57 protein-coding genes (2 of these 57 only partly in view) are annotated in these 55,391 nt (G+C 62.7%); 11 read left to right on the top strand and 46 right to left on the bottom strand.

Going from position 1 to position 55,391, the window contains the following annotated elements:
- The 3 genes from AC0V2Y_RS08605 to AC0V2Y_RS08615 all read right to left on the bottom strand — a co-directional run.
- Window positions 1-380, bottom strand: the 5' end (the start) of a protein-coding gene (locus AC0V2Y_RS08605) for a fimbria/pilus outer membrane usher protein (RefSeq protein WP_475417154.1). It extends 1,978 nt beyond the left edge of the window; only the first 380 of its 2,358 coding nucleotides appear in the window; it begins with the start codon at window positions 378-380; its stop codon lies beyond the left edge, outside the window.
- 64 nt (window positions 381-444) lie between these two features.
- Window positions 445-1,173: a fimbrial biogenesis chaperone gene (locus AC0V2Y_RS08610; RefSeq protein WP_475417153.1), complete on the bottom strand. Its 729-nt coding sequence runs from the start codon at window positions 1,171-1,173 to the stop codon at window positions 445-447.
- A 12-nt stretch (window positions 1,174-1,185) separates the two neighbouring features.
- Entirely contained in the window at window positions 1,186-1,716 is a 531-nt protein-coding gene (locus tag AC0V2Y_RS08615; protein WP_475417152.1) for a Csu type fimbrial protein, read from the bottom strand.
- Window positions 1,717-2,065: 349 nt separating this feature from the next.
- Between AC0V2Y_RS08615 and AC0V2Y_RS08620 the strand changes: the two genes are divergently transcribed.
- Window positions 2,066-2,869, top strand: coding sequence for a response regulator transcription factor (locus AC0V2Y_RS08620; protein ID WP_475417151.1), 804 nt, complete (start codon window positions 2,066-2,068; stop codon window positions 2,867-2,869).
- On the opposite strand, the gene AC0V2Y_RS08625 is transcribed toward AC0V2Y_RS08620, so the two are convergent.
- Window positions 2,866-5,424, bottom strand: coding sequence for a TonB-dependent receptor (locus AC0V2Y_RS08625; protein ID WP_475417150.1), 2,559 nt, complete (start codon window positions 5,422-5,424; stop codon window positions 2,866-2,868). The genes AC0V2Y_RS08620 and AC0V2Y_RS08625 overlap by 4 nt on opposite strands.
- A gap of 330 nt (window positions 5,425-5,754) precedes the next feature.
- Window positions 5,755-6,345 (bottom strand): nicotinamide riboside transporter PnuC, encoded by a 591-nt coding sequence (pnuC, locus tag AC0V2Y_RS08630; protein WP_475417149.1) that lies wholly within the window; start codon window positions 6,343-6,345, stop codon window positions 5,755-5,757.
- 137 nt (window positions 6,346-6,482) lie between these two features.
- On the opposite strand from pnuC, the gene AC0V2Y_RS08635 reads away from it, so the two are divergent.
- On the top strand, window positions 6,483-7,244 hold the full coding sequence (locus tag AC0V2Y_RS08635; protein WP_475417148.1) for a substrate-binding periplasmic protein: 762 nt from the start codon (window positions 6,483-6,485) through the stop codon (window positions 7,242-7,244).
- A gap of 5 nt (window positions 7,245-7,249) precedes the next feature.
- On the opposite strand, the gene AC0V2Y_RS08640 is transcribed toward AC0V2Y_RS08635, so the two are convergent.
- Together AC0V2Y_RS08640 and AC0V2Y_RS08645 are read right to left on the bottom strand one after the other, a co-directional pair.
- Window positions 7,250-7,951, bottom strand: a complete 702-nt coding sequence (locus AC0V2Y_RS08640) for an isochorismatase family protein (protein ID WP_475417147.1) — start codon at window positions 7,949-7,951, stop codon at window positions 7,250-7,252.
- A 65-nt stretch (window positions 7,952-8,016) separates the two neighbouring features.
- Window positions 8,017-8,883, bottom strand: coding sequence for a pirin family protein (locus tag AC0V2Y_RS08645; protein ID WP_475417146.1), 867 nt, complete (start codon window positions 8,881-8,883; stop codon window positions 8,017-8,019).
- 119 nt (window positions 8,884-9,002) lie between these two features.
- Between AC0V2Y_RS08645 and AC0V2Y_RS08650 the strand changes: the two genes are divergently transcribed.
- Together AC0V2Y_RS08650 and AC0V2Y_RS08655 are read left to right on the top strand one after the other, a co-directional pair.
- Window positions 9,003-9,908 carry a LysR family transcriptional regulator gene (locus AC0V2Y_RS08650; protein WP_475417145.1) on the top strand — a complete coding sequence of 302 codons (906 nt, stop codon included), beginning with the start codon at window positions 9,003-9,005 and terminating at the stop codon, window positions 9,906-9,908.
- A gap of 46 nt (window positions 9,909-9,954) precedes the next feature.
- Window positions 9,955-10,758 (top strand): metallophosphoesterase, encoded by an 804-nt coding sequence (locus AC0V2Y_RS08655; protein WP_475417144.1) that lies wholly within the window; start codon window positions 9,955-9,957, stop codon window positions 10,756-10,758.
- Here AC0V2Y_RS08655 and AC0V2Y_RS08660 read toward each other — a convergent pair.
- The 3 genes from AC0V2Y_RS08660 to bla form a co-directional block, all read right to left on the bottom strand.
- Entirely contained in the window at window positions 10,755-10,928 is a 174-nt protein-coding gene (locus AC0V2Y_RS08660) for a hypothetical protein (protein ID WP_475417143.1), read from the bottom strand. The two genes, AC0V2Y_RS08655 and AC0V2Y_RS08660, sit on opposite strands and share 4 nt — an antisense overlap.
- 11 nt (window positions 10,929-10,939) lie before the next feature.
- Window positions 10,940-12,148 carry an RtcB family protein gene (locus AC0V2Y_RS08665; protein WP_475417142.1) on the bottom strand — a complete coding sequence of 403 codons (1,209 nt, stop codon included), beginning with the start codon at window positions 12,146-12,148 and terminating at the stop codon, window positions 10,940-10,942.
- 276 nt (window positions 12,149-12,424) lie between these two features.
- Window positions 12,425-13,369 (bottom strand): subclass B3 metallo-beta-lactamase, encoded by a 945-nt coding sequence (gene bla / locus AC0V2Y_RS08670; protein WP_475417141.1) that lies wholly within the window; start codon window positions 13,367-13,369, stop codon window positions 12,425-12,427.
- Between the two features lie 138 nt (window positions 13,370-13,507).
- Here bla and AC0V2Y_RS08675 point away from each other — a divergent pair, with 138 nt between their 5' ends.
- Window positions 13,508-14,311 carry a metallophosphoesterase family protein gene (locus AC0V2Y_RS08675; protein ID WP_475417140.1) on the top strand — a complete coding sequence of 268 codons (804 nt, stop codon included), beginning with the start codon at window positions 13,508-13,510 and terminating at the stop codon, window positions 14,309-14,311.
- On the opposite strand, the gene AC0V2Y_RS08680 is transcribed toward AC0V2Y_RS08675, so the two are convergent.
- A complete protein-coding gene (locus tag AC0V2Y_RS08680) occupies window positions 14,308-14,835 on the bottom strand; it encodes a dihydrofolate reductase family protein (protein WP_475417139.1) in 528 nt (175 codons plus the stop codon). The two genes, AC0V2Y_RS08675 and AC0V2Y_RS08680, sit on opposite strands and share 4 nt — an antisense overlap.
- 41 nt (window positions 14,836-14,876) lie before the next feature.
- On the opposite strand from AC0V2Y_RS08680, the gene AC0V2Y_RS08685 reads away from it, so the two are divergent.
- A complete protein-coding gene (locus AC0V2Y_RS08685; RefSeq protein WP_475417138.1) occupies window positions 14,877-15,488 on the top strand; it encodes a TetR/AcrR family transcriptional regulator in 612 nt (203 codons plus the stop codon).
- Here AC0V2Y_RS08685 and AC0V2Y_RS08690 read toward each other — a convergent pair.
- From AC0V2Y_RS08690 to AC0V2Y_RS08830, 29 genes are all read right to left on the bottom strand, one after another.
- Complete coding sequence (locus tag AC0V2Y_RS08690) at window positions 15,472-16,149, bottom strand: type 1 glutamine amidotransferase domain-containing protein (RefSeq protein WP_475417137.1); 678 nt, start codon at window positions 16,147-16,149, stop codon at window positions 15,472-15,474. The two genes, AC0V2Y_RS08685 and AC0V2Y_RS08690, sit on opposite strands and share 17 nt — an antisense overlap.
- Window positions 16,150-16,171: 22 nt before the next feature.
- Entirely contained in the window at window positions 16,172-17,335 is a 1,164-nt protein-coding gene (locus AC0V2Y_RS08695) for an iron-containing alcohol dehydrogenase (RefSeq protein WP_475417136.1), read from the bottom strand.
- 86 nt (window positions 17,336-17,421) lie between these two features.
- Complete coding sequence (locus tag AC0V2Y_RS08700; protein WP_475417135.1) at window positions 17,422-18,024, bottom strand: TetR/AcrR family transcriptional regulator; 603 nt, start codon at window positions 18,022-18,024, stop codon at window positions 17,422-17,424.
- Window positions 18,025-18,160: 136 nt separating this feature from the next.
- On the bottom strand, window positions 18,161-18,940 hold the full coding sequence (locus AC0V2Y_RS08705) for an enoyl-CoA hydratase (RefSeq protein ID WP_465047129.1): 780 nt from the start codon (window positions 18,938-18,940) through the stop codon (window positions 18,161-18,163).
- Between the two features lie 202 nt (window positions 18,941-19,142).
- A complete protein-coding gene (locus tag AC0V2Y_RS08710; protein ID WP_099378511.1) occupies window positions 19,143-20,339 on the bottom strand; it encodes an acetyl-CoA C-acyltransferase in 1,197 nt (398 codons plus the stop codon).
- 60 nt (window positions 20,340-20,399) lie between these two features.
- Entirely contained in the window at window positions 20,400-20,846 is a 447-nt protein-coding gene (locus AC0V2Y_RS08715) for a PaaI family thioesterase (RefSeq protein ID WP_092802187.1), read from the bottom strand.
- A gap of 62 nt (window positions 20,847-20,908) precedes the next feature.
- On the bottom strand, window positions 20,909-23,308 hold the full coding sequence (locus AC0V2Y_RS08720; protein ID WP_475417134.1) for a 3-hydroxyacyl-CoA dehydrogenase/enoyl-CoA hydratase family protein: 2,400 nt from the start codon (window positions 23,306-23,308) through the stop codon (window positions 20,909-20,911).
- A gap of 14 nt (window positions 23,309-23,322) precedes the next feature.
- Window positions 23,323-25,113, bottom strand: a complete 1,791-nt coding sequence (locus AC0V2Y_RS08725) for an acyl-CoA dehydrogenase C-terminal domain-containing protein (protein ID WP_475417133.1) — start codon at window positions 25,111-25,113, stop codon at window positions 23,323-23,325.
- A gap of 78 nt (window positions 25,114-25,191) precedes the next feature.
- A complete protein-coding gene (locus AC0V2Y_RS08730) occupies window positions 25,192-25,794 on the bottom strand; it encodes a TetR/AcrR family transcriptional regulator (protein ID WP_086140281.1) in 603 nt (200 codons plus the stop codon).
- 257 nt (window positions 25,795-26,051) lie between these two features.
- Window positions 26,052-26,441, bottom strand: coding sequence for an RNA-binding S4 domain-containing protein (locus AC0V2Y_RS08735; protein WP_475417132.1), 390 nt, complete (start codon window positions 26,439-26,441; stop codon window positions 26,052-26,054).
- Window positions 26,438-27,601 carry a cardiolipin synthase ClsB gene (gene clsB, locus AC0V2Y_RS08740; protein WP_475417131.1) on the bottom strand — a complete coding sequence of 388 codons (1,164 nt, stop codon included), beginning with the start codon at window positions 27,599-27,601 and terminating at the stop codon, window positions 26,438-26,440. The genes AC0V2Y_RS08735 and clsB overlap by 4 nt, the downstream gene beginning before the upstream one ends.
- A 9-nt stretch (window positions 27,602-27,610) precedes the next feature.
- Entirely contained in the window at window positions 27,611-28,432 is an 822-nt protein-coding gene (locus tag AC0V2Y_RS08745) for an endonuclease/exonuclease/phosphatase family protein (RefSeq protein WP_475417130.1), read from the bottom strand.
- A 99-nt stretch (window positions 28,433-28,531) separates the two neighbouring features.
- Window positions 28,532-28,783: a hypothetical protein gene (locus AC0V2Y_RS08750; RefSeq protein WP_475417129.1), complete on the bottom strand. Its 252-nt coding sequence runs from the start codon at window positions 28,781-28,783 to the stop codon at window positions 28,532-28,534.
- A 109-nt stretch (window positions 28,784-28,892) separates the two neighbouring features.
- On the bottom strand, window positions 28,893-29,186 hold the full coding sequence (locus tag AC0V2Y_RS08755) for a hypothetical protein (protein ID WP_046682130.1): 294 nt from the start codon (window positions 29,184-29,186) through the stop codon (window positions 28,893-28,895).
- A 19-nt stretch (window positions 29,187-29,205) separates the two neighbouring features.
- Window positions 29,206-29,670 (bottom strand): dihydroneopterin triphosphate diphosphatase, encoded by a 465-nt coding sequence (gene nudB / locus AC0V2Y_RS08760; RefSeq protein ID WP_475417128.1) that lies wholly within the window; start codon window positions 29,668-29,670, stop codon window positions 29,206-29,208.
- Window positions 29,671-29,754: 84 nt separating this feature from the next.
- Entirely contained in the window at window positions 29,755-31,551 is a 1,797-nt protein-coding gene (aspS, locus tag AC0V2Y_RS08765) for an aspartate--tRNA ligase (protein WP_070221635.1), read from the bottom strand.
- A 69-nt stretch (window positions 31,552-31,620) separates the two neighbouring features.
- Window positions 31,621-32,262, bottom strand: coding sequence for a DUF502 domain-containing protein (locus AC0V2Y_RS08770; protein ID WP_077398981.1), 642 nt, complete (start codon window positions 32,260-32,262; stop codon window positions 31,621-31,623).
- A 40-nt stretch (window positions 32,263-32,302) separates the two neighbouring features.
- The gene (locus AC0V2Y_RS08775) at window positions 32,303-32,611 is read right to left on the bottom strand and encodes an FmdB family zinc ribbon protein (RefSeq protein WP_077398979.1); all 309 of its coding nucleotides are present in this window, start codon (window positions 32,609-32,611) and stop codon (window positions 32,303-32,305) included.
- 91 nt (window positions 32,612-32,702) lie between these two features.
- On the bottom strand, window positions 32,703-33,305 hold the full coding sequence (locus tag AC0V2Y_RS08780) for a methyltransferase (RefSeq protein ID WP_475417127.1): 603 nt from the start codon (window positions 33,303-33,305) through the stop codon (window positions 32,703-32,705).
- Between the two features lie 19 nt (window positions 33,306-33,324).
- Complete coding sequence (gene ubiB, locus AC0V2Y_RS08785) at window positions 33,325-34,896, bottom strand: ubiquinone biosynthesis regulatory protein kinase UbiB (protein ID WP_475417126.1); 1,572 nt, start codon at window positions 34,894-34,896, stop codon at window positions 33,325-33,327.
- Entirely contained in the window at window positions 34,893-35,531 is a 639-nt protein-coding gene (locus tag AC0V2Y_RS08790) for a ubiquinone biosynthesis accessory factor UbiJ (protein ID WP_475417125.1), read from the bottom strand. The genes ubiB and AC0V2Y_RS08790 overlap by 4 nt, the downstream gene beginning before the upstream one ends.
- Window positions 35,532-35,683: 152 nt before the next feature.
- Window positions 35,684-36,622: a Tim44 domain-containing protein gene (locus AC0V2Y_RS08795; protein WP_475417124.1), complete on the bottom strand. Its 939-nt coding sequence runs from the start codon at window positions 36,620-36,622 to the stop codon at window positions 35,684-35,686.
- Between the two features lie 31 nt (window positions 36,623-36,653).
- Window positions 36,654-37,388, bottom strand: a complete 735-nt coding sequence (ubiE, locus tag AC0V2Y_RS08800; protein WP_034753359.1) for a bifunctional demethylmenaquinone methyltransferase/2-methoxy-6-polyprenyl-1,4-benzoquinol methylase UbiE — start codon at window positions 37,386-37,388, stop codon at window positions 36,654-36,656.
- A 29-nt stretch (window positions 37,389-37,417) separates the two neighbouring features.
- Window positions 37,418-38,659, bottom strand: a complete 1,242-nt coding sequence (locus tag AC0V2Y_RS08805; protein ID WP_475417123.1) for an RNA polymerase sigma factor — start codon at window positions 38,657-38,659, stop codon at window positions 37,418-37,420.
- Between the two features lie 2 nt (window positions 38,660-38,661).
- Window positions 38,662-39,006: a YciI family protein gene (locus tag AC0V2Y_RS08810; protein ID WP_475417122.1), complete on the bottom strand. Its 345-nt coding sequence runs from the start codon at window positions 39,004-39,006 to the stop codon at window positions 38,662-38,664.
- Between the two features lie 100 nt (window positions 39,007-39,106).
- Window positions 39,107-39,556: a gamma-butyrobetaine hydroxylase family protein gene (locus tag AC0V2Y_RS08815; RefSeq protein ID WP_475417121.1), complete on the bottom strand. Its 450-nt coding sequence runs from the start codon at window positions 39,554-39,556 to the stop codon at window positions 39,107-39,109.
- A gap of 9 nt (window positions 39,557-39,565) precedes the next feature.
- Window positions 39,566-40,009: an HIT family protein gene (locus AC0V2Y_RS08820; protein WP_475417120.1), complete on the bottom strand. Its 444-nt coding sequence runs from the start codon at window positions 40,007-40,009 to the stop codon at window positions 39,566-39,568.
- Window positions 40,006-44,046, bottom strand: a complete 4,041-nt coding sequence (locus AC0V2Y_RS08825) for a DUF3683 domain-containing protein (RefSeq protein WP_475417119.1) — start codon at window positions 44,044-44,046, stop codon at window positions 40,006-40,008. The genes AC0V2Y_RS08820 and AC0V2Y_RS08825 overlap by 4 nt, the downstream gene beginning before the upstream one ends.
- A 258-nt stretch (window positions 44,047-44,304) precedes the next feature.
- Entirely contained in the window at window positions 44,305-44,796 is a 492-nt protein-coding gene (locus AC0V2Y_RS08830) for a YqaA family protein (RefSeq protein ID WP_046682119.1), read from the bottom strand.
- Window positions 44,797-44,997: 201 nt separating this feature from the next.
- Between AC0V2Y_RS08830 and ilvA the strand changes: the two genes are divergently transcribed.
- From ilvA to rapZ, 5 genes are all read left to right on the top strand, one after another.
- Entirely contained in the window at window positions 44,998-46,533 is a 1,536-nt protein-coding gene (gene ilvA / locus AC0V2Y_RS08835; protein WP_034753344.1) for a threonine ammonia-lyase, biosynthetic, read from the top strand.
- 120 nt (window positions 46,534-46,653) lie between these two features.
- Window positions 46,654-47,496, top strand: coding sequence for an NADPH-dependent 7-cyano-7-deazaguanine reductase QueF (gene queF, locus AC0V2Y_RS08840; protein WP_475417118.1), 843 nt, complete (start codon window positions 46,654-46,656; stop codon window positions 47,494-47,496).
- 333 nt (window positions 47,497-47,829) lie between these two features.
- Complete coding sequence (locus tag AC0V2Y_RS08845; protein ID WP_034753339.1) at window positions 47,830-48,312, top strand: PTS sugar transporter subunit IIA; 483 nt, start codon at window positions 47,830-47,832, stop codon at window positions 48,310-48,312.
- A 36-nt stretch (window positions 48,313-48,348) separates the two neighbouring features.
- On the top strand, window positions 48,349-49,284 hold the full coding sequence (gene hprK / locus AC0V2Y_RS08850; RefSeq protein WP_034753337.1) for an HPr(Ser) kinase/phosphatase: 936 nt from the start codon (window positions 48,349-48,351) through the stop codon (window positions 49,282-49,284).
- A gap of 166 nt (window positions 49,285-49,450) precedes the next feature.
- On the top strand, window positions 49,451-50,314 hold the full coding sequence (gene rapZ / locus AC0V2Y_RS08855) for an RNase adapter RapZ (protein ID WP_139092210.1): 864 nt from the start codon (window positions 49,451-49,453) through the stop codon (window positions 50,312-50,314).
- On the opposite strand, the gene AC0V2Y_RS08860 is transcribed toward rapZ, so the two are convergent.
- From AC0V2Y_RS08860 to lptC, 6 genes are all read right to left on the bottom strand, one after another.
- Window positions 50,315-51,400: an enoyl-CoA hydratase/isomerase family protein gene (locus AC0V2Y_RS08860; RefSeq protein WP_475417117.1), complete on the bottom strand. Its 1,086-nt coding sequence runs from the start codon at window positions 51,398-51,400 to the stop codon at window positions 50,315-50,317.
- A 136-nt stretch (window positions 51,401-51,536) separates the two neighbouring features.
- Window positions 51,537-51,896 (bottom strand): ribosome hibernation-promoting factor, HPF/YfiA family, encoded by a 360-nt coding sequence (hpf, locus tag AC0V2Y_RS08865; RefSeq protein WP_436497672.1) that lies wholly within the window; start codon window positions 51,894-51,896, stop codon window positions 51,537-51,539.
- Window positions 51,897-51,965: 69 nt separating this feature from the next.
- The gene (locus AC0V2Y_RS08870; protein WP_475417116.1) at window positions 51,966-53,444 is read right to left on the bottom strand and encodes an RNA polymerase factor sigma-54; all 1,479 of its coding nucleotides are present in this window, start codon (window positions 53,442-53,444) and stop codon (window positions 51,966-51,968) included.
- 4 nt (window positions 53,445-53,448) lie between these two features.
- Window positions 53,449-54,204 carry an LPS export ABC transporter ATP-binding protein gene (gene lptB / locus AC0V2Y_RS08875; RefSeq protein WP_034753325.1) on the bottom strand — a complete coding sequence of 252 codons (756 nt, stop codon included), beginning with the start codon at window positions 54,202-54,204 and terminating at the stop codon, window positions 53,449-53,451.
- Window positions 54,204-54,785, bottom strand: a complete 582-nt coding sequence (gene lptA, locus AC0V2Y_RS08880) for a lipopolysaccharide transport periplasmic protein LptA (RefSeq protein WP_475417115.1) — start codon at window positions 54,783-54,785, stop codon at window positions 54,204-54,206. Before lptA ends, lptB begins: the two co-directional genes overlap by 1 nt.
- 25 nt (window positions 54,786-54,810) lie before the next feature.
- Window positions 54,811-55,391: the 3' portion of an LPS export ABC transporter periplasmic protein LptC gene (gene lptC, locus AC0V2Y_RS08885; RefSeq protein WP_475417114.1), read on the bottom strand. 31 nt of this gene lie beyond the right edge of the window; 581 of the gene's 612 nt are visible here — the last part of the coding sequence; its start codon lies beyond the right edge, outside the window; its stop codon occupies window positions 54,811-54,813.

Raw genomic sequence — 55,391 nt, forward strand, 5'->3', positions numbered from 1 at the left:
TACGGCGCGCGCAAATCGTCCGCCACCTGCAGCGACACGCTCTGGCGCGCCGCATCATAGTCATAGCTGAGTCCGGGAATCGCGTCGAGCGCCACGTCGGCCTGACCGGGTGCGCCCAGGCGCGCGGGGTCCAGCCCCAGCTGCTGCAAGTTCGCCACACTGCTGCGCAAGCCTTTGCCCACCTGGGTAAAGCGCAAGATCAGCCCGGTTGATTCAGCATTCACAGTTACCTCCAGATACAGTTCATTCGGCGCCATCGGATCGCTGGGCAAGCTGGCAGGTCCCGGATCGGCGCCCGTCCCGGCGGCCGCTCCGTCGGCCCTGGCCACCGGTGCCATGGCCAGCAACAGCAACAGCAAGGATGCCCGTGCGCGTCTCATGGTTTAACCCGGTAGCGCCCATGCCCACGACGCGCGGCAAGCCCGCCTGCCATGGCGGCCCGTTTCAAGGTGTCGAATTCGTGGCAACGAGCGCCTTTGCGTTCACGTTGACCGCAATACTCAACGGTCCATCCAGTTCGGCCTCCCTGGCGACGGGCAGGCGCCAGACGCGCATGCGTGCCGCCAGAACATAGCCAAACAGCCCCTTGCTGATGACAAACTCCTTGCCCGCCTGGTTCGTCAACGTCATCGCCCCGATCTGCGCATGGAAATTGCCGCTGTTCTTGACACGCAACATCCACTCGCCCCGCTCGCGAAAGACTTGCCAGTCGAGTATTTCCTTGCCCGGCGCACCGGCCGGCAGCACGAACACGGGCACCGAGTAGCGCAGGCGGATATCGACGCCGCTGCGGCCCGCATCATCCTCGCGGCTGACTTCATCGATGAGCACGCGGTACGTCTTTTCCTGCGCCACGGGGCCCGCCTGGGCGCGCACGAGGCGGATGGTCTGCCGGCTGTTGGCGGCGATTTCGACGATCGGCGGACTGGCCACCAGCTCCTGCGTGGGCGCCAAGGTTTCCTCGCCATCGCGCTGTTCCCAGGCAAACACCCGCACCTGCCCGTAGATGGGCTGGTCGCCGAGGTTTTGCAGATTGATGCCCGCGGCATTCTGTGCGGCGCGCAAATTGAGCGTCACCGGCGAAATCTGCAGATTGGCGCCGTTCGCGCCTGCGGCACAGCAAGCCAGCAGCGCCAGCACGCTTTTCATCAGGGAAGCGGCACGGGCCTTCACGCAGCGCCTGGATTAAAAGTACACGGTGGCCGTGATGGTCGACTTGTAGGTATCGGGCGCCGGTGTCGCTTGCGGCGGAATATTGCCGTACACCGTGATCGGCTGCGATGAGCCGTTGCCGGTGCCGCCGACGGTATTCGTGCCCTGGGTATCGCCCCACAAGGTGCTGCCGGCCGTCTGGTACAGATTGAATTGCACCGTCCCCAGGTTGCCGCCCGTGCCGCTCATGTAGCGCGTGGTGCCGGTCGAGCCGGTGCCCGAGCCGGCCGTCAAGCCCACGTTATACAGCGTGGTGTTGGTGCAGGTGACATTCACGGTCGTATTGACGTTCACGGCAGTAGCCAGTACACCCTGACTTTGGCCAAAGTCGAGATTGGCCGCCGCGATGGTGCAATTGGCGATGATCTTCAGGGTGACGTCAAAGGTGGTGCTGGCGCTGCCATTCAGATACACGGCGGCGTCGGCGCTACGCGGCAGCAGCGCCGTGGCGGCAACGGCCACGCTGGCAGCGACGATAAGGCGGGGGAAGATAACTCGCAACATGATACCTCCTGATGACGGAACATCATTAATGAGCCCGCCAATATGAGGGGCGTCGAGGATAGTCACGGTATTGCCGGCGTTTTCTCGGGCACGCAAACCAGGACGACAAAATACTTGTGCCGAGAGTCAGGAACCCGGGGACTCCGGCATTTTTTGCGGCATTGGCAAAACAGATTTTTTGGCAATCGACATTGCTTAAAATCAATGCATGAGCGAATTATTGGCGATCTGGGAAATCCGCGCTTCTTCTCGCGGAGAAACATCTTTTGAAATACGCGAAAAGCAGAAAAAAAAGAAAAAGCGAGGCATAATAAGCCACAACTTGCTATTTGGTTAAGTCATCCATGCCATGCCATTGACCAGCGAAACCATCAAAAAGAACATCTTGATCGTGGACGACTCCGCGTTCGAGCAGCGCATGCTGATGGAGCTGCTCAGCGAGCAGCCCTACCGCTTCAGCATCGCCTTCAATGGCTACCAGGGCTACCAGCTGGCATTGGCCACGCATCCCGACCTGATCCTGCTCGACGTGCGCATGCCCGAGATGGATGGCTACACGGCGTGCCGTTTGCTCAAGGCCAATCCCGAGACGGAACAGATTCCCGTGATCTTTCTCAGCGGCGCCGACGCCGCCAAGGAACGCGTCATGGGCTTGCAGGTGGGCGGCGTCGATTACATTTCGAAGCCCTTCCAGCCGGAAGAACTGGCCGCACGCATCCATATCCACCTGGGATTGATGCGTAAAAGCAACAGTACCTTACCGGCGGCGACCCCGATCGGCGACCGGCAGCAGCATCCGGACCTGGTATTCGTCAATGCCGTCAAACAACTCATCCTCGACAATCTGGGCAGCCTGCCCAACCTGTCCGAAATCGCCCGCAGCGTGGGTACCTACCGCGAAAAGCTGACCCTGATGTTCCGCGAGCAGACGGGCATGACGGTCTTCGCCTTCATCCGCGAAGCGCGCATCGCCCGCGGCGTGGAACTGCTGCAGCAAACGGACATCGACGTGCAGGATGTCGCCCTGCTGATCGGCTTCCACAACGCGGGCAACTTCGCCACGGCCTTCCGCGAACGCATGGGCATCACGCCCAGCGCCTACCGCCAGCGCCTGCATGAGCAGACGGGACAGCGGCAGGCGGCGGGCGGTTAGAACTTGTAGTTGAGCTTGAGCGAGGCAAAGCGGCCGCGCGGATCGGCTTGCGTATAGTCGAAGCCCGAGGCCGAGTAATCCCACGGCGCGCGCTTGTTGGCCAGGTTCTGCACGATGAAGGTGACGTTCGCCGCCGGCGTGACTTGCCAGCTGGTGGTCACGTCGAACGTGCTGAAGGCGGCCACCGATTCATCGAGATGCGTATTTTGCGCATAGCTGCCCACGTAGTTCCAGGTGAGCGTGGACGACCATTTTCCCTGTTCCCAGGTGGCCGAGGTGACGCCGCGCCATTTCGGGATGGAGCCGAAATAATTGGTGCCGGCGCCATCGGTGAGCGGCGCGCCGTCCGACAGCGGTTCGGCAAAGCGCAGCACGCGGCTCAGCTGGCCGGCCAGGGTCAGCTTGCCCCAGTCCTTGCCGACGAAGCGCTGGCGCAGGTCCAGGTCGATGCCGGACACTTCGCGCTGACCCTGGTTACGGTACTGGCGGTAAAGGGTCGTGATGCGGCCATCGGCGTCGCGCGTGATCTTTTGCGGCGCCGACGCTTCGTTGGCGAGCGTGGTGGTGGCGCTCTCCGTGCCGATCACGCCATCTTGCCTGATGCGGTAGTAATCGAGGCCGATGCTCGAACTGCTGGTGGGCGAGACCACCACGCCCAGGTTCAGGTTGTTCGAGCGTTCCGGACGCAGCGCCGGGTTGGCGATGGTGATGGCCGTCACGCCGCGCGTCTGCGTGGGAGTGACGGGGTCCTTCGGATCGAGCACGCTGACATAGCTGACGGCCGTGCTTTGCGTGATTTCCGGCAAGGATGGCGCGCGGAAGCCGCGCGACACGGTGCCGCGCACCAGCAGCCACGGCGCCGCCTGATAGCGGGCGCTGGCCTTCGGCGAAAACGCATTGCCGAAATCGCTGTAATGGTCGGCGCGGCCCGCCAGGTTGACGGACAGGTCTTTCACCACCGGAACGTTAAATTCGGCAAACAGGGCCGACACGCTGCGCGAGCCGTTGATGATGTTGATCGCCGGGCGCAGCTCGGTGCCGGACAGCACGGCCGTCGAGGTTTGCGAATCCATCTTTTCGCGGCGCCATTGCGCGCCAGCGGCAAAGCCCAGCGGACCGGCCGGCAGCTGCCACAGGTCTTTCGCGGCCGAGAAATCGACGGTGTCGAGCGTCGACTCGGCCGGACGCAGGGTCGACAGGCGCAGGCGATTGCGTACCGCTTCGCTGTTTTGCGACTGGTCAAAGAAGTTATAGCTGCCGTCGGCCAGCACCTCCTGGAATGCGTAGCGGTTGACGAAGTTCTGCACGGTTTCTTCCAGCTTGCTGCTCGAGTGGCCTACGGCCGCATCCCAGTCCCAGCCCGCCAAGGTGCCCTTGACGCCCGCCAGCGCGCGGTAGAACGTCACTTTATCCTGCTTCAGGCGCGGCCCCAGGTCGAACAGGGTGGCCGTGAACGGCAGGGGCGTGGCGCCCGGATTGTTCGGATGGCCGACAGGCAGCACGACGGGAATCGTGTCGAGGGCCTGGGTGGCGTTGTTCCACACGCGCGTGGCATTGTTCACCGTCAATGGCGCACTGAAGGTCTGGTCGGCGCGCGAGTAACTGTGCAGCAGGTCGACATACGCTTCCGTGTCCGCGTTCAATTTAAAGGTGGCGCGCGCGGCCGTGTGCACGCGCTGGATGCCGGGAATCAGGGTTTTATATGGCGACGGGTTATACGCCAGCACTTGCCCCGTCTTGCCGGGCGTGATGTCGCCATAATTAACCAGCTGCAATGGTCCGCGCACGCCGCCCAAGGTCTTCGTCGGGTCCGTGCCCGCATAGTTGGTGATGGCCCAGCCCAGGCTGCCACGCTGCTGGTTGCGGAAGTCCGCATCGCGCATCCACGCCACGTCGCTTTGCTGCAGCTTGTCGCGCTGCTGCGCATCGACCGAGAAGACCAGGCTGTAGCCATCTTCCTCGAGCTTGCCGAAACCCGTCTGCAGCGCCGCGCTCTTTTCATGCTGGCCCGTGCCTTCGGTCGAGCCGCCCCACTGCGCCGTGATGTCCGTGCCCGTGAATTCCTTGTACAGGATGATGTTGACCACGCCGGCCACGGCGTCGGAACCATAGACGGACGAGGCACCGTCCTTGAGCACCTCGATGCGCTGCACGGCCGCCATCGGCAGGCTGTTCAGGTCGACAAAGGTTTCCTGCAGGTTTTGCGCCGTCGCATAGCTGGCCACGCGCTTGCCATTGACCAGGATCAAGGTATTTTTCTGGCCGATGCCGCGCAGCGACAGGCCCGAGGTGCCGGCCGAGAAACTGCCCGTGTATTGTTCGTTGTAGCTGTTGCCGCTGTTGGCCGAGATGGCGCGCAGCACATCCGACACGCTGGTCTTGCCGCCGGCTTTCAATTCCTTGGCCGTGATGACTTGCACGGCGCTGGCGCCCTCCTTTTCGCTGACGCGGATATTCGATCCGGTGACGTTAACGCGCAGCATTTCCTCCTCCGCATGGGCGAAGGCAGGAAAGGCGGCGGCGATGGCAAGACTGATGGCGAGTGGTTTGAACATGGTTTCCTCTTATTGGGATTGCAGCCTTTTCCAGATAAAAAAGGCCGAGCAGGGGCACGCGGGCCGGGTGGGCCTGCGGGCAAAACGACGACGGGGGTGTGAAGGAGTTACAGGATGCGTGGACGGGCACGCACCGGCATCCACTGCGCCATGCATTGCATGGTCAGCTGGTGCCGGGCGGCATAAAAACAGGCAGAAAGACTAAAACGCAACATAAAAGACACCGGTAAGCGGGGAAAGGCCACTATATCCCGGCGTCTTTATGGCGTGAACGAATTAAAAATTGATTGTATATACGATTTGAATCTAAGGACTTGGTCTTTGGCAATATCAAGCGTCGGCCATCGCCTGCGGCGCGGCCGCCGCGCGGCGCGCCTGCACGCCCCACCAGTACCAGGAAATGACGGCATTGACCCAGTAAGCCGCATACAGCACGGCCGTCAGGTGCAGGCCGCGGCTGTAGTAGAGGGGCACGGCCACGGTGTTGACCAGCAGCCAGAAAGCCCAGGTCTCGATGCGCCGGCTCATCAGCAGAAATTGCGCGATGATGCTAAATACCAACACCGCCGAATCGATGAAGGGCGCATAGGCATTCGTAAAGCGGTGCAGCAGCATGCCGTAGATCGCCACGGAGGCGATGCCGGCCGGTACCACCCAGGCCAGGCTGCGCCAGCCCGTGCGTGTGATCGGCAACGGCTTGCCGCCCGCGCCGCGCCGCCATTGCAGCCAGCCGATGACGCAGGTGACGATGAAAAACAGCTGCAGCATCACGTCGGCGTACAGGTTGACCTGGAAAAACAGCACGGCGAACAGCACGCAGCCGACGATGCCGATCCACCAGGAATGGATATTATTGCGTCCGGCCAGGATGATGGAAGCGGTCATCAAGACATTGGCGGCGATCTCGAGCGGGGGAGTCAAGCGGATTTCCTTTGAATGAAGGCAGGCCGCCACTATAGCCCATTTGATATCCGCAACCGGCCATGCACTGCTTGACTTTCGTGGCCATTCTGGCAAATTGGCAAACACTACCCCTAGAACCACTGCGGAGATGTTCCATGCGCTTGCGCCACGTGCTGCTTGCGGCCACGCTGCTCGGCAGCGTCCTGCCCGCCCTGGCCTGCCGCATGACGATGGCGCTCGAGCAATGGCCGCCATACCTGTATCGCGACGCCCAAGGCAACTATACGGGGCTGGACCTGGAATTGCTGCGCGCCATCTTCAAGGAAGCGCGCTGCACCTTGCTGACCGTGCCGGAACTGCCCACGGCGCGGCGCCAGCTGCTGTTCCAGAAAGGGGGACTGGACCTGATGCCCGCCGCCTCCGAAACGCCGGAACGCCAGTCCTATGCGCGCTTCTCCCTCTCGTACCGCGATGAAGCCGTCGGCGTCTTCGGCAAGGCCGGCACGCCCGCCGCGCAGCGCCATGTCGGCAGCTTCGGCCAGCTGGCGCGCGGCAAGGCCACCCTGCTGGCGCCCAAGGTGGGCTGGTATGGCGCAGACTATGCGGCGGCCCGTCCGGCAATGGAAAAAGACGGCCGCCTGAATACCTTCGGCAGCTTCCAGCAGGGGTTGCGCATGCTCGACGCGGGCCGCGCCGACCTGCTGCTGGGCGACGTGCTGGCCGTGCGCCACGAAGCGCGCCTGCAGGGCGTCGCCTTGACCGCCCTGCCCTTCCTCGCCCTGCGCGCGCCCGTGCACCTGATGCTCAATGCGCACAGCACCAGCACGGCCGACCTGGCGCGCCTGAACGCCGCCATCACGCGCCTGGAACAGCGCGGCGTGCTGGCGGCGATACGCGCCCGCTACGACGCGCCGTAAGGCGCTCAGCCCTTGCTGGCCGCTTCCAGGATTTCCAGCTTCGTCTCGCGGCCATTCTTTTGCACGCCCTGCGCCTTGTCATAGCTTTCGATCAGGGCGCGGTAGGGCGGCACGATGTGGTCCGTCATGATGGCGGCGAAATCCATCGCGTTGGCGCGGTTCCAGGTGCTCATCACTTCAGCCAGCACGGCATACGTGTCGATCGGCACGGCGCCGGCCTGCGCGACGCGCGCCATGGTGATGTCGGTGGCCATCTTCGACCAGTTGCCGGAGGCATCGATGATGGCGAACACCTTGTAGCCGGCCGCCAGCGCGCTGATGGTGGGGAAAGCCATGCACACGCTGGTGAGCGTGCCGGCGATCAGCAGGGTCTTGCGGCCCGTCTTTTCGATGGCTTCGACCCAGGCCGGATTGTCCCAGGCGTTGATCTGGCCCGTGCGCGGGATGTAGACGGCGTCCGGGTTGAAATGGTGGATCTCCGGGATCAAGGGGCCGTTCGGGCCGTCCGGCACGGAAGCGGTGGTGAACGTCGGCATGTTGGCCAGGCGCGACAGCTTGGCCAGCGCCGTCACGTGGCCGCGCAGCACGTGCTGCTCGATGTCGCGCACCAGCTGGAACAAGCCGCTCTGGTGGTCGATCAGCAGCATGACGGCGTCGTCGGGATCGATCATCGGTGGCAAACCTTGGAAGTTGGCGGGGGTGCTCATGGTGGTCTCCTGAAAAGCCGTGCCGCGGGATGCGGCACGGGTACTGCACAAATTAATGACACAAACTACGTCGCGATACGGGCGAAGCGGCCGCTGTTGAAATCCTCGAACGCCTGCGCGATTTCCGCTTCGGTGTTCATGACGAAGGGACCATGGCCGACGATGGGCTCATCGATCGGCTCGCCGCTCAGCAGCAGCACCACGGCGTCGCTGTTCGCCTCGACGGTGATGCTGTCGCCGTCGCGCCCGAACAGCGCCATCTGCGCTTCGCGCACCACGCTCTCGCCATTCACCAGCACCGTGCCATGCAAAACGATCAGCGCCGTGCTCCAGCCGGCGTGCACCGGCAGCGCCGTCAGCTTGCCCTGGGCCAGGCGCACATCCCACACCCGCATCGGCGAGAACGTGCGGGCCGGGCCATGCCGGCCGTCGAAGTCGCCGGCGATCACGCGCACGGAACCTGCGCCGTCGGGCAGCGCCACCGCGGGAATCGTCTCGCTGGTGATGGCCTGGTAGCCGGGCGCCGTCATCTTGTTTTTCGCCGGCAGGTTCACCCACAGCTGCACCATTTCCAGCGTGCCGCCCGACTGCGTGAAGGCAGGCGAGTGAAACTCTTCATGCAGGATGCCGGCGCCGGCCGTCATCCACTGCACGTCGCCGGGACCGATCACGCCGCCCTGGCCCGTCGAATCGCGGTGCGCCACTTCGCCCTTGTAGACGATGGTCACCGTCTCGAAGCCGCGGTGCGGGTGCGAACCGACGCCGGGCGGACGCGTGCCGGGCGCAAATTCGGCGGGGCCGGCATAGTCGAGCAGCAGGAATGGGCTCAGCTGCCTGCCATGGCCGCTGTACGAAAACATCGAGCGCACGGGAAAACCATCGCCGACCCAGTGCTGGCGCGGTGCGCTGTAGATACCTGTGACTGTGTTCATCTCGATCTCCTGTTCGGGTTTGCATTACGATGGAGACAGGTTACGCTTGCAACGATGAAGGCGGTAGACGGTAAAATATGCCATCAGCGTTCCAAAAATAGAACGATAAAGGAGGCGGCATGCAGGATTTGAACGATTTGTATTACTTTGTGCAGGTGGTCGACCATGGCGGCTTCGCGCCGGCCGGGCGCGCGCTGGGCATGCCGAAGTCCAAACTGAGCCGGCGCATCGCGCTGCTGGAAGAGCGCCTGGGCGCGCGCCTGCTGCAGCGCACGACGCGGCATTTTTCCGTCACCGACGTGGGGCAGACGTTTTACGAGCATTGCAAGGCGATGCTGGTGGAAGCGGAAGCGGCGCAGGAAGCGATCGAACTGACGCGGGCCGCGCCGCGCGGCACGGTGCGCCTGTCCTGCCCCATCGCCCTGCTGCATTCCCTGGTCGCGCCCATGCTGGCCGGCTTCATGCGCGACCATCCGCAGGTGACCCTGCTGCTGGAAGCAAGCAACCGCCGCGTCGACCTGGTGGCCGAAGGCATCGACGTGGCCATCCGCGTGCGCCCGCCGCCGCTGCCCGACAGCGATCTGGTGCTGCGCGTGCTGGCCGAACGCAGCCAGTGCATGGTGGGCAGCCCCCTGCTGTTCGGCGACGCCCCCAGGCCAACCGCGCCAGCCGACCTGGCCGACTGGCCCAGCCTGGCCCTGGGCATGCCGCAACAGCACTATCAGTGGGATTTGCACGGCCCCGATGGCGCGCGCGCCCAGCTGCGCCACGTGCCGCGCTTCGTCACGGGCGACATGCTGACCCTGCGCGACGCGGCCGTGGCCGGCGTGGGCGTGGTGCAGCTGCCGACCATGATGATCACCGAACAGGTGGCCAACGGCAGCCTGCTGCCGCTGATGGGACAATGGCGGCCGCAGCGCGAAATCATCCACGCCGTCTTCCCGTCGCGGCGCGGCCTGCTGCCGGCCGTGCGTGCGCTGATCGACTACCTGGCGCACAGCTTCGCCGCGCTGGGGGAGGAGTGACGGTTTTCAGGTACGATGGCGTACTCCCGAATCGTCTGGATACCGCATGCGTTTATTGATTCTGTCGGACCTGCACCATGAGTTATGGCGCGACGAAGCGCCGCAGGGCGACCTCGCGCTCAGCCGCCCCGACGCCGTGATTCTGGCCGGCGACATCGATACGGGTTCACGCGCCGTCGCCTGGGCCGCCACCGCGTTTGCGGGCCTGCCCGTGCTGTACGTGCATGGCAACCACGAAGGCTATGGCCACCACCTCGACAAGGTACGCCAGGAGTTGCGCGCGGCCTGCGCCGCCACGCCGAACGTGCATTTTCTCGACGCCGACACCCATGTCGTCACCGACCCGGCAGGCAACAGGGTGCGCTTCCTGGGCGCCACTCTGTGGACGGATTTCCGCCTGCTGGGCGACGACACGCGGCAAGCGGCGATGCGCGACGCGGAAGCCGTCATGAACGACTACAAGCGCATCCGCCTGGCCAACATGGGCTTTCGCAAGCTGCGCGCGGCCGACACGGCCATGTTCCACGCGCAGCAAAAAGCCTGGCTGGCGCGCGAACTGGCGCAGCCCTTCGATGGCGCGACCGTCGTCATCAGCCACATGGCGCCGTCGCTGCGCTCGGTCGACGATGCGTACGGCAGCGAGGGCTGCTCGCCCGCCTACGCTTCGCGCCTGGACGATCTGGCCGCGCAGGCGGACCTGTGGGTGCATGGCCACCTCCACGTCTCGCGCGACTACCGCATCGGCCAGTGCCGCGTCGTGGCCAACCCCTGCGGCTACAGGACGCGCAGCGGCACGCCGCAAAATCCCCAGTTCAACCCGAACTTCATCGTCGAACTGGGCACAAACTAATCGTCCGGCTTCAGACGCCCCGCCAGCCATTGCTGCAGGCGGTGCTTGCCGGCCCGGCGCGCCGCGCGCGGCGAGGCCTCCGACTGGTGCGCGCCGGCGCCGCCGCGCAGCCTGGCGGCCGCCGCCAGCGGATTGCGCGGCTTGGGCGTGGCTTTCACTTTGATCTTCATGGTTGCTCCTTTCAGCCCTTGATGCAGACGACCTGGCGCAAGGTATGCACCACTTCCACCAGGTCGCTCTGGTGCGCCATGACGGCGTCGATATTTTTATAGGCGGCCGGGATTTCGTCGATCACGCCGCCATCCTTGCGGCACTCGATGCCGGCCGTCTGCTCGGCCAGGTCGAAGCGGTTGAAGCGGCGCTTCGCCTCGCTGCGGCTCATGCTGCGCCCCGCCCCATGCGAACAGGAACAGAACGATTCCGGCTTGCCTTTGCCGCGCACGATGAAGCTGCGCGCCCCCATGCTGCCGGGGATGATGCCCAGCTCGCCCTGCCGCGCCGAAATGGCGCCCTTGCGCGTCACATACAAATCCTCATTGCCATGCGTTTCGCGCGCGATGTAGTTGTGATGGCAGTTGATCGCTTCGCCATCCAGCCGGAACGGCGGAGCAAACTTCGCCAGCACGTCGAGCACGCGGCGCATCATTTCACTGCGGTTGAGCAGCGCATAATCCTGCGCCCAGTCCACCGCCTCCACGTAGTCGTCGAAGACCGTGGAACCTTCGCTGAAGTACGCCAGGTCGGCGTCCGGCAGCTGCAGCTGGTGGCGCCGCATGTCCTTCTGCGCGGCAGCGATAAAGTAACGGCCGATCACGTTGCCGATGCCGCGCGAACCCGAATGCAGCATGATCCACACGCGCTGTTCCTCGTCCAGGCAGATTTCGATGAAGTGATTGCCGCCGCCCAGGGTGCCTGCCTGGCAGATCCACGTACGCTCGAACTGGCGCAGCATCTTGGCGATGCCGCGGTGGCGCTCGACGATGCGCGCCAGGCGGTCGCCGAGGGGCCGCACGGCGCGCGCCTGGCGCGAGCCTTGCACGCGGCTCCATTCGTGCTGCTCGAAGCCGACGGGTACTTCCGCTTCGATGGCACTGCGCAGGCGCGCCAGGTTGTCGGGCAGGTCGCTGGCCGTCAGGGTCGTGCGCACTGCATTCATGCCGCAGCCGATGTCGACGCCGACGGCGGCCGGGATGATGGCGCCGCGCGTGGGAATCACGCTGCCGACGGTGGCACCGATGCCGGCATGCACGTCAGGCATGGCCGCCACATGCGGATGGACGATGGGCAGGCTGGCGATATTGTGCAGCTGGCGCAGCGCCTGCGCGTCGATATCGTCGGTAAATATATGCACGGGCACCTGGGCGCCGCGCAGTGTCTGATGAATGGGCATAACGTCTTCCTTGGTATTGTCGTTATGCCGGGGCCCCTATGAAACAAAAAACCCCGGCGAGTTTCCTCACCGGGGTTTTGAAGGACACCGGCTCGGGATCGGCAATGTGCCGATGGCCCCGAGCGTCATGCACGGGGCTAGTGGTCGTACTTGCTGCCAGCCTGCTCGAACATGGGTTTCCTTTCTTTTGTTTGGTTAATCTCAACTGCGGATGCCGATTCTGCACCTTATGCTGCGGTGCGTCAATCCTTTTTCATGGTGAAGACGCCAACGTTGTTATTTTGTCGCAGCCGCTTTTTCCTTCGCGATGCGGGCATCGAGCTTGACTTCATTTTTGGCCGCGTAATTGCGGCACGCCTGCGCATCGATGAAAGGATTCGGCGTGACGCCTTCCAGCAATTGCGTCAGCTTCTGGTCGCCGCCCGAGTGGTCGGGGTGGGCCGAGATCAGGATGTCGCACGGCAGCCTGGCGAAGTCCTGCATGACGCGGCGGAAGGCCGGCGTCAGATCCCCATGGCGGTCATCGCCCAGGTAGTGAAAATCGTCGGCCGCCACCGGCGTCAGGCTGGCGCCGAACACCACGTTCAGGCAGTCCTGACGCTCTGCATCCTCGCACGACACCCAGGTCCAGCTGGTGCTGCCCGGCGTATGGCCGGGCGTGTAGCGCGCCGTGATGGTCACCTCGCCCAGTTGCAGGGTTTCGCCATCGGCGATTTCGCGCACGTTCTCCACGGCCGGCATGGGATCGATTTCACCCGCCTGCGGGTCCATGGCGAGCACCGAGCCCGCCCGCAGCGCCTGCGCACCGAGCGGACTGGCGACCACTTGCGCGCCGCTGTCGCGCGCCAGCGCGGCGATGCCGCCCGAATGGTCGAAATGCGCTTCCGTATTCAGGATGAACTTGATGTCTTCCAGGCGAAAGCCCAGCTCGAGGATATGTTCCTTGATGGCGGCCACCGATTGCGGCAGCGCGCCATCGATGAGGATCAAGCCTTCGCGCGTGTCGATCAGCACCACGCTCAAGCCGCCCACACCCACGTAATACGTGTCGCCGTGGATGCGCGCCGGCTGCTGCGGGCGGTTCCACTGCGCCGCATATGGCGAGGCGATCGGCTGTGTCAGGGGATCGATGGCGGGCGCGGCGGCATGCGCGGCAAATGGCAGCGCCAGGGTGGCCAGCGCAATGCTGAACAGGGTCTTGGGAAGGCAGAAAGGCGGCATGCGGCTCCAGTAATGAGTGTGCAGTAATCGATGCCACAGAGTAACGTCGCTACCCTCGCGCGGTCAAGCGGACGGGCGCAGCGACTTGCGCTACGATAGAGGCCCATTCACTCCCGCGCACCCTGCCGCCTTCTTGCCATGCGTTTGCTGATCCTGTCCGACCTGCACCTGGAAGTCTGGGGTGATGACACACCCGCCATCAACCTTGCCGCCAGCCGCCCCGACGTGGTGATCCTGGCCGGCGACATCGACACGGGCAGCCATGCCATCGCCTGGGCCGCGCGCACCTTCGGCGCCCTGCCCGTGCTGTACGTGCACGGCAATCACGAAGGTTATGGCCACCAGCTCGAACACATGCAGGACGCCGTGCGCGACGCCTGCGCCAGCGCCAATGCGCACGGTGCCGATATCCGCCTGCTCGACGGCGACGCCGTGACGCTCGATGGCGTGCGCTTCCTCGGCGTCACGCTGTGGACGGATTTCCTGCTGTTCGGCGCGGAGCGCCAGGAAGAAGCCATGCAGGCGGCGCAAGCCTACATGCCCGACTACAAGCGCATCAGCACGGGCGGCGATGCGCCGCGCCTGCTGTGCGCCAGCGACACGGCGCAGCTGCACGCGCAGCACCGCTCGTGGCTGGAACGGCAGCTGGCGCAGCCGTTCGATGGCAAGACGGTCGTCATCACGCACATGGCGCCATCGATGCTGTCGGTGGAGGAACAGTACGCAACGAACCTCGGCTCGCCCGCCTTCGCCTCGCAGCTGGACGACCTGGTGGCGCAGGCGGATCTGTGGGTGCATGGCCACATGCACGCCTCGCTCGACTATCGGATAGGCGCGTGCCGCGTCGTCTGCAACCCCTGCGGCTACAAGCGCCCCGATGGCACGCCGGAAAACGAGCGTTTTGACACAGGCTTCATCGTCGAAATCGCCAGCGCGGTTTAATTTTTTCGATAGCGCAACTGCACCACGCCGCTGGGCAGCTGGCGCGTGCCGTCCAGGCGCCAGCCGCTGCGCGGCAAGCCGTCCTCGAACAGGTGCACGCCCTTGCCCAGCACCACGGGCAGCACGGACAGGGTCAGGCTGTCGACGGCGCCCTCGCGCAAGCCGGCGCGGATGACGGCGCCGCCATCGAGATACACGTGGCGGCAGCCCTCCCCGGCCAGCGCCTCCAGTACCGTCCCTACGCTGCCTTCGCGGCGCTGCTCGCCATGGCGCGGCACGAAATCGCGGTGGCTCAATACCACCACGCGCTTGCCCGCATACGGCCACGGCTCGAACCCCAGCACGGCGTCATACGTGGTGCGGCCGATCAGCAGCGTATCGACCTGCGCCATCAAGGCCGTGTAGCCGGTGGCCTCGGGCGAGTCGGGCGCCAGCTCGGCCAGCCAGGACAGGTCGCCGTTTTCTCCCGCGATGCAGCCGTCGATGCTGATGCCGAGAAAAGCGCTGACGAAAGGTTCTTGCATGGATGTTCCTTCAATTAATTCTACAGTGTAGAATTATGCCCATGAAATCAAAAAAACTTCAAGACCTGGAATCTCCCGTGCGCCGCGCCGGCCGTCCACGCCGCGCCGCGCCCGCGCTGGACAGCGCCGCTATCCTGCAGGCAGCCCTGGCCCTGCTGGAAGAGCAAGGCGAAGCGTTTTCCATGCGCGCGCTGGCGCAGCGGCTGGACGTCGATGCCATGGCCCTGTATCACTACTACGCGGGGAAAGAGGAGTTATTGCTTGCCTTGATGGCGCAGCGTTTTGCCGCGCTCGATCCGCGCCAGCCGCCGTTTACACGGCGCCAAACGCCCCAGCGCCGCCTGTTCGCGCTGTGCGCGCTGTACCTGGAACTGGTCAGCGCCACGCCGTATTTCGTGCGCCTGATGGCGCGCGGGCTCGTCACGCAAGCCGATGTGGCCGAGCGCTTTACGGCGCTGTTCGAACTGGCCCTGGACGGCCTTGATCTGCCGCAAAAGATGCGTCTGCGCGGGCGCGACGCGCTCGTCGATTTCCTGCACGGCTATGCGCTGGCGGGCAGGCCGTCCGGCGAAACGCAATGGCACGCGTCGGTCGGCCTGATCCTGGCGGGCATGGCCGCCGGTCACTCGCCGAGCATCAGGCCAGCAGCTTGAGCAGCGCCTGGGCGGCCGCTTCCGACGAGGCGGGATTCTGGCCCGTGACCAGCAAGCCATCGGTGACGGCGTACGGCTGCCAGTCGCCCAGCTTGGAGTAGACGCCGCCGTTTTGCTTGAGCATGTCCTCGACGAGGAAGGGCACGATGGCCGTCAAGCCGACGGCGTCTTCCTCGGTATTCGTAAAGCCCGTCACCTGCTTGCCGCGCACCAGCGGCGAGCCGTCGGCCGCCTTCACGTGGCGCAGCACCCCGGGCGCGTGGCAGACGGCGGCGACGGGCTTGCCGGCGGCGATCATCTGCTCGATCAGCGCGATCGAGTGCGGGTCTTCGGCCAGGTCCCACAGCGGACCATGGCCGCCCGGGTAGAACACGGCGTCAAAGTCGGCCGCCTTCACGTCGGCCAGCCTGCCCGTGCTGGCCAGCACGGCTTGCGCCGCGGCGTCCTGCTTGAAGCGGCGCGTGGCGTCCGTCTGCGAATCGGGCTCGTCGCTTTTCGGGTCCAGCGGCGGCTGGCCACCGTTGGGTGAAACGACCGTCAGCTGCGCGCCCGCTGCCTGCAAGGCATAGTAGGGCGCGGCGAATTCTTCCAGCCAGAAGCCGGTCTTCTTGCCCGTGTCGCCCAGTTGATCGTGCGAGGTCAGTACCATCAGGATGTTCATGTTGTTTCCTTTTATGTCAGGGTTACAGTGCTGCTTCGAGGATACGGCGGCTGCGCGCGAGGTCGATATCGCGGTGTTCGCCGAGGGAGGTCATGCCATGTGCTTCCAGTTGCGTCAAAACCGCTTGCACCGCTTCCTGACCCAGCTGATAGGCCGACAAACGGGTCGGAATACCCAGCCCTTCAAAGAAGGCGCGGGTGCGGGCGATGGCCGCGGCGATACGCTCGTCGTCGCTGCCCTGCGTGATGTTCCAGACACGTTCGCCATATTGCAGCAATTTGCCGCGTTTCTGCTCGCGCTGCACGTCCAGCAGTGCGGGCAGCACCAGGGCCAGGGTGCGCGCATGGTCGATGTCGTACAGGGCCGTCAGTTCGTGGCCAATCATGTGGGTGGCCCAGTCCTGCGGCACGCCGGCGCCGATCAGGCCATTCAGGGCCAGGGTGGCCGTCCACATCAGGTTGGCGCGGGTGGCGTAATCGTCGGGCGAGGCGACCGCCTGCGGCGCGATCTCGATCAAGGTCTGCAGCAAGCCTTCGGCAAAGCGGTCCTGCACCTTCGCCTGCGCCGGATAGGTCAGATACTGTTCCGTGGTGTGGACGAAGGCGTCGACCAGGCCATTGGCCACCTGCGTGGCCGGCAAGGTAAACGTTTTACTGGGGTCGAGCACGGAAAACTGCGGGTACAGCAGCGGGTTGCGAAAACTCAGCTTGTCCTGCGTGGCTTTTTTCGTCACCACGCCGCCGCTGTTCATTTCCGACCCCGTGGCCGGCAAGGTCAGCACCGTGCCGAACGGCAGGGCGCGCTGCACGTTGACGCCGCCGCGTTCGGCGATTTCCCACGGCTCGCCGTCGTACAGGGCGGCTGCGGCGACGAACTTGGTGCCGTCGATCACGGAGCCGCCGCCAACGGCCAGCAGGAAGTCCAGCTTCTCGCCGCGCACCTGGGCCACGGCGCGCATCAGGGTTTCATAGCTGGGATTGGGTTCGATGCCGCCAAACTCCCGCACCGTGCACTGGCCCAGCGCAAGAGCAGTACGCACTTCGGCGAGGGTACCGGTCTTTTCCGCGCTGGCGCCGCCGTACAAGATCAGCACGCGCGCATCGTGCGGCACCAGGGTGGACAAGTTGGCGACGGTATCAAGACCGAAGACGATACGGGTCGGGTTGTGGAAGTCAAAATTCTTCATGCTGCAACTCCTTTTATTATTAGACTGGTCGTCTAGAATACGGTTCAAAAAAACGCGGACGCTCGTCATCCGCGTATCTGGCGCCCTTATTGATCAGGCGGCAGCTGCAACATGGCCAGGGTCGCCCGCCAGGCCGTTCGCAAGGCGCTGGCGTCGCGCCGCAGCTTGGTCAGCATGGCCGCGCCCAGCCACAGCTGGTACAAGGTGGCGGCCATCTGCGCCGGATCGGCCACCGATGGCAGGGAATCGTCCACCCTGCCCCGCGCGATGGCCAGGGCCAGCCTGGCGATGATGCGGCGGGTGCCGTCGAGCAGCGCCACGCGCATCGGTTCGGACATGTCCGCCACTTCGCTGCTGAGCTTGACCACCAGGCAGCGGCAGTCGCAGTCGCTGCCATCGAGGCTCTCGCTGGTCCAACTGGCCCAGTAATCCATCAGCGACTGCGCCGCGCTCCGGCCCGGCTGCTCCAGCACGCGTTCCATTTCGTCCAGGTAGCGCGTCACGTAGTCTTCCAGCATCGCTACGCCAAACAGTTCCTTGGACTTGAAGTAATGGTAGAACGAGCCCTTGGGCACGTCGGCGGCCGACAGGATCTCGTTCAGCCCCACGCCGGCAAAACCCTTGCGCGTGATGATGGCCTTGCCCTGGTCGATAATGTGCTGGCGCACGTCGGTGTATTCAGCTTTCATGCGACGATTGTAGCACAATTAGACCAGTCGTCTAGTTCAAATTGCACCCAGAGAAAAATTCTGGAGTCAGACCCTCAAGGCCGCCAACGCAGAGGCTTGCGCTAACGGGTACGGGGGTCTGACCCCGGTATGCAGCTTAGGCGAACTTCTTGAAATCCGGCTTCCTCTTTTCAAAGAAGGCCGTAAACGCTTCCTTCGCTTCGGCGCCGCCCAGCATGGCGCTGAACAGCTTGTTTTCGTCGGCGATGGCCGCCTTCATCGGCTCCATGCGGCTTTGCTTCATCAGGCGCTTGGTGGCGCGGATCGACGCGGCTGGCAATGCCACCAGCTTGGCTGCCTGGCCTTGCGCGAAGGTCATCAGGTCATACAGGGGCACGACTTTCGACACGAGACCCATTTCCAGCGCTTCGCTGGCGGGGAAGGACTCGCCCAGCATCAGCTTTTCCGCCGCGCGCGGGTAGCCGGCCAGTTGCGTGAGCAGCAGGCTGGAACCGAATTCCGGGCACAGGCCCAGCTGCGTGAACGGCATCGAGAAGCTGGCGTTGTCGGCCGCATACACGAGGTCGCAGTGCATCAGCAAGGTCGTGCCGATGCCGATGGCGGGGCCGGAGACGGCAGCCACCACGGGCTTGCTGCTGCCGTACAGGGCGCGCATGAACTGGAACACGGGACGGTCATGGTCGAGCGAGCCATCCTTCGGGCGCGCCGTCTTCATGAAGTCGTCGAGGTCGTTGCCGGCCGTGAAAATCTCGCGCTTGCCGCAGATCAGGATGGCGCGTACTGCATCGTCCGTCTCGGCCGCCACCAGCGCGTCGGCCAGGGTCTGGTACATGGCGCCCGTGATCGCATTCTTGCGTTCCAGGCGGTTGAATTCCAGGGTCAGAATGCCCTCGCTCTTGCTGCACAAAATATCCATGTCGTCTCCAAAAAGATAAAGGGCGCCGAGGTATCCCCAGCGCCCAAGTTTTGACTAATCTTATCTGACCACTGACGTCACGACGCCTGGCAGAAGCGTAGCGAGCGGCAGCGAGTTGTGGCCGGGACGCGCAACTGTGCGAAGGCACAGTGAGCATCGCAGGCCGCGAATCGCAACGCGCAGTAGCTTATGCCAGGTGTCATCAGACGCGCTCGAAGATGCCTGCTGCACCCATGCCGGCGCCCACGCACATCGTCACCATGCCGTACTTCTGCTTGGTGCGCTGCAGCGCGTGGATCACGGTGGCGGCGCGGATGGCGCCGGTGGCACCCAGCGGGTGGCCCAGGGCGATCGCGCCGCCCATCGGGTTGACCTTCGATGGGTCCAGGCCCAGGTCGCCGATCACGGCCAATGCCTGTGCGGCAAACGCTTCGTTCAGCTCGATCCAGTCCAGCTGGTCTTGCGTGATGCCGGCGGCGGCGCAGGCGGCTGGAATGGCGAATTTCGGACCGATGCCCATGATTTCCGGCGGCACGCCGCGCACGGCGAACGAGGAGAATTTCGCCAGCGGGGTCAGGTTATGCTCACGCAGGATTTTTTCGCTGACGATCAGCAGCGCGCCGGCGCCGTCGGACATCTGCGAGCTGTTGGCGGCCGTGACGCTGCCCTTGGCGGCGAACACGGGCTTCAGTTTTGCCAGCGACTCCATCGACGAATCGGCGCGCGCGCCTTCGTCGGTGTCGACGGTGCGGCGCGATACGTCCACCTGGCCGGTGGCCAGGTTCGGCGTGCGCGTGATGATTTCCACGGGTGTCGTTTCCGCCTTGAAGAAACCGGCTTGCTGCGCGGCGATGGCGCGGCGGTGCGATTCGACGGAGAACGCATCCTGCTGTTCGCGCGACACTTTCCATTGCTGCGCCACTTTCTCGGCCGTCAGGCCCATGCCGTAGGCCATGCCGATGTTCTCGTCGCTGAACATGTCCAGGTTCATCGACGGGTGGTGGCCCATCATCGGCACCATCGACATCGATTCAATGCCGCCGGCGATCATGACGTCGGCTTCGCCCACGCGGATGCGGTCAGCCGCCATGGCGATGGCCGTGATGCCCGAGGCGCAGTAGCGGTTGACAGTGACGCCGCCCACGGTTTTCGGCAAGCCGGCCAACAGCACCGAGTTACGCGCGATATTGAAGCCCTGCTCCGCTTCCGGGAACGAGCAGCCGATGATGGCGTCGGTGATCAATGCCGGGTCCAGGCCAGGCGCTTGCGCCAGGGCCGATTGCAGCACGCGCACCAGCAGGTCGTCCGGGCGGGTGTTTCTGAACATGCCGCGCGGCGCTTTGCCGATCGGGGTGCGGGTTGCAGAGACGATGTACGCGTCTTGAAGTTGTTTGCTCATTTTGTTCTTTCAAAGATGTTGAACGAGGTTCGTGTTCTGTCGAATGTCCTGGGTGGCGGTCTATCGCTTCTGCGACAGATACCAGTCCACCGTCACCTGTGCCGCCAGCGTGCCTTCGGCATCGAAAATATCGACCGCCACGGGAAACGCCACCTTGCCGTCCTGCGCCAGCTGCGCCTTCAAGGCAGCCAGGTCGCCCGGTACCCGGCCTTCGGCGCGCGTCGCGCCCCGGGCCACCTTCTGGTACTGAATGCGCGACTCCTTGGCCACCGGTCGCAAGCCCAGTATCAGCTCGGCGAAGCCGCCAGCCATGGCCGCGCCGGAAGCCGTTTCGGCCAGGGTAAACAAGGCGCCCGCATGCTGCGTGCCCAGGTGATTATGCAGTTTGGGATCGTCCGGCAGCGACACCTTCGAGGTGCCGGCGCCGATCTCGTCGATGCTGATCCCCAGCAGCCGCACGAAGGGCAAGGTGTCCATCATCTGTTGTTTGATACGGTCATACACCATGCTTGGCCTCACGCGCAGCAGTACTTTAAAAACAAGGGACAGGATCGTCATCGACGTTGTGCTTAGTTGCGTACCGGCTTACCGGTCTGCATCATGCCCATGATCCGTTCCTGGGTTTTCGGATGGTTCAACAGCTCCAGGAATGCCTTGCGTTCCATATCCAGCAGCCACTGTTCGCTGACGAAACTGCCCTGGTCCACGTCGCCGCCCGATACGATCTCGGCGATCATCTCGCCCAGCTTGAAATCGTGCGCCGAAATGAAGCCGCCGTCGCGCATGTTGACCAGCTGCGCCTTGATGGTGCCCCAGCCGTAACGGCCCGTGACCTGGATCAGCGATGGCAGTTGCGGACGGAAGCCCGCGTCGAACATGGCGCGCGCTTCGACCTTGGCCACGTGCAGCAGCTCGTAGGCGTTGAACACGATCACGTCGTCTTCCTTCAGGTAGCCCATTTTTTTCGCTTCCAGCGCCGATTTCGACACGTTGGCGGTGGCCGCATTGGTGAAGCCCGTCTTCAGGAATTGCAGGATGTCGTTGCCCTTGGCTTCCTTGTAGGCGCGCTGCGCCGCTTCCTTCAAGCCGCCGCCGGCTGGAATCAGGCCCACGCCCACTTCCACCAGGCCGATATACGACTCGATCGAGGCCACGCGCTTCGATGCGTGCAGCGCCAGCTCGCAACCGCCGCCCAGTGCCAGGCCGGCGACCGCGGCGATCACCGGCACGTTCGCGTATTTCAGCGACATGAAGGTGTTCTGCAGTTCGGCGATGATCGGATCGACGGCTTTCACGCCGCCTTGCATGAAGGCCGGCAGGGCCGATTGCAGGTCGGCGCCGGCCGAGAAGGCGCCGCCTTCGGCCGCGTCGGCGTGCCAGATCACCAGGCCCTTGAAGTTTTTCTCCGCTTCGGCCAATGCCAGTTTCAGGCCGTTGATCACGCCTTCGCCGATCACGTGCATCTTGGTCTTGAACGAGATGATCAGGACGTCGTCGCCCGTATGCCAGACGCGCACGGATTCGTCTTCGAAGACGGTGGTGCCGGCGGTCTTGCCGTCGATGGCGCCGCTGCCCAGCACGGGCGCGCGGAACTGCTGGCGGTCGTAGACGGACAGGTTAGAGCGTGGCACGAAGCTGTTCGACACGGCGGAATACGAACCTTCCGGCGTGTGCACGCCGCCTTTTTCAGCGACCGGGCCTTCGAATACCCAGGCAGGCAAAGGCGCGTTGCACAGCGCGTGGCCGGCGTCGATGTCTTCCTTGACCCAGTTGGCCACTTGCAGCCAGTTCGATGCCTGCCACGTTTCAAACGGACCCACGTTCCAGCCGAAGCCCCAACGCATGGCGAAGTCGATGTCGCGCGCATTGTCGGCCACGGTGTCCAGATGGATGGCGATGTAGTGGAAGGCGTCGCGGAAGATCGCCCACAGGAACTGGCCTTGCGGATTCGTCGATTCGCGCAGCGCCTTCATCTTCTTGACCGGATCCTTTTCCTTCAGGATGCGGGCGATGATGTCGGCCGCCTTGGCGCCGCCAGCGACGTATTCACCGGTGGCGAAGTCCAGGCGCTGGATTTCCTTGCCGACCTTCTTGTAGAAGCCCGCGCCGCTCTTCTGGCCCAGCGCGCCTTTTTCCACCAGCTGCGCCAGCACGGCCGGCGTCTTGTAGACGGCGGCGAACGGATCGTTCGGCAGGTAGTCCTGCATGGTCTTGATCACATGGCCCATGGTATCCAGGCCGACCACGTCCGCCGTGCGGAAGGTACCCGACTTGGCGCGGCCCAGCTTGGCGCCGGTCAGGTCATCGACAACGTCCACGGACAGGCCGAATTTTTCCGCTTCATGCACGATGGCCAGGATGCCGAACACGCCAACGCGGTTGGCGATGAAGTTCGGCGTATCCTTGGCGCGGACCACGCCCTTGCCCAGGGTGGTGGTCAGGAAGCCTTCCAGCTGGTCGGCGATTTCTGGCTTGGTGAACTCGGTCGGGATGATTTCGACCAGGTGCATATAGCGCGGCGGATTGAAGAAGTGCACGCCGCAGTAGCGCGATTTCAGGTCGGCGTCGAAGCCCTCGGCCAGCTTGGTGATCGACAGGCCCGAGGTGTTCGAGGCGAAGATCGCGTTCGGGCCGATGTGCGGGGCCACCTTCTGGTACAGGTCGTGTTTCCAGTCCATGCGCTCGGCGATGGCTTCGATGATCAGGTCGCAACCGGCCAGCAGGTCCAGGTTGTCTTCGTAGTTGGCTACCTGGATCAGCGCGGCGTCATCCTTGTTGCCCAACGGCGCAGGCGACAGTTTTTTCAGGTTCTCGATGGCGCGCAGCACGATGCCATTCTTCGGGCCTTCCTTTGCCGGCAGGTCGAACAGCACGACCGGCACTTTCGCGTTGATGCAGTGGGCGGCGATCTGCGCGCCCATCACGCCGGCGCCGAGGACGGCTACTTTTTTAACGATGAAATTGGTCATATTTTCCTCAAGTCTTAGAACAGGTCTGCGTCGAGTGCCATCAGGTTGGCCGAACCGGAACGCGCCTGACGGATCAGGGTTGCCGTCTCAGGCTGCAAGCGGGCGAAGTAGAAACGTGCGGTAGCCAGTTTGGCGGTGTAGAACTTGTCGCCGCTGGATTCTTTTTCGAGGGCGATCTTGGCCATCTGCGCGAACAGATAGCTGTAGATCATGTGGCCGACGACGCGCAGGTAAGGCACGCAGGCCGCGCCCACTTCGTCCGGATTCTGGAAGGCCTTCATGCCGATTTCCATGGTCAGCTTGGTGACTTTGTCGCCCAGGTCGCCCAGTGGGGTGACGAATTCGCTCATCGCCTCATCGGTGCCGTTGTCTTCGACGAAGGCCTTGATCTTTTCGCCGAACTTGCGCAGCTTGGCGCCGTTGTCGCCCAGGATCTTGCGGCCCAGCAGATCCAGCGACTGGATCGTGTTCGTGCCTTCGTAGATCATGTTGATGCGCGCGTCGCGCACATACTGCTCCATGCCCCATTCCGAGATGTAGCCGTGGCCGCCGAACACTTGCATCGCGTCCGAGGTGGCGATCCAGGCGTTATCGGTGATGAAAGCCTTGATGACGGGCGTCAGCAGCGCCACTTCGTCGGCCGCGTCCTTGCGCACGTCGGCGTCCGGGTGGTGCAGTTCGCGGTCGATCTGCAGCGCCACGTACGAAGTGAAGGCGCGCGCGCCTTCGGCGTAGGCTTTGCCCGTCAACAGCATGCGGCGCACGTCAGGGTGCACGATGATGCGGTCGGCCGGCAGTTCCGGGTTCTTGATGCCGGACAGCGAACGCATTTGCGTGCGGTCCTTGGCATAGATCAGCGCGTTCTGGTAGGCGATTTCCGTCAGGCCCAGCGACTGCATGCCCACGCCCAGGCGGGCCGCGTTCATGAAGACGAACATGGCGTTGAGGCCCTTGTTCGGCTGGCCGATGATCCAGCCTTTCGCGCCGTCCAGGTTCATCTGGCAGGTCGAGTTGCCGTGGATGCCCATCTTTTCTTCGATGGCGCCGCAGGTGATCGGGTTGCGCTCGCCGACCGTGCCATCCGCGTTCGGCAGGAATTTCGGCACCAGGAACAGCGAAATGCCTTTCGAGCCTTCCGGTGCGTCCGGCACGCGGGCCAGCACCAGGTGCAGGATGTTTTCCGCCATGTCGTGCTCGCCGGCCGAGATGAAGATCTTGTTGCCGGTGATGGTCCAGGAACCGTCCGCCTCAGGCAGCGCTTTCGAGCGCAGCAGGCCCAGGTCGGTGCCGCAGTGCGGTTCGGTCAGACACATGGTGCCCGTCCATTCGCCCGACACCAGCTTCGGCAGGTAGACTTGCTTCTGGTGGTCGGTGCCGTGTTCCTTCAGGCACTCGTAGGCGCCGTGCGACAAGCCAGGGTACATGGACCAGGCCTGGTTCGACGAGTTCAGCATTTCATAGAACGAATTGTTCAGCACGACAGGCAAGCCCTGGCCGCCGTATTCCGGATCGCAAGCCAAGGCCGCCCAGCCGCCTTCGACGTATTGCTTGTAGGCTTCCTTGAAACCTTTCGGCGTGGTCACGCTTTTCGTGACGGGGTCGTGGTGGCAGCCTTCGCGGTCGCCGGAGTGGTTCAGCGGGAACAATACTTCGGAAGTGAATTTGCCGCCCTCTTCCAGCACCTGGTTGATGATGTCGGCGTCGACGTCGGCGTACGACGGCATTTGCTTCAGTTCTTCTTCCACTTGCAGGAACTCATGCAGGACGAATTGCATATCCCGGATTGGCGCGACGTATTGACCCATAATTTTCTCCTGAAGGCGATTAGCTAAAGTGTTGTACTTGTAGTGCGTGTGCGTTTGTTGCGGATACTGCCTGACGGCTTATTTGCTTGTGACGCAATTCTGGTACGACGCCAGCAGGCGGATAAAGCCTGCTTGCGCCCGTTCGATGCTGCCCGGCACGCGCAGGAAGCGCGCGTCGTGATGCAGGGCCAGGATCAGGCCATACATCTCATACACCAGCTGCTGGGCGTCCGTGTCCGCTTTCAGGTCGCCCGTGGCGATCGATTGCTCGACACAGCGCAGCAGCGCGCCCTGCCAGGCCCGCACCATGGCCACCAGGGCCTCGCGGATGGGACCGGGACGGTCGTCATACTCGACGGCGCCGCTGATATAGATGCAGCCGGAAGCGATTTCCACGCTGACCCGCTTGACCCAGCGCGCAAACATCGATTGCAGGCGCTGGATGCCGCGCGGCTCTTTCATGCTTGGAAAAAAGACTTCTTGCTCGAAACGATAGTGGTAGAGCTTCAGCACTTCCATCTGCAAGTCTTCGCGCGAGCCGAAGTGGGCAAACACGCCCGACTTGCTCATGTTCATTTTGTCCGCAAGCAGCCCAATGGTCAGGCCTTCCAGGCCGTCGCGGCTGGACAGGTCCAGCGCCACGTCGAGGATGGCTGCACGGGTCAGTTCGCCCTTGCGCATGAATTTGACTGAAGTATTCAAGATGTCCGTTCTAAAAATGATGTTGCCGATTTGGCGGACTGAAGCGAGGGTAAAAAAAAGCACGCCTCGAAAAAATCCGAACGCTCGTACTATTATCCACTACCACGTAAAAGTCAAACGGGAACTTTAGAGCCGGCGTTCTATTGGTGCAGCGCAGCATTTTTTGGCCGCGTGTTTGGATCGGTTTCAGGCGGCAAAAGCGCCGCGCGCCTTTGCCTTGCAGCAACAAGCACGCCTCAGGAAAGGTCGCCTGCCTTGCTCAATTGACGGCGGTCGCGCTTGGTCGGCCGCCCCTTGATGGTGCTGCCCGGCTCGCGGAACAGCTTGCGCTCCTCGGCCAGCTGCTCGCGGCGGGCGATGCTGGCCGACGTTTCGCCGTACAGCAGGCGCGCCACGCTTGCCGCGCCGCGCTTGTCGGACAGGCCCAGCACGGCCACTTCCCACGTTTCCGCGCCATTGTCGATGGCCAGCTCGTCGCCCACGCGCAGACTGCGCGCCGGTTTCACGCGCTCGCCGCCCACCTTGACCTTGCCCGTGTCGACCGCTTCGCTGGCCAGCGAGCGCGTCTTGAAGAAGCGCGCCGCCCACAGCCATTTGTCCAGCCTGACCGTTGTCATATCACTCATGCGTACTTGCCTACTGAAAAAATGCGCATCACCAGCCGGTACGCGAGGAACGCGGCTTCGTAGCCGATGCGCCGGAAGCGGCCGATGTGCTTGAAATCGTCCTGGTGGATCACGATGCCGTCGGCCACGCCCTGCTCGATGTGCTGGCGCAGGCTTTGTGCGAAGGCCACGTCCTTGATCACCACGTTCGCTTCCTGGTTCAAAAACAGGCTCAGCGCGTCAATATTGCTCGACCCCACCGTCGCCCAGTCATCGTCGACGACGGCCACCTTGGCGTGCAGCTGCGTCTTGCGGTATTCGACGATTTTCACGCCGGCGGCCAGCAGCTTCGGATAAAACGAGTGCGCCACGGCATCCTGCATGCGGAATTCGCCCACGCCGATCAGCAACACCACGTCGACGCCCCGCTGGGCCGCCTGGGCCAGGGCGTGGCGCAGCTTGTGCCCGGGCGCGAAATACGGGTTGGCCAGCATCACGCTTTTCCTCGCCTGGCCCAGCGCCTGCAGGTAGGCGCGCTGGATGGTGCGGCGGTTGCGCAGGTTGTCGCGCACGACAAAGCCGGCCACGACAGGGTTCTTCGCCAGCTCCTTGCTGACGACGCGCATCTTGCGGTACAGCTTGATACGCCGCACCAGGTTCATCTTGCCCAGACGCGCCCACTGCGCCTGCACCTCTTCATGGATGGCGTCCACCAGCGGGCCCTTCACCTGCACGGCGAAATCCCAGCGCGGCGCTTCCAGGCTGATGTTGTGGTCGTAGTCGCAAAACATGTCGTCGTTGATATTGATGCCGCCCACCAGGGCGATCTCGCCATCGGCCACGCAGATCTTGCGGTGCGTGCGCGTGATGCCGCGCCGGAACCACGGGTTGAAGATACGGTGGTGCACGCCGGCCGCTTCCAGCTGCGCATGCATGGCATTGACCCGGCGGTTGCCCGTGCCGAACCAGTCCGTGATCATGCACACCAGCACGCCGCGCGCGGCCGCCCGCTTCAGGGCGTCGAGCACCAGGGTGCCCGTGGCGTCGTCGGCAAAGATATACGTCTCGAAATACACTTCCGAGCGCGCGCCATCGATGGCCGCAATCAGGGCAGGAAAGTAATCGGTGCCGCAATACAGCAGCTGGATGTCGTTGTGGGCGATGAAGTTGACTGTGCGCATGCCGGCAGTCTACGCGAGTTTCAAAGCAGCAACTATCGGTGCGTGGTCCGACAATTTCGCCCACAGGGTGCCATGCATCACTTGCGCGCCTTCCACGTGGAAACCGCGCACATAGATGCGATCCAGGCGGAACCACGGCAAGGCGGCGGGAAAGGTGCGCGCCGGCACGGGTGTCGGCGTTTTCGTCTGCCGCCGCGCCAGGGTGCGCACGAGGTCGCCCAGGGCCGAGTTCGACGCCCGCTGGTCGAACACTTCCACCACGCCCAGCGCATTGCGCAGCTTGTCGCTGAGCGTGTTGCGCCAGTCATTGAAGTCGCCGGCGATGATGACGGGTTCGCCGTTCGGCGCCGATTCCATGACGGCGTCGATCAGCGCCTGCGTCTGCCGGCCCCGTCCCGACTCGAACAGGCCCAGATGGACCACGTAGCAATGCACGTCGGCCTGCGGCGTCTTGAGCACGCAATGCAGGATGCCGCGCTGCTCGTAGGCATGGTCGGACACGTCGTGGTTGGTTTGCGAGGCGATGGGGAACTTGCTCAGCAAGGCGTTGCCATGGTGGCCATGGTCGTACACGGCATTCATGCCGTAGGCGGAATGGTGCTCGGCGCCGGCAAAGAACTCGTGCTGCGACGCTTCCGGCCAATGCTTGTGGCCGTTTTTCTCGGCGCCATAGCGGGCCGCATTGCGGTCGTGCTTGCCTTGCACCTCTTGCAGGAACACGACATCGGCATGGAACAGGGCGATCGCCTGCTTTAAAGCATGCACGCGGGGCAAGCCCCGCACGGAGGAAACGCCCTTGTGGATATTATAAGTTGCTACGCGGATTTTCATGCATTGATTCTACTCCCAGACGGGGCCCGCGCGGCGCCTGCATTAGGTGCGCGTGCGCACCTAATGCAGACTTTTTCCGGCGGCCAAGGCTTGCCACGCTCAGGCCAGAAAACTATCGAGGGCGCTGATGCTGCCAACGAGGATGCCGACAAGCCACAACACCCTGACCGCGATGGGTGCGCTGCTCCAGCTGAAGGCGCCCCGTCCACCCGCAAACAGGCGCGGATGCAAGAGAAAGCCCAGCATCAGCAAAGGCAAGCCCGCCTGCGGCAAGGTGGCAGGCGGATGGTCGGGGAAGCATACGGCAGACAGGGCAACAAAGACCCACGACAGAAATAGCGCCCCCAGCATGCGCTTCGATAAAGAAAGTCGAGTCCAATTGAGCATATCAACAAACCTTTCGTCCACACGTGACATCATTAACTAGATAGTAACATCACGGACGATGGCTTGCGATCTGTCAAGCCAGCATGCGTCCCACGCCCGCCGTCACGCTGACGATCAGCGCGGTAATGCCGGCCGCCCAGACGATCTTGACCAGCAAGGGCGCGCCGCGCCAGGCCACGGTGCGCTTGCCCTTGGCAAACGCGCCCGGGTGCAACAGCCAGCCGATCGCCATCAGCGGCATGCCGATGGGTGGCGTGCGGCCGGGTACGGTGGAGCTAAACAGCAGGAAGATAAAGCACAGGCAAAAAACGATGCCCAGGGTGCCCAGCAGTTTTTGCTGTGCAGTCAAATGTAACCAGTTCAACATGGAATGCTTTCGAGGAAAATCAAATGGGACGCACCAGGCCCGTCATGGCCGGCAATTGCAGAATCGCTTCCGCGTTGGACGACGAGAAACAGCGGTCGGCCGCCGCCAGATAAGGCAGCCACGCGTACTGCAAGTGTTCGCGGGGGCTCAGGGTGATGGCGATGTCGCGCGGCACTTGCACGCTGAACACGTGTTCCGTATTGCGCGTCACACCGGGCGCATAGCGGTGGCGCCAGATCGGATAGATCTCGTACACATTCGACAAGTTCCAGTCGCGCAGCACGATATCGTGCCCATCGGCAACGATGCCGGTTTCCTCGCACAATTCGCGCGCGGCCGTCTGCAGCAGCGGCTCATCGACGGCGTCGACGGAACCCGTCACCGATTGCCAGAAACCGGGCTGGCCCGCGCGTTCGATCAGCAAGACGTCAAGGTCAGCCGTATGAATGACGACCAGCACGGAAACAGGGATTTTATGAGTCATATCAACAATGAAAAAGGCGCCACGACAGCGCCTTTTTTTGCATAGTGGATCAAACAGCGGCCGCCGGGGCAGCCGCATGCTTCATTACACTACTTTAGGCTCGGCGCTGCGCAAACGGATGTGCAGTTCACGCAATTGCTTCTCGTCCACTTCCGACGGCGCATGGGTCAGCAAGTCTTGCGCGCGCTGGGTTTTCGGGAAGGCGATCACGTCGCGGATCGATTCGGAACCCGTCATCATGGTCACGATACGGTCCAGGCCGAATGCCAGGCCGCCATGCGGTGGCGCGCCGTATTGCAGCGCGTCGAGCAGGAAGCCGAACTTCAGCTGCGCTTCTTCCGCGTCGATCTTCAACGCGCGGAACACCTTCGACTGCACTTCTTCGCGGTGGATACGGATCGAACCGCCGCCCAGTTCCCAGCCGTTCAAGACCATGTCGTAGGCCTTGGCGATGCAGGCGCCCGGATCGCTTTCCAGCATGTCTTCATGGCCGTCTTTCGGCGCCGTGAATGGATGGTGGGTCGCCGTCCAGCGGTCCGCTTCTTCGTCGTGCTCGAACATCGGGAAGTCGACCACCCACAATGGCTTCCATACGTCTTCGAACAGGCCGGCTTTCTTGCCGAACTCGCTGTGACCGATCTTCACGCGCAGCGCGCCGATGGCGTCGTTGACGACCTTGGCCTTGTCGGCGCCGAAGAAGATCAGGTCGCCGTCTTGCGCGCCCGTCTGCTCGAGGATCGTGGCCAGCACGTCGGCAGGCAGGAACTTGACGATCGGCGACTGCAAGCCTTCAGGACCCTTGGCTTTCTCGTTGACCTTGATGTAAGCGAGGCCCTTGGCGCCGTAGATGGCGACGAATTGCGTGTAGGCATCGATTTCCGAACGGGGCATGCTGCCGCCTTGCGGTACGCGCAGGGCCACCACGCGGCCGCCTTTCATGTTGGCGGCGCCGTTGAAGACCTTGAACTCGACCGACTTCATGACTTCGGTCAAGTCCGTGAAGGCCAGCTTGACGCGCATGTCCGGCTTGTCGGAGCCGTACAGGCCCATCGCTTCGGCGAAATCCATCACCGGGAACGGGTTCGGCAGGTCGATGTTCAGGGTGTTCTTGAAGACGACGCGTATCATGTCTTCGAACAGGTCGCGGATTTCCTGTTCCGTCAGGAACGAAGTTTCGCAATCGATCTGCGTGAATTCAGGCTGGCGGTCGGCGCGCAAGTCTTCGTCGCGGAAGCACTTGGTGATCTGGTAGTAACGGTCGAAGTTAGCGACCATCAACAGTTGCTTGAACAACTGTGGCGATTGCGGCAATGCGAAGAAGCTGCCCGCGTTCACGCGCGACGGCACCAGGTAGTCGCGCGCGCCTTCTGGCGTGGACTTGGTCAGCATCGGCGTTTCGATGTCGATGAAGCCCAGCGCGTCGAGGTACTTGCGCACTTCCATCGTCACCTTGTAGCGCAGGCGCAGGTTGTTCTGCATTTGCGGGCGGCGCAGGTCCAGCACGCGGTGCGTCAGACGCGTCGTTTCCGACAGGTTGTCGTCGTCCAGCTGGAACGGCACGGGCACGGACGGGTTCAGCACTTCCAGCTCCGAGCAGACCACTTCGATCTTGCCCGACTTCAGGTTGTTGTTGATCGTGCCTTCGATACGGTTGGTGACGACGCCCGTCACGCGCAGGCAGAATTCGTTGCGCACGGCTTCGGCGACCTTGAACATCTCCGCTTGTTCCGGGTTGCAGACGATTTGCACCAGGCCTTCACGGTCGCGCAAGTCGATGAAAATCAGGCTGCCGTGGTCGCGGCGGCGATGTACCCAGCCGCACAGGCTGACGGTTTGTCCCAGCATGGCTTCGGTAACGAGGCCGCAGTATTCAGTACGCATAGACATAAAATTCTCAGTTCAGGTTAGTGAGTGTTCAATCCGGCCACGTCCCGCATGGGACGCCTGCCTTTATTCTTTGGCTGCCGGGGCCGGTACAGCAACAACTTCCGCAGGCGCCACCACGCCCATCGAGACGATATATTTGAGCGCCGCATCGACGCTCATGTCGAGTTCGACGACATCGCTGCGCTTCATCATCAGGAAAAAGCCTGACGTCGGGTTCGGCGTCGTCGGCACGTACACGCTGACATAGTCGCCCACCAGGTGGTTCGCCGCATCGCCGCCCGGCACGCCCGTCAGGAAAGCGATGGTCCAGGAGTTCTGGTGCGGATACGGCACCAGCACGGCCTTGCGGAAGGCATTGCCCGACGGGGAAAACAGGGTATCCGACACTTGCTTGACGCTCGAATACAGGGAATTGACGATGGGTATGCGTTGCAGCAATTTTTCCCACAGTTTCACCACGTAATTGCCGACCAGGTTATTCGTCAGCAAGCCCGTGAAGAACACGATCAGCACCGTCAATACCGTGCCCAGGCCGGGAATGGTGCTCAGCGCGGGAATCTGGCGGCCGAACCAGACGCTGGGCTGCGTACTGCCGGGCACCAGCAACAGCGACTGGTCCATCGTGCTGATCACCAGATTCAGGACCCAGGCGGTAATGGCCAGGGGCACCAAAATCAGTAATCCGGTAATAAAGTATTTACGCATCGGTTTCTCGGTAATGGATCGTATCGGCGCGGCGCGCTTTTCAGTCCGCTTTCGGCGCAGCGGCAGCCGGGGCGGGCGCAGGTGCCGCGGCAGGCGCGCTCTCGGCGGCCGGGGCAGGCTTGGCGTTATCGGCCGGGCCCGTCGGAATGGCCGTGGTGGGCGCCGTGCCGCCGCGGAAATCGGTCGCGTACCAACCGGTGCCCTTCAATTGGAAACCGGCGGCCGTCAATTGTTTCTTGAAACTGGGCTTGCCGCACGACAGGCACACCGTCAGTACTGGATCGGAGATCTTTTGCAAGACATCCTTGGCAAAACCACACTCGTCACAACGGTAAGCGTAAATCGGCATCTCTACTCCGAGAAAATCATCAAAAACCCTGAATTATAAAGCTTTTCCGCCATTCCCAGCGGAAAATGCCCGTCCGCCCGGCCTGTCAGGCTCAGTCCGCCCGGCGGCGCCAGCTCATCCAGCGCTCCTTGCCCGCGAAGACGGCGATGGAGTCGTCGACGGCTTCGTCGGCCAGGCAGTCGAAATGCGGCGCCAGCAATTCCTGCAGTGTTACACGCGAAATGCCGAACGGCGGCCCCTTGGCATTATCGTCAAAGAAAAAGTAGCCGGCCAGCATGGCGCCCGGCGCCAGCAGCTGCGCCCAGCGGGCCGCCACCTGCGGCCACATGGCGCGCGGCATGGCGCACAGGAATGCCCGTTCATAGATCAGGTCCAGCGGCGCAGCCGGCTGCCAGGCAAAGAAATCCGCTTCCACCACCTGCCCTGCCCGCTCGCCCAGCTGCCCGCGCGCGGCGGCCACGGCGGCCGGCGAAAAGTCGATGGCCGTGGCATCCCAGCCGTGGTCGAGCATGAAAACCAGCTCATACGCGGAGCCGCAGCCGGGAATCAGGCAGCGCAGCGGCGCCGGACTGCCGGCCACGAAGCTGCGTAGGCGGGACGGCACGCCGCCATGGTCCCAGGGCGTGAATTGCTTCTCGAAACGCTCGTCCCAGAAGGCGGGAGAGAGCGGGTCGCGGTTGTGGAAGTCAGCCATCACTTACGTCCTGATCCAGTTAAAACGGCAGTTGATGCCAGCGCATGAACACTTGCAAGCCCAGCGCGCCGAGCGCGAAAGCGCCCACGAAGTACACGATAAAGCTCAGCAAGCGGTTCGTCTGGCGTTGTTCCGCCAGCAAGGTTTTCATCAATTCCACGTCGTTTTCGCGCGGTTCGCCATGCACCGTCAAGGCCTGGTGCAGCAAGCGCGGCAGTTGCGGGAAGATGTGCGCGTAACGGGGCGCCTCGGCGCGCAAGCGCTCCATGAAGCCTTGCGGCCCCACCTGGTTGCTCATCCATTTTTCCAGGTAGGGCTTGGCCGTTTGCCACAGGTCCAGTTCCGGGTCCAGCTGGCGGCCCAGGCCTTCGATATTGAGCAGGGTCTTTTGCAGCAGCACCAGTTGCGGCTGCACTTCCACGTTGAAGCGGCGCGAGGTCTGGAACAGCCGCAGCAACACTTGCCCAAAAGAAATATCTTTCAGCGGACGGTCGAAGATCGGCTCGCAGCAGGCGCGCACGGCCGCTTCCAATTCATCGACACGCGTATCTTTCGGCGCCCAGCCCGATTCGATGTGCGCCTCGGCCACGCGCTTGTAGTCGCGGCGGAAGAAGGCGAGGAAGTTTTGCGACAGATAATCCTTGTCGTAGTCATTCAACGTTCCCACGATGCCGAAGTCGAGCGCGATGTAGCGGCCGAACGAGTCGGGCGCGATCGACACGAGGATATTACCCGGGTGCATGTCTGCATGGAAAAAGCCATCGCGGAACACTTGCGTGAAGAAAATTTCCACGCCATCGCTGGACAGTTTGCGCAAATCCACGCCGGCCGCCACCAGGCGGTCCGTCTGCGACACGGGAATACCAACCATGCGCTCCATGACGATGACGCTGCTGGAACAGTAATCCCAGTGCATTTCCGGCACCAGCAGCAAGTCCGAGTTGGCGAAATTGCGGCGCAACTGGCTGGCGTTGGCCGCCTCGCGCATCAGGTCCAGCTCGTCGTGCAGGTATTTGTCGAACTCGCCCACCACTTCCTTGGGTTTCAAGCGTTTGCTGTCGGCCCACAGCCGGCTGATCCAGTCGGCGGCGATGTGCATCAGGGCCACGTCTTCGTCGATCAGCTTTTTCATGCCTGGACGCAAGACCTTCACGGCCACCGCGCGGCCATCTTTCAGGGTGGCGAAGTGCACCTGCGCAATCGAGGCGGACGCCACCGGTTCGCGCTCGAAGCTGGCAAACAATTGATCCGGGTGCGCACCGAGCGACTTGGTGATCTGCGCGATGGCCAGGTCGGAATCGAAGGGCGGCACGCGGTCTTGCAGGCGCGCCAGTTCTTCGGCGATATCGGGCGGCATCAGGTCGCGCCGGGTCGACAGCACCTGGCCGAACTTGACGAAGATCGGGCCCAGCTCTTCCAGTGCCAGGCGCAGGCGCAAGCCCCGTGGCGACGACAGGTCGCGCCAGAAAATCAGGGTGTCGATCAATTTGGCGGTGCGGGGAACTTGCAGACCAGAAATCGCTATCTCATCCAGGCCGTACTTGATGGAAACACGGATGATTTTAAACAGGCGCAGGAATTTCAATATCATGTAGACAAATCCGGTGAGGAGGACTGCGGCTGAACGGCGGCGGCCGCCTTTTCCAGCCGGGCAAGACGCTTGGCCAGGCGTTCGACGTCATCGCGCACGCGCGTCACGCCAGCGGAATACTCTTGCAGGGTAGCAGGACGGATCAGCATGGGCTGTTCGTCGAGAAAATATTCGGCCACGTTTTCCGCCAGCTTTTGCTGGCCCGTGCGCACGAAGGCGGCGGCATCTTTCGCACCGGCAACGAGACGCGTGGCCAGCATGGGGCCGACGATCTTTTCCAGGTCGTGCTCGGCTTCCCAGCGCAAGCCCTGGCTCAATTGCGAAATCGCATTGGCAAACTCGGCATCGCCTTCGATCTTGACGTAGGAAAACGCCCGCTCGCGGTTTTGCAGGATCAGCGGCACATCGGACAATTTGACGCGAATGGTCACATTGGCAACTACGTCCGCCGGTGCCGCCTCCAGCATGCCGGCGCTGTCGACGCGCAGGCGCAGGGTCACGGCGCCCGTGTCGATGCAGGCCAGCTTGCCGGCGTGCACGGCCAGCTGCTGGCGCGCCCACGGCTCCTGCGCCAGTAAATGGTTGATAGTCGCGATGACGGGCGTCATCAGGGAGAGATCGGAAAGTGGTGCCATCGTGTGCCTGCGCGCCAAACGCGCCCCTAAAAATGAAAAACCGCCCGTACAACAACGCGGGCGGTTTCGATCTTACCAGTTCAGCAGGAAATATCTGTCAAGCATCATGCATTCCGCATGGACTTAAGCCATTATTCAGCAAGTTTTTACAATTAATTCAATTGCTGGATGCCTGCCAGGACCCAGCCGCTGTTGCCGCTGACGGGTTTCGACATATTCCACACTTCCGCGAACGGTTCGGCCGCCGCGCCCGGCGCCGAACGGATCAGGCCCGTAAACTTGACGCTGGCCAGGTAATCGTTGACGCTCGTCTCGATACCGAGCAGTTCGGCATCGATGGTCACGACATCCGTAAAGTCCGGCTGCGCGCCCCGTTCCTGGATTTGCATGCGCAGTTCCGCATACACTTCCGGCGACGTGAATTCGCGGATATCGTTGACGTCAGCCTTGTCCCAGGCCGCCTGCAGGCGAATGAAATTGCTTTTCGCGTGGCGCAGGAAGGCATCCTTGTCGAAGTCGCCTGGCACGCCCCATGGCGCGGCAGCCGGTGCCGGCTTGTCCAGGCCGACGCCGGACGAGACGGGTTGCAGCGGCGGCAGCGGCGGGATGCGCGAACCGATGTCGGGCACATTGCCGGCCGGCGCAGGCTGGTTACCGAAGCCGGCGAACGGCGCATTGCCGGCGTTGCTGTCGCGCTTGCCGCGCACCATGCGGTAGATGAAGAAGGCCACGCCGGCCAGCAAGGCCACCATCAGCAGGGTGCTGATCATGCTGGCCAGGGCGCCGCCCAGGCCAAAATGCGACAGCAGCGCGCCCAGACCCAGGCCCAGCAGTGCGCCGCCCAGCAAGCCTTTCCAGCGGCTCGGCGCCTTGGCGGCCGGTGCCGGTGCGGGAGCCGGCGCAGGTTGTGCCTGGCGCGGCGCGGCGGCCGGCGCCGGGGCGGGTGCCGGTGCGGGCGCCTGGCGACCCACGTTTTGCGACTGACGGCCAAACGAACGGCCACCGCCCATGGGACGGGCCAGCGCCTCGCCCAGCATGGATACCGTGGTCGCGGCCAGCATCATGCCGACCATAAATTTCTTCAATTTCATTCCATCTCCTAAAATCACCAACGTTGATGCATTACATCTTGATACCGGTGTGCAAAGCGGCAATGCCTGCCGTCAAATTGTAGTACTGCACGCGCTCCAGGCCCGCCGTTTCCATCATGGTCTTCAAGGTTTCCTGGTCAGGGTGCATACGGATCGATTCGGCCAGGTAGCGATAGCTTTCCGCGTCGCCGGCGATTTTCTGTCCAAACCACGGCAAGACGGAGAACGAATACAGGTCGTACGGCTTTTGCAGGGGCGCCGCCACCTTGGAAAACTCCAGCACCAGCAGCTTGCCGCCCGGCTTCAGCACGCGGCGCATTTCCGCCAGCGCCACATCCTTGTGCGTCATGTTGCGCAGGCCAAAGGCCACGCTGACGCGGTCGAAATAGTTATCGGGGAATGGCAGTTTTTCCGCGTCACACAATAAGGTGGGGGTGAGCAAGCCGCGATTCAAGAGGCGGTCGCGGCCCACGCGCAACATCGATTCATTGATATCGGTCAACCAGACTTCGCCGGTAGGGCCCGCCTGCTTGGCGAATGCCTTCGACAGGTCGCCCGTGCCGCCGGCGATGTCGAGCACCTTGAAACCGGGGCGCACGCCCGCGTTGGCAATGGTGAACGTCTTCCACAGACGGTGCAGCCCGCCCGACATCAAGTCGTTCATCACGTCGTATTTGGCAGCGACGGAATGGAACACCTTGGCGACTTCGCGCACTTTGTCGTCTTCTGCAACTGTTTTGTATCCGAAATGGGTCGTATTGGTCATGGTAGGCAGTCTGTTTGAACTTGCATGCATTATACAAGCGGCAGGCGCATTTCCCCGTGACGCCGGAGAAGGTATTGCCTTTCGACCGCATTCGACGCCAGCATTGCTGCCCGCGCATACGCGGCCAGCGCCCCGGGCCGGTCGCCCTGGCGGCGCAGCAGGTCGGCCCGGGCCGCGTGCAGGTAATGCGAGTTGGCCAGGCTGGGCACGGCTTCCAGCCGCGCCAGCCACGCCAGGCCGTGTTCGGCGCCGTGCGCCATGGCACAGGCGATCACGGCGTTGAGCAAAATCATGGGTTCCGGCTTGTGCCGCAGCAAGGCGCCGTACAGGGCGTTGATCTGGCGCCAGTCCGTCTGACTGGCCGTGGGAGCCTGGGCGTGCAAGGCGGCAATGGCGGCCTGCAGCTGATATACCCCTGGCGCGCGCGCCGGCAAGGCCTGTTCCAGCAACGCCAGTCCCTCAGCAATGAGGACCGCATCCCACAGGCCGCGGTCCTGCTCTTCCAACGTTAGCAAGTTACCTTCCGGCGACAGGCGGGCAGGACCGCGCGACGCCTGCAGCAGCATCAGGGCCAATAGCCCCTGCACTTCCGGCTGGCCGGACTGCAGGCTGTCAAGCAGCCGCCCCAGGCGCAGCGCTTCCACGCACAGGTCGGCGCGCAGCAAGCTATCGCCGCCGCTGGCGCAATAGCCTTCGCTGAAGACCAAATAAATCACGTGCATGACTTGTGCCAGTCGGGGCTGCAATTCTTGCTCCGGCGGCAAATCGAAGGGAATGCGCGCTTCGGCGATCTTGCGTTTGGCGCGCAACAGGCGCTGCGACAGGGCCGCTTCCGCCACGCCGAAGGCGCGCGCGATCTCAGCAGTGGACAGGCCACACAGGGTGCGCAAGGCCAGCGCCACCTGCGCCTCGGGCGCCAGCGCGGGATGGCAGCAGATGAACAGCAGGCGCAGGCGGTCGTCCTCGATGGCTTGCGTTTCATCAAGCATGGCGGCCGGCAGGCAGGACAGCACGGCCTCGGCCTCGCTGACGCTCTTGCCCGCGCGGCGCACATGGTCGAGGCCCGCATTGCGCGCCACCGAGCTGAGCCAGGCGGCGGGATTGGACGGGATGCCCGCCTGCGGCCATAGTTCCAGCGCCTTGCGGCACGCTTCCTGCAACACATCTTCCGCCAGGCCCAGGTCGCCGAAGCGCCGCATCAGGCCGGCCAACACCCTGCCCTTTTCCTGGCGAAAGACATGCTCGACGGCCGCAATGGCGTCGCCGCCCATGCTCACGCCATGACGGGCCGCACTTCGATGGTTCCCAGGGATGCCACCGGGCAACGCCCGGCCCAGGCCAGCGCCTCTTCCAGATTGGCGCAGTCCAGCAGATAGTAGCCGCCCAGCTGCTCCTTGGTTTCCGCGAACGGCCCATCCGTGACGACAGGCTTGCCATTGCGCACACGCACGCTGGCGGCGCTGCGCACGGGCGCCAGCTCGGCGCCGCCGCGCAGCACGCCGGCCGCGTCCAGTGCCTGCGTGTAACTTGCGAACTCGGCCATCAGGCTGGCCATCTGCCCTTCCTCCATCGCTTCAAAACGCGCCTCGTCGGCGTAGAGCAGGATCATGTATTCCATAGTCTGTTCTCCAAAAGAAAAATGCCCGCAAGCGCGGGCATCCATACGACGAACGGGGCAGCGGCAATCCGACAAGATTACAGCATTATTTTTTTTTAGCTTAATGTTTATGCCCGCAGCTGGGGCCGTGGACATGGCCGGAAGATTGCTTGACCGTCATGTCGGCCTTGGCGTCGCGGCCGCTGTCGCCCGGGTAGCCGGCCGCCGCCAGGCGGTCCAGGTAGTCCTGCCACAGGGGCGCTTGCTCCGCGCCCAGCTTGTACAGATAGGCCCAGGTGTACAGGCCGGAATTGTGGCCATCGCTGAAAGTGGGCTGCACGGCGTAGTTGCCGACCGGCTCCAGACCCGTGATGCCGACCAGTCGCTTGCCTAATTGCAAGGTTTCCTGGCCCTTGCCATGGCCCTGCACTTCGGCCGATGGCGAATACACGCGCAGGTATTCGAACGGCAACGAAAATGTGCTGCCGTCGTCGAATGCCACGTCGAGCACGCGCGACTGGTTGTGCACGGTCAAGCCGGTGGGTTGGGGTGTTGCTGCTTTTTCAGTCATGACAATACTTTATGCGGATAAACGTTGAAGGATGGCGTCGCGCAAGGCCGGCAACAGTGCGCGGCGCGCGGCCAGCACCTCGGGCGCCGTCTCGCGCTGCACGACAGCCCAGCTGGGGTTCGGGAAATGCGCGTCGTCGCGGTAGCGGGGAATCACGTGCCAGTGCACGTGCGGCGTCATGTTGCCGAAACTGGCGACATTCACCTTTTCCGGCGCCATCACTTCCCGCACGGCCAGTTCGACTTGCCACACGACTTCCATCACGTAATTGCGCTCGCCGGGCGTCAAATCCGTCATTTCCTTCACGTGTTTGTTCCAGATCACGCGGCAAAAGCCGGGATATGCAGGGTCGTTGACGGCCACCACGGACAGGCGCTCGCTGCGCCACAGCAAGGCCTCACAGCCCTGCTTGTTGGCAAAGCCGTCGAGCAGTGTGCACAGATCGCAGGTCACACGAGCACCCGTTCGATGCCGCCGTCATTGGCGCGTTTCACGTAATCCGGCATCCAGTTCTCTCCCAGCAAGTGTTTGGCGATCTCGACGACGATGTAGTCGGCCGTCGTGCCCGAATCGTCATTGTAGCGCGACAAGCCTTGCAGGCACGACGGGCAGCTGGTGAGGATCTTCACGTCGCCCGTGAAACCGTCGCCGCGCAGCTTGTCGGCGCCCTTGACCATCTCTTCTTCCTTGCGGAAACGCACTTGCGTGGAAATGTCCGGGCGCGTGACGGCCAGCGAACCCGATTCGCCGCAGCAACGGTCATTCTTCTCGATCTTCACGTTGTCTACCGTGCTGATCAGGGAATTGATGGTCTTGCCCGATTCCTGCAGCTTCATCGGATTGTGGCATGGCTCATGGTACATATAGCGCGTGCCGTTGACGCCTTCCAGCTTGACGTTTTTCTCCAGCAAATACTCATGGATATCCATGATGCGGCAGCCAGGGAAAATCTTTTCAAACTGGTAGGTGGCCAGCTGGTCGTAACAGGTGCCGCAGGACACCAGCACCGTCTTGATGTCCAGGTAATTGAGCGTGTTGGCCATGCGGTGGAACAGGACGCGGTTATCCGTCATCATCTTCTCGGCCTTGTCGAACTCGCCCGCACCCCGCTGCGGATAACCGCAGCACAGGTAGCCCGGCGGCAAGACCGTCTGCACGCCCACTTCCCACAGCATCGCCTGCGTGGCCAGGCCCACTTGCGAGAACAAACGTTCCGAACCGCAACCGGGGAAGTAGAACACGGCTTCCGTATCGGCCGTCGTCGTCTTCGGATTGCGGATGATCGGGATGACCTTGTCGTCTTCGATGTCGAGCAGCGCGCGCGCCGATTTCTTCGGCAGGTTGCCCGGCATCTTTTTGTTGATGAAGTGGATCACCTGCGCCTTGACGGGCGGCTTGCCCGTCGACGGCGGCGGCGCCTTGGTTTGCTTCTTGGCAAACTTCTTCAACAGATCATGGCCCAGGCGCTGCGCCTTGTAACCCCAGCCGATCATGACCTGGCGCGTGGCGTTGATGGTCACGGGATCGGTAGCGTTGAGGAACATCATCGTGGCCTTGGTGCCCGGATTGAAGCTCTTCTTCTCCATCTTGCGCAGCAAATTGCGCATGTTCATCGACACGTCGCCGAAGTCGATATTCACGGGGCAAGGCGTGACGCATTTATGGCAGACCGTGCAGTGGTCGGCCACGTCCTCGAACTCTTCCCAATGCTTGATGGAAATACCGCGGCGCGTCTGTTCTTCGTACAGGAAGGCTTCGATCAGGGACGAGGTGGCCAGGATCTTGTCACGCGGCGAGTACAGCAAGTTGGCGCGCGGCACGTGGGTCGAGCATACGGGTTTGCACTTGCCGCAACGCAAGCAGTCCTTGACGCTGTCGGCGATGGCGCCGATATCGCTTTGCTGCATGATCAGCGATTCATGGCCCATCAGACCGAACGATGGCGTGTAGGCATTGCGCAAGTCGGCGCCCATGCCTGGCAGATTCAGCAATTTACCCTTGTTGAAACGGCCTTCCGGATCGATGCGCTGCTTGTAGCTGCGGAAGTCGCCGATCTCTTCTTCCGTCAGGAATTCCAGCTTGGTGATGCCGATACCGTGTTCGCCGGAAATGACGCCATTCAGCGAGCGGGCCAGGATCATGATGCGGCCCACGGCTTGGTGGGCGTCCTGCAGCATTTCGTAATTGTCCGAGTTGACGGGCAAGTTCGTGTGCACGTTGCCGTCGCCCGCATGCATGTGCAGCGCGACGAACACGCGACTACGCAGGATGCGCGCGTGGATGGCCGTGGCCTCGTCGAGGATCAGCTTGAAGGCGGCGCCATTGAAGATCTGGCGCAGCTGGGCGCGGATTTCCTGCTTCCACGTGATGCGCACGGTGCGGTCCTGCACCACGTCGAACAGGGTGGCGTTCGGCTGCGTTTCCAGGCGCACATCGAACACGGGCAGCAAGCGCTCCATACCCAGTTCAGCCAGTTCGCCTTTCACATCGACCAGCGGACGGTCCAGCTGGGCCAGCAGATAGGTCCAGCGTGCCGTCACTTGCGCCAGCAACTGCTGCGCCTGCTCGGCGCGGTCGCCCAGCATTTCCGCATCGTCGACGCGGTCATCCGATGCATCGTCGCTCTTGCCTACTGGCAAATTACCCTTGGCAAAGAATTCGCTGAGGGCCTCCGCCAATTGCAGTTTATTCTTGATCGACAGCTCGATATTGATGCGTTCGATGCCATCCGTGTATTCGCCCATGCGGTTGAGCGGGATCACGACGTCTTCATTGATCTTGAACGCATTGGTATGCTTGGCGATCGCCGCCGTGCGGGCACGGTCGAGCCAGAATTTCTTGCGCGCTTCCGGGCTGACGGCCACAAAACCTTCACCCACGCGGGTATTGGCGATGCGCACCACTTCCGAGGCCGCTTGCGCGACGGCGTTTTCATCGTCGCCGACGATGTCGCCAAACAGGGCCATCTTCGGCAACACGCCCCGCTTCGACTTGGTGGCGTAGCCGACGGCGCGCAGGTAGCGCTCGTCCAGGTGTTCGAGACCCGCCAGGCGGATGCTCGTGTATTGCTCGCCTTTCGCCGGCAAGCCGTCCAGGTAATCCTTGATTTCCACGATCGACGGAATCGCGTCGCGCGCCTGGCCGAAGAACTCCAGGCAGACGGTGCGGGCGAACTTCGGCATCTTGTGCAAGATCCAGCGCGCCGACGTGATCAGGCCGTCGCAGCCTTCTTTCTGGATGCCCGGCAAGCCGGCGAGGAATTTATCGGTGACGTCCTTGCCCAGGCCCTCCTTGCGGAACTTGCGGCCCGGAATTTCCAAAATTTCCGTCTTGAACGGCGCGCTCGGTTTCGTCGCGTCGCGCGTGCTGGGGTGGCGCCATTCCAGCTGGAAGCGCGCCAGCGCGATATCGTGGATCTTGCCCAGGTTGTGGTCGAGGCGCGTGACCTCGAGCCAGTCGCCGTTCGGGTCGACCATGCGCCACGAGGCCAGGTTGTCCAGCGCCGTGCCCCACAGTACGGCTTTCTTGCCGCCCGCATTCATGGCAACGTTGCCGCCGATGCAAGATGCATGCGCCGAGGTGGGGTCGACGGCAAACACGAAACCGGCCTTCTCCGCCGCTTCCGACACCTTGTTCGTGATCACGCCCGCGCCCGAATGGATCGTCGCGTATTCATGCGTGAGGCCCGGCAAGACCGTCATTTCCACGGCGCCCAGGGTGATCAGCTTTTCCGTGTTGATGACGGCCGACATCGGCGTCAATGGAATCGCGCCGCCCGTGTAGCCGGTGCCGCCGCCGCGCGGGATGATGGTCAGCCCCAGCTCGATACAGCCTTTGACCAGGCCGGCCATTTCCTCTTCCGTGTCGGGCGTGAGCACGACGAACGGGTATTCCACGCGCCAGTCGGTGGCGTCCGTCACGTGCGACACGCGCGTCATGCCGTCGAAGCGCACATTGTGTTTTTCCGTGTAGCGGCCCAGCACCTTGACCGTGCGCTTGCGCAAATCGTAGGTCTTGCGGAATTCGTCGCCAAAATCGGCCACGGCCTTGCTGGCAGCCTTGAGCAGCAGCTCCACGTTATGGCTGCGCGCCTGCGCCACTTCCGGCGTTTCGCCGCTGGCGGCCACGTCGCCGCCGGCCGCATCGATGGACAGGCGGCGCTTGTCGACTTCGGCCAGGCGGTGATGCAAGGCGTCGATCAAGCCCTGGCGGCGCTTCGGATTGTCGAGCAAGTCATCCTGCAGGTAGGGATTGCGGCGCACGACCCAGATATCGCCCAGCACCTCGTACAGCATGCGGGCCGAACGGCCCGTCTGACGGGCGCCGCGCAGCTCGTCGAGCAGGCGCCAGGAGTCCTCCCCCAACAGGCGTATGACGATCTCGCGATCGGAAAACGACGTGTAGTTATACGGGATTTCGCGCAGGCGGCTTGCTGCGGGACCATTCGGCGTTTCTGCCAGTAAAGCTTGGATTTGTGCGGGAGCGTTCATGGAGTGTGGTGACGATGTGGACTGGACCCTAAAGACCCATTTTATCTTATTGCGCCGCACCATGCGGGAACAGCCTTAGGCAGCCTAAGGTTTAAGCACCTCATCCAGTACCATAGCAAATATGGAAAAGTCTTCTTTTGCATGAATAAAAAACCAGTCCCCTGGATTTTTTGACGCAAAAATACCAATAATCTCACTTTGCCGCAAACTATCGAACTGCCCGAAAACGGGGTGAATTGGCGTTGCAGGCCGTCCCATTCAAGCCAGCATCTGACCAATCCGGTGCCATACGCCATCGGGGACGTAGAGCAGCAAGCCCGTCATGGTCAGGTAGCGCGCGCATTTGCCGATGGCCATGTAGGCCACGCTGGGCCAGAACGGCAGCTTGAGCCAGCCGGCCAGGGTGCACAGGGGGTCGCCCACGAGAGGCAGCCAGGCCAGCAGCATGGTCTTGGCGCCATAGCGGGCCAGCCAGCGGAACCAGCGCGTGTCGCGCTCCTTGGCGAACGCCTGCTTGGCCCGGTAGCCCAGCCAGTAGTCGACGATGCCGCCCAGGGTATTGCCCAGGGTGGCGACGCCGATGGCGGCCCAGAACAGCGCGGGATTGGCCTTGATGACGGCAAACACGGCCGGCTCCGAGCCGAGCGGCAAGAGGGTGGCGGAAATAAAGCTGATCAGAAAGACCGATGTCAGCCCGACTTCCGGTGCTGCGATCAGCTGCAGCAGCCAGGCGATTGCGGATTCGATCATGGAACACTTCGCGATGCGGTAAGGCTCTCCATTATAATGAAGAGCAGCCTGGGCGCCGCACACATCGCGCCGGCTGGCAAAGGCAGACCCGCCCGCAGTTCCACAAAGCATTATTGTCGCCAGGCTATCCGCCGCCGCGCCGCCGCTATCGACCGACACGCTCCAGACCCTTTCTGGCCCAGAATCACTTGCTTGCAGACTATGAACATCGACTACCTCAAGAAAATCCTGACCGCCCGCGTCTATGACGTCGCCACCGAAACGCCGCTGGAACTGGCCCCAGCCCTGTCGCAGCGCCTGAACAACCAGATTTACTTCAAGCGCGAAGACATGCAAAGCGTGTTCAGCTTCAAGATTCGCGGCGCCTACAACAAGATGTCCAAGCTCAGCGAAGCGGAACGCAAGCGCGGCGTGATCTGCGCCTCGGCCGGCAACCATGCCCAGGGCGTGGCCCTGTCGGCCGCCCGCATGGGTTGCCGCGCCGTCATCGTCATGCCCACCACCACGCCGCTGGTGAAGGTCGAGGCGGTCAAGGGGCGCGGCGGCGTGAACGTGGAAGTGGTGCTGCACGGCGAGTCGTACACGGATGCCTACAACCACGCGCTGACCCTGGAAAAGGAACAGAAGCTGACCTTCGTGCACCCGTTCGACGACCCGGACGTGATCGCGGGCCAGGGCACGATCGGCATGGAAATCCTGCGCCAGCACGCCGGGCCCATCCACGCCATCTTCGCCCCTATCGGCGGCGGCGGCTTGATCGCCGGCATTGCCGCCTACGTGAAACAGATTCGCCCCGACATCAAGATCATCGGCGTGCAAAGCGTCGATTCGAACGCCATGGCCCGCTCGCTGAAGGCGGGCGAACGCGTGACCCTGAACGACGTGGGCCTGTTCGCCGACGGCACGGCCGTGCGCCTGGCCGGCGAGGAAACCTTCCGCCTGGTGCAGGCGTATGTCGATGAAATCATCACGGTCGACACGGACGCCATCTGCGCCGCCATCAAGGATGTGTTTACGGACACGCGCAGCATTCTGGAGCCATCCGGCGCGCTGGCCATCGCCGGCGCCAAGGCCTACGTGGAACGGGCCAGCCTGACCAAGCACCCCGTCAACAATGAAACCCTGGTCACGATCGCCAGCGGCGCGAACATGAATTTCGACCGTTTACGTTTTGTGGCGGAACGGGCCGAGCTGGGGGAATTCCGCGAAGCCGTGTTTGCCGTCACCATGCGCGAACAGCGGGGCAGCTTCAAGCGCTTCTGTTCGCTGATCGGCGCGCGCAACGTGACGGAATTCAATTACCGCATCAGCGATGAAAAAGCGGCGCACGTGTTCGTCGGCATCCAGATTGCCGACCGGCATGAATCAAGCGTGCTGGCGAAGACCTTCGAGGAACACGAATTCAAGACCCTGGACCTGACCCACGACGAGCTGGCCAAGTCGCACATCCGCCACCTGGTGGGCGGCAAGAGCCGCCTGGCGCAGGATGAGCTGCTGTACCGCTTCGAATTCCCCGAACGCCCGGGCGCGCTGATGCGCTTCCTCGACAGCATGGCGCCGAACTGGAATATTTCCCTGTGCCATTACCGCAGCCAGGGCGGCGACGTGGGCCGCATCCTGATCGGCCTGCAAGTGCCGCCCGATGAAATGGGAGAATTCGCCCGCTTCCTCGATACCCTGGGGTATCGTTACTGGGATGAAAGCAGCAATCCCGTGTATAAGCTGTTCCTGGGTTAAATTGGCAAGTAACCCTACTGCAAATGCTGGGGTCAGACCCGTCGGGTCTGACCCCGGTCCTTGCCCTTGGGTTGAAATAAGCTACCATTCACCCTTCACAGAATTTGTAGCCACGCCACCATGACCACCACCAACGACCTCGCCGAACAATCTCCCCTGGGCAAAAGCTCCGCCTACCGCACCGATTACGCGCCGGAATTGCTGTTTCCGATTCCGCGCCAGGGCAAGCGCGACGAGCTGGAACTGCACGGTACATTACCGTTCTTCGGCCTCGATATCTGGAATGCGTATGAATTGTCGTGGCTGAACCAGCGCGGCAAGCCGCAGGTGGCGATTGCCAAGGTCAGCGCGCCGGCCGATTCGCCCAACATCATCGAATCGAAATCGTTCAAGCTGTACCTGAACTCGTTCAACCAGACCAAGCTGGACAGCCCGGAAGCCCTGTTGATCTTGCTCAAGCAGGATTTATCGAAGGGCTTCGGCGCGCCCGTGCAAGTGGAACTGACCTTGCAGGAAGATTTCGGCAAACTGAAAATGGGCGAATTCGACGGCGTGCTGCTGGACCGCCTGGACCTGGAAATCACGCAATACACACCCTCGCCGCAGCTCTTGAAGGCGGCGTTCGATGATGCGCCGGTGGAAGAAAAACTCGTCTCGCACTTGCTCAAATCGAATTGCCTGGTGACGGGCCAGCCGGACTGGGGCAGCGTGCAGATCGAATATGCGGGACCGCAGATCGACCAGGAAAGCCTGTTGCGATACCTGATCGGTTTCCGCGAGCACAATGAATTCCACGAGCAATGCGTGGAGCGCATCTTTGTCGATATCTTGCGTCAGTGCAAGCCGCAAAAACTGTCCGTGTATGCGCGCTATACGCGCCGCGGCGGCCTCGACATCAATCCCTGGCGCAGCAACTTCAGCACGGGAGCGATGCCGGGCAATCTGCGCAATGCGCGCCAGTAACGCTAGGCAACACCCCAAAACCATGCCAACAGGAATGTTGGCTGTGTTTTAAAACAACGTTGCAGTAGTGCCGCAGAGCATGTCAAAGACGCTGAAAAATCGGAAAATCGGCATTCGGCGGCGGAAAAACCGGCGCGCGGCGTGTTTTTAATCAAGAAATAGCCGATGCGCGCCGATGTTATTTTTTTGCTAAAATGATGGCCACATAGGCTATAGCGCCCACTGCGCCCGCGGCGGGCGTATACTGTTGAGAATTGGCGTTACAGGCCGCGAAAACAGGCCTATAATTCGGCTCGCAAGCCCTCTGCGCATTGCACCATTTCATTGAGTGTCATGACTAATCTTAGCAAAATATTATCTCTCGAAAACGTCCTTCTGGACCTGGAAGTCTCCAGCAAGAAGCGCGCTTTCGAGCAAGCCGGCCTGATCTTCGAAAACAATTACGGCATCGCCCGCTCTACCGTCTCGGACAATCTGTTTGCCCGCGAACGCCTGGGCTCAACGGGTCTGGGCCATGGCGTGGCCGTGCCGCATGGCAGGGTCAAGGGCAGCAAGACCTTGAAATCGCCGCTGGGCGCCTTCGTGCGCCTGGCCGAGCCGATTCCGTTCGAATCGCCCGATGGCAAACCCGTCAATCTGCTGTTTTTCCTGCTGATTCCCGATCATGTCACCCAGCAACATCTGGAAATCCTGTCGGAAATCGCCGAAATGTTTTCCGATGACGCCTTCCGCACGGCATTGGCCACGGATCCGGAACCGAAATCCGTGCATTCGCGCATCGTCAATTGGCAACCCAGTCTCCAAGCGGCGGGTTAAACTTCAGGTATTCCTCCACTCCTGAAGAAGACTGCCATGTTGCAAACGCCGCTGACGATACAACGCCTGTACGACGATAATCGTGAAAGTCTGCAACTGGGCTGGTTCGCCGGCTTCCCCGGCGGCGAACGCCTGATCTCGGGCGACGTCTCGTCGGCCGCCGACCAGGTGGGCCACTTGAACCTGATCCATCCGGGCCGCATCCAGGTCTTTGGCCACCAGGAAATCAATTACTACCAGCGCCTGAAGGTCAACACGCGCACCCACGTGATCGGCGAACTGATCGCCGGCGGTCCGCCCGCGCTGATCATCGCGCAAGGGCTGGAAACGCCGCCCGACATCCTCGCCATCTGCGACGAGCAAAACATCCCCCTGTTCTCGACCCCGCTGCCGGCTGCGCAAGTGATCGACTTCCTGCGCGTCTACCTGTCGAAAAAGTTGGCACAACGCATCATCATGCATGGCGTGTTCATGGACGTGCTGGGTGTGGGCGTGCTGATCACGGGCGATTCGGGCCTGGGCAAGAGCGAGCTGGGGCTGGAGCTGATTTCGCGCAGCCACGGCCTGGTGGCCGACGACGCCGTCGAATTCTCGCGCATCGCGCCGAACATGATCGAAGGCCGCTGCCCGCCCCTGCTGCAAAACCTGCTGGAAGTGCGGGGCCTGGGTTTACTCGACATCAAGGCCATCTTTGGCGAAACGGCCGTGCGCCGCAAGATGCGCCTGAAACTGATCGTGCACCTGGTGCGCCGCAACGCGCTGGAGGAAGAAGTCGAGCGCCTGCCCTTCCTGTTCCCCACGGAAGACGTGCTGGGCTTGCCCGTGCGCAAGGTCGTCATCCCCGTCGCCGCCGGCCGCAACATCGCCGTGCTGCTGGAAGCGGCCGTGCGCAACACGATTCTGCAGCTGCGCGGCATCGATACCTTGCAGGAGTTCATGGAGCGGCAACGCCTCGCCATGAGTGGCGATTAACAACGTAGGTCGGATTAGCGGGGCCGCCGAGGTGGGGCAAGGCCCCGCGTAATCCGACGACAATGTTGGCGCGTGCAGCAAAGAAATACCACAGTCCAAATTGCAATAATTTGTAAAGATAATTGCCTCGGGAGCGCAGTGCCGTCCTTTATTGTATGATCGGGCTATGCATATCGTCCTTATCACCGGAATATCCGGCTCCGGTAAATCCGTCGCGCTCAATGTGCTGGAAGATACCGGCTACTATTGTGTCGACAACCTGCCACCGGCCTTGCTGCCGAGCCTGGTGCAAACCCTGCTTGACGAGGGCACGCCGCAGCTGGCCGTGGCCGTCGATGCGCGCAGCGCCGAGTCGCTCGTCAGCTTGCCGCACAATGTAGCCCTGTTGCGCGACCAGGGGCATGACGTCAAGGTCATGTTCCTGACAGCCACCACGCATTCGCTGGTGGCGCGCTTCTCGGAAACGCGGCGCAGCCATCCCCTGTCGCACGAATTGCGCCCGAACCAGAATCCGGCCAGCCGCCGCACCCTGATCGAGTGCATCTCGGAAGAACGCGAACGCCTGTCGGCCATCGAGCAGCTGGGCCATGTGATCGATACCTCGGAACTGAGCGCCAACAAGCTGCGTGCCTGGATCAAGGATATCGTCGCCTCCGAACGCGCGCCGCTGACCCTGTTCTTCGAATCGTTCGCCTTCAAGCTGGGCGTGCCGCTCGATGCCGATTTCGTCTTCGATGTGCGGGCCTTGCCCAATCCCTATTACGACCTGGCGCTGCGCCCGCTCGACGGCCGCGACGCGCCCGTGATCGCCTTCCTCGACGCGCAGCCGAGCGCGCTGGAATTGCTGGCCGACATCCGCGCCTTCATCGAGAAATGGCTGCCGTCGTTCAAGTCCGACAACCGCAGCTACCTGACGGTGGCTCTGGGTTGCACGGGCGGCCAGCACCGCTCCGTGTACATGGCGGAGCGGCTGGCGCAATACTTCGGCCCCAACGAGCGGGTCGTACTGCGCCACCGCGAGCGTTCTTAATCAGTCGAGGTGGCGCAGCGGATGCGCTTGCGCCGGCCACACGGGGGCGAAGAAGCGCGCCACCATGGCTGCATCGACCTCGCCCAGGCTGGCAGGCTGCCAGCGCGGCGCATTGTCCTTGTCGACCACCAGCGCGCGCACGCCTTCGAGCACTTCGCCATGCTCGAAATTGTGGCGCACCAGCGTGCGCTCCATGCGCAGGCAATCGGCCACGCCCAGATGGGCGCCCCGCTGCAGCAACTCCAGGGTCACGCACATCATCAAGGGCGAACGCAAGCGCATGGCCGCCAGGGCCTTCGCGGCGAACGCGCTGTCGTCCTGCGCCAGCGAGGTCATGATGGCCGCCACCGAACCCGCGCTGAAGTGGCGGTCCAGCGCCGCGCGCGCCGCGGCCAGGGGGGAAGCGCCCGCCTCGGCCTGGAAGGGCGCCGCCAGCGCCTTGATGGCGACCGGCAAGGCCTCGCCCGGCGTGGACTCGAACAGGGCCAGCAACGCCCCCATCTGCGCCTCGGGCAGATACACATCGGCCAGGCCCGTGTACAGGGCGTCGGCCGCGTTGATCGTCAAGCCCGTCAAGCCCAGGTACAGGCCCAGCCGGCCCGCCAGGCGGGAAAGAAAGTAACTGCCGCCCACGTCGGGGAACAGGCCGATATTGACTTCCGGCATGGCCATGCGCGTGCGGCCTGTGACGATGCGCAGGCGGTTGCCGGGCCCCGCTTGCGCCACGCCCATGCCGCCGCCCATCACCACGCCGTCCATCACGGCGATATACGGTTTCGGGTAGAAGTGAATCAGATGATTTAAAGCATATTCTTCTGTAAAGAAATCTTCCAGCTGGGCGCTGCCGCCTTGCGGCGTGGCCAGGCCCGCATCGTAAAAGAAACGGATGTCGCCGCCGGCGCACAGGGCTTTCTCGCTGCTGGAGCGGATCACCACGGCGTCCACCTGCGGGTCGTCGCGCCAGGCCAGCAAGGCCGCGCTCAGGGCCCGCACCATCTCCAGCGACAGGGAATTCAAGGCTTTCGGACGGTCGAGCACGATGTGCCCCGTGCGGTGGCGGATGGAGGTCTGGACGAAGTCGCTCATGGCAGGATGGAAAGAAGTGAAAGTGCCAACATTCTAGCCCCTGCGCGGGGAACATTGCGTTCGACAGGGACGGGCGCAAAAAAGGGCGCAATGTGCGCCCTTAGTTGATCACAACCGGTTGAAAGTCGCAGGCCGCTTAGGCGGCGGCGAATTCTTCTTCCGAGTTGTCTGGCAGATGCTTGATCGCCTCTTTACCGTGCCCTTGCACTTTGGTTTTGTATTTCATCACTTGCCTATCGAGCTTGTCGATCAGGGCATCGATCGCGGCATACAGGTCTTGCGCCAGGCTTTCCACATAGACGGTTTTGCCACTCAGACGCAGGTTGACTTCGGCCTTTTGACGTTTTTCTTTCTCTTTGAGGTTATCCACGGTCAGAATCACGGCGATATCGATGACTTGATCGAAATGACGTTTCACGCGCTCCAGCTTCGTTTGTACGTATTCACGGATGGCTGGTGTCACTTCGAGATGATGTCCGCTGATGGTGAGATTCATACACACTCCTAAAGATGATCGGGTTCGTGCGGTCCATCCTATCCGGCCCGCAGAGGAACCGAAAAAAACTTACAAACACTTACGCAGGCTCACTGGCGGAATTTTCAATGCTTCCCGGTATTTGGCAACAGTACGTCGCGCAATCACCATGCCTTGTTCCCCCAGCATGTCCGCAATCTTACTGTCGGATAAAGGATTTTTAGGGTCTTCTGCTCCTGTCAGTTGCACGATCAATGCCCGTATCGCCGTCGATGACGCTTCGCCCCCCGCTTCGGTGGCGACGTGGCTACCAAAGAAATATTTCAACTCGAACATGCCGTGCGGGGTCAGCATGTACTTTTGAGTTGTTACCCGCGAGATAGTACTCTCGTGTAAACCCAGTGTATCAGCTATTTCACGGAGCACAAGGGGGCGCATGGCAACGGCCCCATGCGAGAAAAAGTTCTTTTGCCTTTCTACTATCGCCTGCGCCACGCGCAGGATCGTGTCGAAGCGCTGGCGCATATTCTTGATCAGCCACTTGGCTTCCTGCAACTGTGCGCCCATGGCGCCCTCGCCCTTGCCCTGCTTGAGCAGGTTGGCGTACATGGCGTTGACGCGCAGGCGCGGCATGACGTCGTTGTTCAGGGTGACTTGCCAGCCATTGCGCGCGCGCTTGACGACGACGTCGGGCACCACATAGTCGGACACGTCCGAGGCGAACACGGCGCCCGGGTGCGGATTGCACTGGCGAATCACCGTCTGCGCCTCGCGCAAGTCTTCCTCGTCGCAATCGAGGGCTTTCTTCAGCTTGTTGAAATCGCGCTGGGCAAACCAGGCCAGGTGCTTTTCCACGATGACGAGGGCCATGCGCCGCGTCACCATGGCGACGTGCGGCAAGCGCTTGATCTGCAGCGCCAGGCATTCGGACGCATTGCGCGCGCCCACGCCCGGCGGATCGAAACTTTGCAGCAGCGACAAGGCCGTGCGCATCTCGTCGGCGTCGATTTCCAGCTCTTCCGGCAGGCGCGCCAGGATGTCGTCGAGCGACTCTTCCAGATAGCCATTGTCGTCGAGCGCGTCGATGATCAGCTCGACCAGCGCACGGTCGCGCAACTCGAGCACCGTCACGCGCATCTGCTCCATCAGGTGCTCGCGCAGGGTGCAGTGGTGGGCCTCCAATTGCGGACGGGAATCTTCGTCGTCGGGCGCCTTGCCCCGGCTCGCCTCGCTCCAGTCGCTGTCGCCGCCATCCGCGGCGGCCGCGCCGTCGCCCCCCTCGCCGTCAAACGTTTCCGCTTCGGCCGGCGCTGCGGGCGCCTCCTGGCCTGGCGGCTGGGGCGGCGCTTCGGCCGGCGCGGCCGTGGAACTCAAGGCCCCGTCGGACAGCAGGCGCAGCGAACGGTCGAGCGGATCGTCGAGGCGCTCGAGCAAGGGATTGTCCGTCAGCAGCTGCTCGAGTTCCTGGTGCAATTCCAGGGTAGACAATTGCAACAGGCGTATCGATTGCTGCAACTGCGGCGTCAGTGCCAGATGCTGCGAAGTGCGCAGCTGCAATGATTGTTTCATTGGCTCACATGCGGAAGTGTTCGCCCAGATAGACCCGGCGTACCGACTCGTTGGCGATGATGTCGTCGGGGCGTCCCGACGCCAGCACCGAGCCCTGGTTGATGATGTAGGCACGGTCGCAAATACCCAGCGTCTCGCGCACATTATGATCGGTGATCAGCACGCCGATATTGCGCTCCTTCAAGAAGCGCACGATGCGCTGGATCTCGATGACGGCGATCGGATCGACGCCGGCGAAGGGCTCGTCGAGCAGCACGAAACGGGGATCGGTGGCCAGCGCGCGGGCGATTTCCACGCGGCGGCGCTCGCCGCCCGACAGGGACAGGGCCTGGTTCTCGCGCAGCTTTTCAATCTGCAGGTCGGCCAGCAGTTTATCCAGGCGCTCCTCGATCTCGGCCTTCTTCAGGGGGCGGCCTTCGACGGTCTGGATTTCCAGCACGGCACGGATATTGTCTTCCACCGTCAGCTTGCGGAACACGGACGCTTCCTGCGGCAGGTACGACAGGCCCATCTGCGCGCGGCGGTGGATCGGCAGGCTGGAAATGTCCACGCCGCTGATATCGATGCTGCCGCCATCGGACGGCACCAGGCCGACGATCATGTAGAACGACGTGGTCTTGCCGGCGCCGTTCGGGCCCAGCAGCCCCACCACTTCGCCGCATTCGACTTGCAGCGAGACGTCATGCACGACTTGCCGCTTGCCATAGGTTTTTTGCAGCCCGCGAACGATCAGGGTACTGCCGCAACGAGTATTGTCCATTATTTCGTTCCTGGCGCAGGCGTGGCCGGCGCTTTCTCCGCCGCGGGCGCCTTGGTCTTCGGCTGGATCACCATGCGCACGCTGCCGCCATCGGGGGTGCTGGTGCCGCTGTTGGAATTTTCCATCGCAAACACTTCCTTGCGGCTGTCATACGAGATGAAGGCGCCATTGGCCACGTCGGTCACTTTCGTGCCCTCCAGGCGCGTCAGCTTGGCCCTGGAAAACAGTTTCACCACTTCCGTCTTGTTGTCGTATTCCACGCGCTCCGCTTCGCCTTCGACCCACAGGTCGCCCGCGCCATCGCGCTTCTGGCGGAAGGTGGCCAGCTTGCCGGGATCGGCCCAGAAGGTAATGAACTGGTAGCCTTGCGGGTCTTCCGTGATCAGGGCCCGGCCCGCCTTCATGGTCAGGGTGCCCTTGACCAGCACGACGTCGCCCGTCAGGGTACGGATCTGCTTGACGTCATCGACGTGGCCGCTACGCGCCGTGATGACGGCTTCCTTCTCGGAATCGGCCTTCTCGGCATGCGCCACGCCCATCATGGCCAGAGAAAATACGCTCAACAGCAAGATGTTCTTCATAGTATGGTTTCCTTGTTTCATTCTGTCATTTTGCCGCCGCGGCCGGGCGCGGTTTCGGCGGGAGTACCATGCGCAGCGCATTTTGCACTTCCACCACGCCGGTGGCGTTATTGGCCTTCATGCCGATGCCATTGAGGCGCGAAGTACCCGTCAGGATATCGACCGGCACGTCCGTTTCCATTCTTTCCTCGTCCGGAAACACCGTCAGCGCTTCCGTCCTCACGGTCAGGTTCTGCGCCTTCGGACTGGCCGCGCGATCGATCACGACCTTGCGGTGCAGTTGCAGCCGGGTATTATCCTGGTCGATATGCGCCAGTTCCGCATTCATGTTCAGCGGCGGCATGCCGGGCGTCAGCTTGCGCACGAAGGGCTGGTCGATATCGGACGAATCGTCGAGCGGATAATGCGTGAGCTTGGTGCCCGACACGATATAGCTGGGTTTACCCGTCAAATCCATGCGCACCAGGCTGAAATTGGTGATGAAATAGTCGGGCTCGTCCAGATGCTTGCTGGCCCTGATGTCCTGGCCATTCTTGTTCATCACTTCGAGCAGCCAGAAGCTGCCCAGCGCGACGACGACCGCGCCCAGCACGGTAAAAATCATGC

This window comes from Janthinobacterium sp. BHSEK (genome assembly GCF_056174685.1).

Bases quoted from the DNA above. Each gene is read 5' to 3' on its own strand.
- AC0V2Y_RS08615 (WP_475417152.1), bottom strand. From the start codon at position 1,716: ATGTTGCGAGTTATCTTCCCCCGCCTTATCGTCGCTGCCAGCGTGGCC.
- AC0V2Y_RS08620 (WP_475417151.1), top strand. From the start codon at position 2,066: ATGCCATTGACCAGCGAAACCATCAAAAAGAACATCTTGATCGTGGAC.
- AC0V2Y_RS08625 (WP_475417150.1), bottom strand. From the start codon at position 5,424: ATGTTCAAACCACTCGCCATCAGTCTTGCCATCGCCGCCGCCTTTCCT.
- AC0V2Y_RS08635 (WP_475417148.1), top strand. From the start codon at position 6,483: ATGCGCTTGCGCCACGTGCTGCTTGCGGCCACGCTGCTCGGCAGCGTC.
- AC0V2Y_RS08640 (WP_475417147.1), bottom strand. From the start codon at position 7,951: ATGAGCACCCCCGCCAACTTCCAAGGTTTGCCACCGATGATCGATCCC.
- AC0V2Y_RS08645 (WP_475417146.1), bottom strand. From the start codon at position 8,883: ATGAACACAGTCACAGGTATCTACAGCGCACCGCGCCAGCACTGGGTC.
- AC0V2Y_RS08650 (WP_475417145.1), top strand. From the start codon at position 9,003: ATGCAGGATTTGAACGATTTGTATTACTTTGTGCAGGTGGTCGACCAT.
- AC0V2Y_RS08655 (WP_475417144.1), top strand. From the start codon at position 9,955: ATGCGTTTATTGATTCTGTCGGACCTGCACCATGAGTTATGGCGCGAC.
- AC0V2Y_RS08660 (WP_475417143.1), bottom strand. From the start codon at position 10,928: ATGAAGATCAAAGTGAAAGCCACGCCCAAGCCGCGCAATCCGCTGGCG.
- AC0V2Y_RS08665 (WP_475417142.1), bottom strand. From the start codon at position 12,148: ATGCCCATTCATCAGACACTGCGCGGCGCCCAGGTGCCCGTGCATATA.
- bla (WP_475417141.1), bottom strand. From the start codon at position 13,369: ATGCCGCCTTTCTGCCTTCCCAAGACCCTGTTCAGCATTGCGCTGGCC.
- AC0V2Y_RS08675 (WP_475417140.1), top strand. From the start codon at position 13,508: ATGCGTTTGCTGATCCTGTCCGACCTGCACCTGGAAGTCTGGGGTGAT.
- AC0V2Y_RS08680 (WP_475417139.1), bottom strand. From the start codon at position 14,835: ATGCAAGAACCTTTCGTCAGCGCTTTTCTCGGCATCAGCATCGACGGC.
- AC0V2Y_RS08685 (WP_475417138.1), top strand. From the start codon at position 14,877: ATGAAATCAAAAAAACTTCAAGACCTGGAATCTCCCGTGCGCCGCGCC.
- AC0V2Y_RS08690 (WP_475417137.1), bottom strand. From the start codon at position 16,149: ATGAACATCCTGATGGTACTGACCTCGCACGATCAACTGGGCGACACG.
- AC0V2Y_RS08695 (WP_475417136.1), bottom strand. From the start codon at position 17,335: ATGAAGAATTTTGACTTCCACAACCCGACCCGTATCGTCTTCGGTCTT.
- AC0V2Y_RS08700 (WP_475417135.1), bottom strand. From the start codon at position 18,024: ATGAAAGCTGAATACACCGACGTGCGCCAGCACATTATCGACCAGGGC.
- AC0V2Y_RS08705 (WP_465047129.1), bottom strand. From the start codon at position 18,940: ATGGATATTTTGTGCAGCAAGAGCGAGGGCATTCTGACCCTGGAATTC.
- AC0V2Y_RS08710 (WP_099378511.1), bottom strand. From the start codon at position 20,339: ATGAGCAAACAACTTCAAGACGCGTACATCGTCTCTGCAACCCGCACC.
- AC0V2Y_RS08715 (WP_092802187.1), bottom strand. From the start codon at position 20,846: ATGGTGTATGACCGTATCAAACAACAGATGATGGACACCTTGCCCTTC.
- AC0V2Y_RS08720 (WP_475417134.1), bottom strand. From the start codon at position 23,308: ATGACCAATTTCATCGTTAAAAAAGTAGCCGTCCTCGGCGCCGGCGTG.
- AC0V2Y_RS08725 (WP_475417133.1), bottom strand. From the start codon at position 25,113: ATGGGTCAATACGTCGCGCCAATCCGGGATATGCAATTCGTCCTGCAT.
- AC0V2Y_RS08730 (WP_086140281.1), bottom strand. From the start codon at position 25,794: ATGCGCAAGGGCGAACTGACCCGTGCAGCCATCCTCGACGTGGCGCTG.
- AC0V2Y_RS08735 (WP_475417132.1), bottom strand. From the start codon at position 26,441: ATGAGTGATATGACAACGGTCAGGCTGGACAAATGGCTGTGGGCGGCG.
- clsB (WP_475417131.1), bottom strand. From the start codon at position 27,601: ATGCGCACAGTCAACTTCATCGCCCACAACGACATCCAGCTGCTGTAT.
- AC0V2Y_RS08745 (WP_475417130.1), bottom strand. From the start codon at position 28,432: ATGAAAATCCGCGTAGCAACTTATAATATCCACAAGGGCGTTTCCTCC.
- AC0V2Y_RS08750 (WP_475417129.1), bottom strand. From the start codon at position 28,783: ATGCTGGGGGCGCTATTTCTGTCGTGGGTCTTTGTTGCCCTGTCTGCC.
- AC0V2Y_RS08755 (WP_046682130.1), bottom strand. From the start codon at position 29,186: ATGTTGAACTGGTTACATTTGACTGCACAGCAAAAACTGCTGGGCACC.
- nudB (WP_475417128.1), bottom strand. From the start codon at position 29,670: ATGACTCATAAAATCCCTGTTTCCGTGCTGGTCGTCATTCATACGGCT.
- aspS (WP_070221635.1), bottom strand. From the start codon at position 31,551: ATGCGTACTGAATACTGCGGCCTCGTTACCGAAGCCATGCTGGGACAA.
- AC0V2Y_RS08770 (WP_077398981.1), bottom strand. From the start codon at position 32,262: ATGCGTAAATACTTTATTACCGGATTACTGATTTTGGTGCCCCTGGCC.
- AC0V2Y_RS08775 (WP_077398979.1), bottom strand. From the start codon at position 32,611: ATGCCGATTTACGCTTACCGTTGTGACGAGTGTGGTTTTGCCAAGGAT.
- AC0V2Y_RS08780 (WP_475417127.1), bottom strand. From the start codon at position 33,305: ATGGCTGACTTCCACAACCGCGACCCGCTCTCTCCCGCCTTCTGGGAC.
- ubiB (WP_475417126.1), bottom strand. From the start codon at position 34,896: ATGATATTGAAATTCCTGCGCCTGTTTAAAATCATCCGTGTTTCCATC.
- AC0V2Y_RS08790 (WP_475417125.1), bottom strand. From the start codon at position 35,531: ATGGCACCACTTTCCGATCTCTCCCTGATGACGCCCGTCATCGCGACT.
- AC0V2Y_RS08795 (WP_475417124.1), bottom strand. From the start codon at position 36,622: ATGAAATTGAAGAAATTTATGGTCGGCATGATGCTGGCCGCGACCACG.
- ubiE (WP_034753359.1), bottom strand. From the start codon at position 37,388: ATGACCAATACGACCCATTTCGGATACAAAACAGTTGCAGAAGACGAC.
- AC0V2Y_RS08805 (WP_475417123.1), bottom strand. From the start codon at position 38,659: ATGGGCGGCGACGCCATTGCGGCCGTCGAGCATGTCTTTCGCCAGGAA.
- AC0V2Y_RS08810 (WP_475417122.1), bottom strand. From the start codon at position 39,006: ATGGAATACATGATCCTGCTCTACGCCGACGAGGCGCGTTTTGAAGCG.
- AC0V2Y_RS08815 (WP_475417121.1), bottom strand. From the start codon at position 39,556: ATGACTGAAAAAGCAGCAACACCCCAACCCACCGGCTTGACCGTGCAC.
- AC0V2Y_RS08825 (WP_475417119.1), bottom strand. From the start codon at position 44,046: ATGAACGCTCCCGCACAAATCCAAGCTTTACTGGCAGAAACGCCGAAT.
- AC0V2Y_RS08830 (WP_046682119.1), bottom strand. From the start codon at position 44,796: ATGATCGAATCCGCAATCGCCTGGCTGCTGCAGCTGATCGCAGCACCG.
- ilvA (WP_034753344.1), top strand. From the start codon at position 44,998: ATGAACATCGACTACCTCAAGAAAATCCTGACCGCCCGCGTCTATGAC.
- queF (WP_475417118.1), top strand. From the start codon at position 46,654: ATGACCACCACCAACGACCTCGCCGAACAATCTCCCCTGGGCAAAAGC.
- AC0V2Y_RS08845 (WP_034753339.1), top strand. From the start codon at position 47,830: ATGACTAATCTTAGCAAAATATTATCTCTCGAAAACGTCCTTCTGGAC.
- hprK (WP_034753337.1), top strand. From the start codon at position 48,349: ATGTTGCAAACGCCGCTGACGATACAACGCCTGTACGACGATAATCGT.
- rapZ (WP_139092210.1), top strand. From the start codon at position 49,451: ATGCATATCGTCCTTATCACCGGAATATCCGGCTCCGGTAAATCCGTC.
- AC0V2Y_RS08860 (WP_475417117.1), bottom strand. From the start codon at position 51,400: ATGAGCGACTTCGTCCAGACCTCCATCCGCCACCGCACGGGGCACATC.
- hpf (WP_436497672.1), bottom strand. From the start codon at position 51,896: ATGAATCTCACCATCAGCGGACATCATCTCGAAGTGACACCAGCCATC.
- AC0V2Y_RS08870 (WP_475417116.1), bottom strand. From the start codon at position 53,444: ATGAAACAATCATTGCAGCTGCGCACTTCGCAGCATCTGGCACTGACG.
- lptB (WP_034753325.1), bottom strand. From the start codon at position 54,204: ATGGACAATACTCGTTGCGGCAGTACCCTGATCGTTCGCGGGCTGCAA.
- lptA (WP_475417115.1), bottom strand. From the start codon at position 54,785: ATGAAGAACATCTTGCTGTTGAGCGTATTTTCTCTGGCCATGATGGGC.